This window comes from Idiomarina baltica OS145, from assembly GCF_000152885.1.
Classification (GTDB): Bacteria; Pseudomonadota; Gammaproteobacteria; order Enterobacterales; family Alteromonadaceae; genus Idiomarina; species Idiomarina baltica.
Genome location: NZ_CH672404.1, coordinates 9,140 through 66,810 on the forward strand (window position 1 = coordinate 9,140; position 57,671 = coordinate 66,810).

Consider the following 57,671-nt stretch of genomic DNA (forward strand, 5'->3'; position numbering starts at 1 on the left):
TTTGAAGCGAAGTCACCGATTGTCGATATTGGGTGCGGGAATGGCATTCTAATTGGCTGGCTGAACGAATATAAAAATGAAAAGAACAAATCAAAGTGGCAATTAATAGGCGTGGATAGCGCGGCATTGAGACCTACTAACCCCGAGCTGGATGTTCGTGAACTAACGCCATATCAAAGCTTTAAATTAACCGGCAACAAAAAATTGGGCACGGTGGTCTCGCACTACGGCTTAGAGTACGGCCCATTAATCGAGGGGTTGGCGCATTTGCATACGCAACTCAAGAAGGATGGTGCGCTTGTTGCTCTCGTGCATTCAAGTAACTCAACATTAGTGCGCAATAATAAAGCAATGTATGAATTAATGCCGTCACTGATTCGCCACTTAGAGAAACATGTATATAACTTGTATACCTCTATCCTTGAAGCGCGTGGAAAGCCGTTAGGCAAGCAAGCAGCGTTGTCGCAGCGTAAGCTCGATCAACTGGCTCATACGCATCGTAATAACCCAACATTTAAGCGTAGTAATTTTGTTCCGGCTGTACGGCATATTTTACAAGCTGCTTCAAATGGTAAGAAACTAGAGGCTCGGCAGGTATACAATGATTTTCTCAATAACATGAAATTTCATTATGCCCAAATGGACGACATGATACAGGCAGTAGAGCAAGTGAAATCAGCTGATCACCTCGCTCAAGCGGCTGAAAAGGCAGGCTTCAAACGAGTTATGGTACAAGACGTCGAGTTTCCAGAAACGGGTGAAGTCGGCTTCTGTTTACAGGCGATCAAGTAATGATCAGAAACTGTTAAAAGTGTTATAAAAAAGTTGCCTTTGTTGAAAAAATGTGTTTTTCTTCTTCCTGAGCGCAGTCTTGTAAAGGACTGCGTTGAATAACGATTCTATTAACAAGTTGTAGAGAATCGTCATAATAATAATTTTCGGGGAGACTGAACATGAACGAACAGTCATTATTGGCGCGTTCTATCAGAACGATTTTGATGGCGGGTGTTAGCTCTGCGTTTATCGCAGCACCTGCTTTAGCACAAGATGCTCAGCAAGACGATCAAGACGTGGTCGTTTCTGCTTCTGGGCAGGAAGTTGTACAAAGCGAAAACGCACAAGTTGAAGAACGTATTCAGGTTACTGGTTCGCGTATCGGCCGTATTGGTGCCGAAGCACCTAGTCCTGTTACCGTAATCAGCGGTGACGATCTCGTTGAAACCGGTGCAATGAACATCGGTGAAGTACTGAGTCGCTTACCTGCATTGGCAACAACATTCACATTGGCTAACTCAGGCCGTTTCATCGGTACGGCAGGTATCAGTACACTGAACCTACGTAACATGGGTACTGACCGTACGTTGGTATTGGTCAACGGTAAACGTCACGTGGCTTCAGCGCCAGGTTCTAGCTCGGTTGATACCAACACCATTCCAAGTGCTTGGATTGATCGCGTTGAGATCATCACCGGCGGCGCGTCTGCGGTATACGGTGCCGACGCTGTAACAGGTGTTGTCAACTTTATCCTTAAGAAGAACGTCGAAGGCTTAGACGTTACCGCCACTCGAGGTTACGCTGAAAACAGCGACTATTCAAACGAGAAGTATACTTTCTCATACGGTACTGCATTTGCCGGTGGTAAAGGTAACATCGCGGTATCAGCAGAATACAACGCACAAGACTCATTAAATGCGTTGGATAACCCGTGGACTGCAACGTCAACGGCTAGCATGCGTTATGAAGCGCTGTACGGCCCGCGTACCGAAGATCAACTCGACGATCCAGCATACCCAGACAACATCGTAGTGCCTAATGCAGGTTACTATGCGATTTCTAATCAAGGTACTGTATGGGACCCGTTCACCGGCGGTATCTTAGGTACATTTAACCCAGACGGTTCTTATCGCGATACCTATATCGGCGATGTAAACGATACGGCTAGATTGTACTGTCAAGACTGTGATTACATCAACTTACGTCGTTACAGCGAAGTACAGCCAGAATTCTCACGTGTAAACTATAACCTCAAAGGTAACTATGAGTTTACGCAAGACGTGAACATGTACTGGAACGCGAAGTACGTTAAGAGTGAAGGTCAAAATATCGGTCAGCCATTCTTCCGCTTCTTCTCAACGGGTGCCGCAGCGGATAACTACCCTTACTTGTTCAAACGTGACAACCCATTCTTGCCAGAAGCGTTGGCATCACAAATGGATGAGCTTGGCGTACCTTTCCTTGGTTTGAACCGTATGTACGATGATGCAGGTCGTCGTATCGAAGAAAACACGCGTGAAACAAAACGCGCAGTTATCGGCTTTGACGGTATGCTCAACCAAGATTGGAGCTATGACGTTTCATTGGTGTGGGGTAAATCAGACATCGAACGTGTCAATGGTGCTAACGTAATCCTCCAGAACATGGAGTGGGCACTGGACGCGGTTGAAGACGAAACCGGTAACATCGTATGTCGTAGCGAAGAAGCACGTGCTGATGGTTGTGTGCCTTTCAACCCATTCGGTTTGGGCATGGCAAGCCAAGCGTCGCAAGACTACGTTACTACGACTTCTGTCGGTACCTCTGAAATCGAACAAACTGTATTTAACGCAACCTTCTCAAATTCATTCTTGTATGAATTGCCAGCCGGTCACATCGGTTTTGCGGGTGGTGTTGAGTACCGTGATGAATCAAGTGTAACGGTCGAAGACCCCTTTGCAAAAACGGGTGCTACCTTCTTTAACGCACTGGGCGAAACGGACGGTCAATACGACGTTTCAGAAATCTTTGGTGAGATCAGCGTTCCATTGTTACGTGACATGTTCATGGTACAACACCTGAACTTTGATGCTGCAGTGCGTTACGCAGACTACTCAACCATCGGCGGCGCTACTGCGTGGAAAGTTGGTTTAGACTGGACTATCAGCGATGAATTACGTTCACGTTTCACATACTCTGAAGCGATCCGTGCGCCAAACATCGATGAATTGTTCTCAGGCCAAAGCCAGTCATTCGCAGGTGTTGACGATCCGTGTAAAGTGTCTAACTTAGCTCAGCTATCAGCAGACGGCCGTGCGCGTCGTGAAGCTAACTGTGCGGCGTTAGGTGTACCTGCGGACTTCGATTCGAACTATGACTCAGCAACACTTGAGACATTAGTGGGTGGTAACCCAGACTTGAGCGAAGAAACATCAGAATCAATCACTGCTGGTTTCGTTTATTCACCAGAATGGTTGGAAGGTTTCTCTGCAACAGTTGACTATTGGGAAATCGACATCGATGACACGATTAGTGGCATTGGTTTCCAAACTATCCTAAACCGTTGTGTGGATGCTGAGACTATCGATAACCAGTTCTGTAACCTGATCACACGTGACCCAGATACGTCTGAGATTACATTGATCCGTGGTTTCGCACTGAACATCGCGCGTTCATTGAACTCAGGTGTTGACTTCGAGTTCGCGTACGACTTTGATGCGTTAGGTGGTCAGTTCCGCACTAACTTAATCGGTACGTACACAATCGAAGCAAAAGACTACCCATTTGCTGACGAGCCTGATAACTACACTGATTACGCGGGCGTTTTGGGTGACCAAGACTTGCAAATGCAATTGTCTGTACAGTACGGCATCGACAACTGGACGTTTGGCACAACCACTCGTTACGTTGACCGTGTAAACTTGTACGATCCAACCAGTCTTGAGACGAACCCTAACCCAAGTAACGAAATGCAGTATGGCACTTATGTCATTACTGACGTAACAGCGGGTTACAAGTTCGATAATGGCCTAGGTCTTACTTTAGGTGTCGATAACTTCTTCAACCGTGAGTTACCAGGTTATACAACAGGTACTGGCGCAGGCTCTGCAATCTACGACAACATTGGTCGTTTCGCATACCTTCGCGCATCACTTAGTTTCTAAGTGTAAAAAACGCAATCAAAAAGCCCTCTTCGGAGGGCTTTTTTTATGTTTGTCTTACAGAGAGATAGAACAAAATACGGCATTATTAATCATGTTATTTGATGCGTTTAGGTTGAATGATGTCGTGTTAGTCACAAAATATCCCATCTTGAACTGGGTGCCATACCATCAGGTTCTAAACCTTTCTGAGCCTGATGGATGCTGGCGTAGTATGGATAACGTATTTCCCGTAAGGATGGTAGGTAAAATCGTTTTCATTCCTGTCGACGATATTATCTGTATTAAAGGGGCCGCCAATTATGTTGAAATTCACACTCCCGATGAACGACTCCTTCACCGCGATACTATGAAAAATGTGGCAGATACGCTTTGCGGTAATCGTTTTCACCGAGCGCACCGCAGTGTTATCGTCAATTTAAATCATGTGAGAGAACTCACGAGCGAATTAGGCAGACTGACGCTTCTCGTGTTAAGTAATAATGACGAGATACGTATCGGTCAGTCCTACCGCGAAGGTCTATTTAAACGACTAGGCATTAGTTAAGCGCACTAACCAACTAAATTATTTCGATTTCGAGCCGATACAACAACATCACTCTTAATTCAGAGATACCTTATGCGTGTATTGGTTATATTACTCAGCTTAATGGTGCTGCCAGCTAAAGCGCACTCAATTAGTCCGTATGACGAGATCGCTGATCGGTTAGCGCAACAACTGGTAACACAGTTAAATCAATCATCACCTCGCCAAGCGCATGCCCAAGTAGGGATTACACGTTGGGTGATGTCCGACACGCTTGAATTACCGACGTCTGAAAACGCATTGTATTCCGTCAGCCATGAAGTCAGTGAAGCACTGTATAGCCATCTGACAGAGCGAAATGTCAAGCTTATCGACTTTCGCGCTCAGAATGGTGTGACGCTGACATCTGCGGGGGCGACGATGCTAACCAATGATAAACAGCAGTTAAATCTTAATCCCAACTTAGACTGGGTATTAGTGGGGACCATGAGCCGAGAAGATGATGGTGTAATGCTCAGCATTCGGGTGCTCGATCGTCGCTCTCAATCGGTGCTGGCGGCTGCTAATCATTATGTACCCAAGCATTTATATTGGCCGAATAAAAGTGCCCAGATCATCGATGGTCATCTGCAAAGAAGTCGGTAGGAGAAAAGTATGCGATTACCTCTTTTGATAGCGGCGGCATTGAGTTTGAGCGCCTGTACAGTTTTACCTAAGCCGGAGCAAAAAGTCCGCTACGATGACAACGGCAAAAGCGCAATACCCGCGCCCATCAATAGCTACAGTACGCAGTTGGCGCAGCAATTGGTAGCAAACAGTCAAATCGATTTATCGCAGACACACGTCGGCGTCACGGACTTTGTCGGTGTAGAGTCATCTTATCAGCAAGCATCGATACTGGCGCAAGCGATGTCTGAGCAGTTGCGTGGTGAGCTCGCGAGCCGAGAAGTGCCCATTATTGATTACAAAACAACGGACTTTATTCGTGTTACGCCCAAAGGAGACTTTGCCTTAACACGCGACTACCTCGAAGTCGATGAAATCATGCCCATCACCCATGTTGTTGTCGGTACGTATAGCTATTATCGTGACGGAATCTTAGCAAACGCTCGCTTGGTCGATATTAACAGTCGACATGTTGTTAGTACGGGGAGCATTTATATTCCGCGCGTTGATGCGGCACGTCTTAACTCATCTGAAGGACAACCTATTATTCGTTGATCTGGCTTAACCACGCTTTCGTAGTCTAATATCTTATAAAACAATAATTTGTTCGGGACAGACTATGAAAGCGTTGCACTCCATCTTAATTTTTCTTGGGTTACTTTCTCTTATTTTAATCGGCTTGTCCGGCCCGCTTTATCAACTCGAATGGCTCACTTTAGGTGGTGCCTTCACGTTGTTGCGTTGGGCTGTGTACCTTGCCATCGGTGCGGGCATATTAAACATTATTGCGTTATTCGTGCGCCGACCTAAGGGCGCTCGCGCAGGGCTTAGCGTTTTAGCTATTATTGCTGCATTTATTGCGTTTTATTTACCTTATACGCAGTACCAAACGGCAACCTCGGTGCCGCCCATTCATGATATCTCAACGGATACGGTTAACCCGCCTGAATTTGTGGCTATTGCACCTTTGCGTGCTAACGCGCCTAATCCTGTGGAATACGCGGGTGAGGAAACAGCAAAGCAACAAAAAGAAGCGTATCCCGACATTACCACCTATGTTTCTTCTAAATCACCGGACGAGCTCTATCAGCAGGCATTGACGGTGGCTAAGAATATGGGCTGGGAAATTATCGATACGTCGGATGAGCAACATCGGATTGAGGCAACAGCCACAACAACATGGTTTGGTTTTAAAGACGACGTGGTGATCCGCATTCAGGCGCAAAATGACGAAACACTGCTCGACATTCGCAGTAAGTCACGCGTGGGTCGCAGTGATGTGGGTAAAAATGCAGAACGTATACGCTCTTTCTTAAGTCAGCTATAAAAAGGATTTCCCGATGAAGTACGCGTGGTTGGCACTGCTTCCGGTGTCGGTAATGGCACAAGAACCTATCGAAATTATCGAGGTCACCGGCGAAGGGGAAACTCTGGTATTGCCGAGTGAAGAACCGGTCGAAGGGGTGTTTGGCTTGTCCGATGCATTACAGGAAATCCCGCGCTCTGCCACCATGATATCGCGTTCGCTGATGGATCAAGCGGCGATTAATGATCTGCATGATATCGCTCGGTTTGCCCCCAACAGTTTTGCTGCGGCGGGTTTTGGCAATCCTTCACTCCCGAGTATGCGTGGACAGCTCGGTGAGTTATTCGAGGCGGGTATGCGGCGTCAAGCCGGTAACAACGGCTTGGGTGTGCCAATGTCGTTTAATAGTATCGAAGGGATTGCCGTAGTGAAAGGAGCGCCACCGGTGATGCTGGGTACGACTCAGCGCGTCGGTGGCTTTGTTAATTTATTGCCGAAAAAGGCACTGACAGATAAAGAGCGCTCACGGGTTCGCGGTGAATGGGGTCAGTGGAGTCAATACCGTCTGCAACTCGATCATAATGAAGTGCTCAAGCGTGACAAGCATGGGTTACGAGTTAGCGCTGAGTTTGTCGACCACGATAGCTTTTACGATTATACCTCGACTCGCAGTGATGACGTATTTGTCGCCTATCGCTTTACGCCGAACAGCCGCACTGAGTGGGATATCGGGCTTGAGTACTATGATGTCGAGTGGACCGATAACGCGGGTATCAACCGGCCCACCCAAGCGCTCATCGATGACAACCTTTATATTACCGGACAAGGTGTACAGCCTAATGGTTCTACCGTGCCAGGTGCTTACGCGGTTGTCAGCCCGACGGGCCAGGTGGAAATTGATCGCAGTCGCGTACTGACCGATCCAGCGGATATCAATAATGCCAAAACGACGTTGGTTCATTCGACGTTTCAGCAGCAATGGTCTGACGCACTTATTTTTGTAAACCGCACGTATTATCAGTATTTAGAGCGTGAGGGGATTAACCAAAACAGCTTTGTTGAGATTATTGATGGCGCACATACATTCGAAAACCGTGCTGAATTGCACATTAACGATCACACCATTGTAGGCATCAATTTACGTGTCAATGATGTATTGGGTTACAGCCAGTTCAGTACGGAAGCCGATTTACCAACTGACCTCACTGGCCCTATCTCAAATCGGCGTATTCCGCTGACAGCAGCGCAACAGGCACAATTAGTGGAGTTGCGTCCCGGTCTATTTGTTTCACCAGGCACTAACTATGACAACGATGGCGACGGCGTGGGTGATTATATCTTATCGGATACCACCGACTCGTTAAGCCAACAGTGGGGTCTGTTCGCACAGCATGAGCTGGCACTGACTGAGCGTTGGCAAGTCACCGCAGGGGCACGGCTTGATTACTACGATGTGACCGCGAAAGATCCGCTGCCACCCGCTGGATTTGAAGCAGCAGAGGACAGTTACAATGACTGGTTGAGTGCAGTTAGCCTGTCGTCTCAGTATCAACTTTCAACGGCGGTGATGGTTTACGCATCGGCGTACGAAAGCGATTCGACTTCGAATTCAATGGCGGGCGGTACGGTATTAAATGGGAATCAAGTCATTGATTCACAGAATTTCGCCACCGAAAATACACTGTATGAGATTGGTATCAAAATTGCGCCGGTCAACAGTCGTTGGTATACCGATGTGGTGGTATTTGACCAAACACGTAGCTTGCGCAACCGCGACGGTTCTAATAGCGGTATTGCCACACAGGGTGTTGAGGCGCAGTGGAACTATCGTAATGAAAACGGCTTTTGGGCGACACTGGCTGCCAGCTATTTAGATGCGCACTATGATAATTCGGCTGCGTTTCAAGATACGCGTCAAGTCGCGGACTTGTTTGATAATTCACGACCGGACATTATCAATGGTACCGGTGTGGGTGCGCCTAACTTTGCGGCCTTTGCAGCCTCGAACCAACGTTTGCAAGGCGTTCCTGAAGTGCAAGCTTCAGCCGTCGCAGGTTGGCAGCTAACGCCTCAGTGGTCGGTGGGTGGTGATTTGAGTTATACCCAGAGCTATCCGCTTGATTACCTGCAGACTGTGATCATTCGTGATCAGTATATGTTGAACTTAAACGCAACTTATCAAGTGACTGCTCAACTGAGTGCGCGTTTAGATGTGTTCAACGCAACCGATGAAGAAAATTGGTCACCGGTGTTTGAGGGCGGCTATTTCGGCTCCACACTCGCCTCTCCATCACTTCCGCGCCACGCGCAGCTGACTGTTGATTACCGCTTTTAGAAGGAGCTGTTGTGTCTGTAAAAAAAATTCTGCTGGCGCTGGTGATTATCGCGGCCATTGTCGCTGCGGTGATGTTCGATGTTACGCAGTATCTTAATCTTGATACGCTAAAAGCGCAGCAAACGCGTGTTAATGGCTGGTTTGAGACGGAACCGTTACTGACTTTTGCTATCTACTTTGTCGCTTATGTTTTGGTTACTGCGTTATCGATCCCGGGTGCCACGATCCTAACCTTAGGTGCCGGTGCCATTTTTGGACTTGGCTGGGGGGGGCTACTAGCCAGTTTTGCTAGCTCGGTCGGTGCTTTGCTGGCCTTTTTAAGTGCGCGCTTTTTATTAAAGGACTGGGTGCAAAGTAAGTTTGGTCAGCGGCTCGAGGCGATCAATCGCGGCGTAAAGCGGGACGGCGCCTTTTATCTGTTGAGTTTACGGCTGGTACCCATTTTTCCGTTTTTTGTGATTAATCTGGCTTTAGGTCTTACACAGATTAGAACATGGACATTCTATTGGGTGAGCCAAGTCGGCATGTTGTTGGGTACCGTTGTTTATGTCAACGCAGGTACTCAGCTCGCAGAAATTGAACAAGTGGGCGATGTGGTCTCGGCCGATCTCATTGGCGCGTTTGTGTTATTGGGTATCTTCCCTCTGATCGCCAAGTGGTTACTTACAGCTATCAAGCGTCGCCGGGCGTTTAAAGGTTTCACCCGCCCTCAACACTACGACAATAACCTTATCGTCATTGGTGCAGGCTCAGCGGGCTTAGTCAGTGCTTACATAGCGGCAACAGTGAAAGCCAAAGTGACCTTAATCGAACGCGACAAAATGGGGGGTGACTGCCTTAATACCGGATGTGTGCCTTCAAAAGCGTTATTGCACGTGGCTAATCAAGTGCATCACATGCGTCACAGCGAGCAGCTTGGCATTAAAGTTGACTCGGTATCTGTGGACTTTCAGCAAGTGCTTGCGCGAGTACAGCAAGTGATACAACGTATTGAGCCGCATGATTCGGTCGAGCGCTACCAAGGTTTGGGTGTCAACGTAGAGCTCGGTGAAGCGACCATCAAATCGCCGTGGGAAGTGGAACTCAAGCAAGACGGCGAGTCGCGTCGCTTAACTACCAAACATATCGTAGTGGCGACGGGCGCGCGGCCGCTCGTGCCGAACTTACCGGGCATCAACAACGTTGATTACCTGACATCGGATAACCTGTGGCAGCTCCGCGAGTTACCTAAACGCTTATTGATTTTAGGCGGTGGACCGATTGGTTGCGAAATGGCACAAGCCTTTCAAAGACTGGGCAGTGAGGTACATCTGGTCGAGATGAGTGAGCGGTTATTGACTAACGAAGACCCGGATACGTCGACTTATGTTGCACGCGCGCTTCAAGATGATGGCGTTACGTTGCATTTGGGCACCCGGGCGAAAGCCTTTAGCCAAACCGAGCAGGGCGTTGAGCTCACGGTCGAAAGTGAGCAAAGAGAGCAGTCATTGCATGCCGATCGGGTGCTGTTGGCGCTTGGCAGACAGGCGAATCTGGAAGGCTTTGGCTTAAAAGAACTGGGCATTGAGCAGGGTAAAACCATACAGGTCGATGAGTTTATGCAAACCAGCCTGCCGAATATTTATGCCTGTGGTGATGTTGTCGGCCCATATCAGTTTACTCACGTTGCTTCACACCAAGCGTGGTATGCCACGGTGAATGCGTTGTTTGGCCGTTTCAAGCGCTTTCGTGTTGATTACTCGGTGATCCCCTGGGTCACCTATACCTCACCGCAAGTCGCCAACGTGGGTTTGACAGAACAGCAAGCAAAGGCACAGCAGGTTGATTATGAAACCACGTGCTATGACATTGCCGAGCTGGATCGCGCGATAGCCGATGGCAATGCCAACGGACGTGTAAAAGTGCTGACTGAGCCGGGTAAAGACACGATCTTAGGGGTTAATATTGTCGGTCCCCAGGCAGGGGAGTTACTGGCCGAGTTTGTCTTAGCAATGAAGCATGGTATCGGACTGAATAAAATTCTTGGAACCATTCATAGTTACCCCACGTTGGCTGAGGCTAACAAGTATGCAGCGGGCGAGTGGAAGCGCGCGCATGCGCCCGAAAAACTGTTACAGTGGGTTGAGAAACTACACCGATGGTTACGTTCATGAAATATGTGTTTCTACTACTGACCGCGATATCAATAATGGGCTTTCCGACAAACAGTTCGGCACAAGGTAAGCCGAAGCCCGTTTATTTTTATGCGTGGGGCGGTAATCCCGCCGTTAATGATTACATTCGCTGGGCCGCCAAGGAACTGCGACCGCAAGGTATTCAGTTACAACACGTGAAGGTGGCTGATATCGCTGAGGTGGTTAAGCAACTGGTTGATGGTCAGAGCAACGCCGATTTAATATGGATTAATGGCGAGAACTTTCATGCGTTGAAACAGGCTGATCGCCTGATGCCGATACTCACCGAGCTGAATATTAAAGAGAGATTGAATGATCAACTGAGTTGGCAAAGCGACTTTGGTGAACCGGTCGCCGACCTCGAGGTACCGTGGGGCGTCGGACAGTTCTATCTCTTGACCTGTAACACATGCGTTGCCGGTGATCACATCAGTGCCGCGGAATTACTGGAGTATGCTGCTGAACATCCCGGTCGTATTACGTATCCTAAACCGCCGGAGTTTCATGGCACCACGTTTTTAAAATCATTATTGCTGTCGCTTTCTGAGCAAGATGAAGCATTTCTCAAGCCTGTCGATGCGGTCGACGCCGAAAAACTGACAGCACCTTTGTGGACCTACTTAGACGAGTTACAGCCGTTATTATGGCAAGGCGGCGAGAATTACCCGTCGAGTGCGGCACAACAACTAAATTGGTTCGCTAACAAGCAACTTGATGTCGCGCCGTCGTTTAATCCGAATGAGGTTAAAACACTCGTCAATCAGGGACGAGTGCCGGCGGGCACCAAACGCATCACCTTAGGCGACGCGGCTATCACCAATAGTCATTATTTAGCGATTCCAAAGAGCAGTGGTCATCCCCAGGCCGCGAAGCAGGTGATTACCTTTTTCCTATCAGAGGCCGCACAACGCAAAAAAGCTGACTTATCGGGCTGGGGTGACCCGACAGTATTGGATATAGCGCTACCCGATACGCCGGCGATGTTGCCAGTCGCGGCGGAGTTTCATGTCAGTTGGCAAGCCTATTTAGAGCAACAGTGGCAACAACGATATCCGCGCTAATGATAAGTCGTATGGTGCGCGTAGCAATAGCATTGCTGTGGTTAATACTGCCGTTGGGCGTTGTGCTCTGGCAAAGCACAACGGCGTCTTTTGAAGGGGCGTTGAGCGATGCATTCAGGGCGTTGAGCGGTAGTGCCTGGCTGACATTCGCGGTGACGTTGATAACCAGCCTGATAGTACTTTTTGGTGCCCTTGGCTTGGCTCGGGGTAAGCGCCTCAGTGCGACTTGGACGAGTTTTATTGCCGTCCCCCATGTTGCGTTCGCCATTGGTCTATTATGGCTAGTGAGTCCGTCGGGTTGGTTAGTGCGTATCGTCGACGCGTTATTACCCATGTGGCAAGGGCCCTTACAGTCCAGTTGGCTCAGTAGCAAAAGCGCCTTTACCCTGATGGTGGCGTTAGTGCTCAAAGAACTACCATTTTTAATACTAATGGCGCAGGCGAATGTTCAACAAATGCCCGTTCTACGCTGGCAACAGCAAGCACAGGCGTTAGGTTACAGTCGCCGCAGGTTTTGGTGGTTGATAGTCGTACCCGCTTTACTTAGACGAATCCGTTTGCCGCTTTACATCATTGCCATTTACACCGTGTCTGTGGTCGACATTCCATTGCTCGTTGGGCCTAACGCGCCCGCACTTTTGGCACAGGCAGTGTTTGAGCTTAACTGGCAGTTTAATAGCAATACGCAAGGATTAGTCCATTGGGGTTCGTTGCTTTTGGTGCTTGTGGCTATAGTCACCTTAGTCGTGCTACGTGTCGTCGAATGGGTACTGCAGCGTTGGCTTAGCTCCCTTGCTGCAAGCGGAAAGCGGACACCCGTCGCTCAAACCACAGGTAAACGTGCGGGTCTACCTTGGTTTTGGGCGGGATTGGCAGTCATTATTTTTATAAGTTTATTACTGCAGTCAGTTCAGCAGTCGTGGTTTTATCCGTCCTTGTGGCCGCAGGGTTGGCAATGGTCACGTTGGCTCGCCGAATGGCCCTATATCGCACCTTTGCTTTACAACACTTGGATACTCGCCGTACTAAGTGCCACGCTAGCTTGGTTGTCAGCCGTCGCACTATTGGAAGTGCAGGCGCAACGTCAGCAACATCAACTGCACGTTGGCTGGCTGGCAATGCTGATGGTGCCGCAATTAGTTTTGGTTTTGGGCTGGCAACAGACCATTGGGCCCGATAGCGGGTTGATTGGGTTGTTATGGTCTCATACTGTGTTTTGTTTTCCTTATGCGTACTTAACATTGCACGGGGCTTACCATGCGTATCCTAGACGGTGGCTCTGGCAGGCGCGCAGTCTGGGTTATGGTCCTTGGGCGGCATGGTTTAAAATATTAGTTCCCATGTTAAAGCGACCATTAGCTTTAGCTTGGGCGATGGCATTTTCGATCAGTGTAGCTCAGTATTTACCAACTCAATGGCTGGCACCGGTGACCCATCCTACATTGACGACTGAGGCTGTCAGCATTGCGTCGGGCGGGGATTGGCGACTCGGTAGTGTCTATGCCCTGGCACAATGGGCGAGTGTTTGGATCGTATTCATGTTGGCTTTATGGGGGACACGTGCTCGAAATTAATCATCTCACTATGGTGTTTAAATATCATCAGTTAGTGATTCCATCGCTGACTGTATCAGCCGGTGAAGTACTGACGCTGACAGGTGCCAGCGGTATTGGTAAATCAAGTTTATTACAGTGGATACTGGGTGTACCGCAACCTGACATCACGATTGAAGGTCAGATCAAGCTCAACGGCGAGGATGTAGGAGCGTTACCCATTGAACGCCGACAGATAGGGTTAGTGACACAGCAAGTGGATTTATTTCCGCACATGACCGTCGAGCAAAATCTATTGTTTGCACTCGCTGCTAAGCAGGGTGATGATGCAGCGCGGCACGACTGGGTAAAACAAGAGCTCGATTCGGTTGCACTCGCGGACTACGCCACGGCCTACCCAACGGAGCTCAGTGGTGGTCAAGCAGCCCGCATTGCCTTGTTACGCAGTCTTGCATCGGCACCCAAGAGTATACTGCTTGATGAACCCTTTTCAGCGCTCGACGTAAAACTAAGAAAGACCATACGCGATTTTACTTGGACAACGCTGACAGCAGCCAGCATGCCTGCCATCTTGGTGACGCATGACGTACAGGATGCCCCCGGCAACATCGTCAACTTAGAAGATTACTACTATGATTGATCGCTACTTGATTCCGCCATTGCATCGGTTGCTCAATAAGCCCGGACAATGGATCGCTGCGCGTTCTATAACGGCGAATCAAGTGACCCTAATAGGGTTTATTATAGGTATGTTGGCACTGCCACTACTCGCCGTGGGTGCGTTTGAGCTGGGGCTTATCGCTATTTTATTTAATCGTATTGCAGATGGGCTTGATGGTGCCGTTGCTCGGTGTACTGAAGCAACCGATGCGGGTGGTTTTTTAGATATCGTCTTGGACTTTATTTTCTATCAAGCGGTGGTGGTCGGGTTTATTTTAAATAGTCCACACGAGCACCTGTTACCTGGACTCTTCTTAATGTTGTCTTTCGTTGGCACTGGCACCAGCTTTTTAGCCTTTGCCGTGCAGGCGTCTAAACGGGGGGTGGACAACCCGCATTATCCGAACAAGTCGATGTATTACATGGGCGGACTTGCCGAAGGTTTTGAAACCTTCGCAGTTTTTATTGTGTTGTGTTTACTGCCGCAGCACTTTGGCATTATCGCTTGGTTGTTTGGCGGGGTGTGTTGGGTGACGACGACAACACGTATTTGGGCCGGCTTTAAAACGCTCAAGGCATACGAGTAAAACGATGGAAACATGGATTCGATTAAGCATTTTTCTCGCTGTACTGGCACTCATGCTTTTATGGGAAGCAAGACAGCCTAAACGTGTAGCGCGAGTGAGTCGCTGGCATCGTTGGCGCAGTCATCTTGCTCTGATCCTCACGTCCAGCGTGCTCATGCGCTTAGTTGCTCCAGTTGGCTTAACAGGGATTGCTTTATGGGTCACTGAAAACAACTGGGGCGTGTTTAATCAATTTGAGCGACCATTGTGGCTCGCCATTGCTTTGGGTCTAATTGCACTGGATGTTGTACTGTATTGGCAACATCGAGCGTTCCACCGTATACCATGGCTATGGCGTTTGCATCGGGTACATCACGCAGATCCAGACTTTGACGTGACTACTGGGGTGCGCTTTCACCCGATTGAGATGTTGCTCAGCTTGGCCATTAAAGCCGCCACGATCACCTTACTGGGTATACCGGCGAGTGCTGTACTGATATTCGAAATAACTTTAAACGCTTGCTCGTTGTTTAATCATGGTAATGTGCAGCTACCTCCAAAGCTCGAATCGATTGTACGTAAAATTCTTATTACTCAAGAATTACACCGTATTCATCACAGTAGTCTTAAACGCGAGACGAATAGTAATTATGGCTTCAGTGTAGTCTGGTGGGACTGGCTATTTGGTAGTTACACCGATCGAGCGAGCGCGGGGTCTGATCACGTCGATATTGGCTTACAAGCGTATCGCAACGAAAAACAGAACACACCTTATATCGAGTTAATAAAGCTCCCATTTTACAAAAATTAGCAACGCTTGCGTAAGCTTTCATAAACATGATACTCATAGCAAAACAAGGAAGGTTTAAAACACACGATACTCTAAGTAAAAAAACAACGTATGAGTATGATATTAAGACTAGCGTTGCCTATTACAAACAGTGCTACTATTAATTAAGAAACATTAAGCAAATAGTCGTGAGTCTCTTTTTAATTATGTGTAAAAAATGAGCTAAAGGAATAGTTTATGCACCAAACGTGTGAGCGTTATGAGATTTTTGATAATAGTCGCATCGCCATCGTCATTGTCGACAGCGACCGTATTGTCACGTTCGCAAACCAAGGTGCTCAAGATCTACTGGCAAATAAAGTCGATATTGGTAGGCAGCTTGGGGTGCACCTCCCAAATGATGATAAACAGTTTTTTTCAAGCTCCTTTCAGCCCAATGAAATAAGCGGACAGCCTATTTATTATTGCGCCATTGCCGTGGTCGATAACGGTGAGCAACACTTCTTGATTTATTTGCACCCGTTTAATATGAAGTTAAGCGGTACTGAGCATTTGCCGTTTTTGGCACAGCATGACCCATTAACCGGATTACCCAACCGTAATCAGTTTATAAAACGTCTTCAGCGGCACTGCTCATCAGACGCCTGTGAAAAAACACTGACCGCGGTTGTATTTATTGATTTAGATGGATTCAAAGCGATCAACGATAGCTTAGGTCACGAAATGGGCGATAAGCTATTACAAGTCGTGGCAGGGCGGATTCGGAATCAGTTGCGTAACTCCGATACGTTAACGCGATTAAGCGGTGATGAGTTTCTCATTATTCTTACCGGTTTAGAAGCGCGCCAAGATGCAGCAACGGTGACACAGCGTATCCTCGATGACCTTGCCCGACCGTACAAAATTGACAGTACTGATCTCTACATTACCGCAAGTGCTGGATTGACCTATTGTCAAGATCGCACGGCACGCGCAGAAATCATGATTCAGCAGGCCGACATTGCCATGTTTGAAGCTAAGCGCGCCGGCAGAAACACCTTCCAGTGGTTCGATAAAGCGCTCAATGATGAGGTGAACCGAGCACTATTAATTCGCAACACCGTGCAAAAAGGTCTCGATAAGCAACAATTTCATTTGGTCTATCAACCTCAAATTTGCCTTGAAGCAGAGACGGTCTGTGGCATCGAGGCACTAGTACGCTGGCGCCATCCCGATATTGACGGCTTATCGCCCGCCGAGTTTATCCCCATCCTCGAGAGTTCTGGCCAAATTATCCCGCTCAGTTATTGGATCATGCGCCAGGCTTTTAGTGATTGGCACAAAATAAAGCCTTACTTAGCTGAAGGAGCGCGTGTATCGGTGAATGTCTCAACGGTTCATATTTCACGTTCGGACTTCATCGAACAACTTGAGCGCGTCATGTTGGAGACAAACATCAAGCCCAGTGATATTAAGTTAGAAATCACCGAGTCAATGATGTTACGAAACGCGCAAACGGCTGTCGCGACGCTCGACAAATTAGCCGATAAAGGAATCGCGATCGCGCTGGATGATTTTGGTACAGGCTTCTCAAACTTGAGATACCTCACGCAAATGCCTATTTCGGACGTCAAGCTCGACCGTAGTTTTATCCGTGATATTGATACCCATAAAGCAAATCAAGCGATAGTGAGAGGTATCACCAGTATGTCTCATGAGCTAGGGCTTAAGATTGTTGCTGAAGGCGTGGAAACACTATCGGAAAAGGCAGAGGTCAAAAAACTTCAGGCAGACATTATGCAAGGTTATCTTGAAGCAACACCGCTGCGGTTTGAGCCGCTCATTGAGTTTTTAACAAAGCGTCATCAATAATTCAGTAAACCTGGCGTCCCCGGCAGGAGTCGAACCTGCGACCTGCCGCTTAGGAGGCGGCTGCTCTATCCTGCTGAGCTACGGGGACAACCGAGTGAGCTGGCAAAGTATGCCAGACTCAGATTAAGCTTTCCAGCCAACCACTATCTCGAACTCGTGTTTTTCGACACGGCGGGGATCACCCAATCGTTAATCTGCACATTGGTTAATACATCTGTATTGTCGAGAGAGGCGACTGCACTATCAGGCTGCACCTGTTCAACCGTAACGGTAAAACGACTGACCTGCCAGCGCTGACGAAAATGCCCCTGCGCGTCGACATAGTTGCTAGGATGAACCACCTTTAATGTGTCACCGACCTTCACCCCATGCGATGAGCCCAGGTTGACCTGGATCTTTTGCCGGTCATGCCAAACAACTCGACCACGCGTGGGTTTACACTGCACTTGCATCTGTATCCCTGTCGCCAGCTCTTCTAAGGATGAGGCAAGTGAGACACCAAATGGTGCGTTCCAAAACGTATTAGTCGCGACATCAACCTGAGCATTACGCGAGAACGTCCAAGGTTCAGCATCCTCGACGCGTGCGCGAGTAATGAGTTCGCCACTCATTGCGTCGAGCAAATACAGGGTGAGAGAAAAATGCCGTGTTGGTTGCTGATCGAATACGCCCAAGAATGCGTTGTTTTCGGTCACCGAAAGGTCGTCAAAAATACCTAAAATGACAAATTGACTGTCATTGGCGTACCCAATCTGGCGTCCGATACGACCGACTTCATTTAAGTTAAGTCCATCCAGTGCTGCCTGAAGTCCGGCATGACGTTTTAATGTATGAGTGACAAAAAGTTGCTCGCTTTGTCGAGCGATATCCCGTGCAAGATGCTGAGCCGCCACTTCACCCAAGTCCCACACCTGTCCGTACGCAGCATGTTCACGATTCGAAAATTCGAATGGGGCAATAGTGACACCGGCTTTGTAGCGTTGACCAGCACAACTGTCCTGATTAGACCAAATCTCGGTTTGAACGAGCACGAATACGCGACCATCTCGGGTTTCTTCACGCAAGACTTCAACTCGTTCAAGCTCTCCGGAAGCCGCGAGTTCAGTTTCTTGGTTTTGTATGACACCGTTAACAACCAGTTGATTCGAACGAATCGTACTTCCGGTCATCATCAACGCTTGCTGGAGTGCGTTCTCAATCGCCTGATCCCGAGCTGCCTGAGTATCTCCTCCCACAATGCGAGCACTACCTTCCACCTCAATGACACGGGCAAACACAGGGAGTGTCATAATTCCGACGATAATGCCAATAATCAACGTACGCAGCATAGAAAAACCTTTAATCAATGACCCTCAAGGGCTGTGTGATTAAAGTAAGCAAGAATTAGACCAGAATTAGTAGTAGACCACACGTTTAATGGTTTGCTTACGACTCGTACTCTCGTACAACTGATGCACCTTCGCAAAATCAAGACGCAGCTCAGTGGCATAATAATCGCCTACTGTGTAGGTTCGTACAACCTCAGCTCCGCGGATAACACCATCAACCGATGCTTGAAATTGGTCGTTGCCCAGCGACCAGTTTTGCACTGAGGTATTGCCGGAAATACGTTGACCATAAACTTGCTCGGCGAGCTCGCGATAGGCTTCGAGCTTGGATGCGCGCATTGCGGCGAGGTCTTTATGTTGAGGCGTTTCGCCAGGTTGCGCATCGATGGGGGCAAACCCCGTTGCCGTTAACACAGGAAAAGTATCGGGTGTTTTAGTTTCCCACTCAACGTATTGTTGGTCATGCACTAAACTACAACCGGATAGCGCCACCAACGTAGAAAATACGAACGCAATTGATGCTGACCGCTTCATACAAACCTCGTTAGAACCCATAAAGGATGATTACAAAGGTTAACGGCAACAGCGTAGAATTCTTTAGCGAATACGACCTTTAGAATCGTAAGTGACGGTATCGCCGCGGGCTTGGGAGGCATGACGAATAATCGTTTGCTTAAGCTGCTCGATATTAGAGAGTGTGCGGTTAACAACCTGCTCGTTAACATCGCTTTGCTGTTTTACACGCGCCAGTAAGTCATTAATGGTTCGCATTTGAGCAGCAAGCTCGTCGTCAGATTGAAGTAACGATTTATCAGGATGTTGCGCGATAAATGCGTCGTACTCTTGTAGTTGCTCAACAAGCGTCGCTTTGATGTCTGTCAATTCGGCTACGCGCGCATGCTCGCGCTCAACTACGGCGGTCAATTCATGGTGCTGACACTCGCGCAACTGTTCGAGCGTTTGTGTCATTAAATCGAGAACTTCAGTTAATGGGGTAGACATAAATGTATTACTGCGCCCTATGATTGTTTATCAGTATCAATGGAGTCGCCGAATAAGTCACCCTCAAACTGTGCCAGTTTTGACGCTAGGCGCTCAACGTCTACTTTATAGGAGCCGTTTTCGATTGCCGCTTTAATGCGGTCTACTTTCGCTTGATCGATGCCGCTACTGTTCATTGCTTTTTCCTGTAAAGCATTGATGTTTTTCGCTTCCGATGTCAACGACACCGACTCAGCACTTTTTTGCGTTGCGCTGTCGGTCTGACCATTACTGTTGCTAGACACTTGACGTTGTGTCTGTTTGGTGTCAATCGTATTGTTCTTAACACCGTTATTGTTGATATTAATTGCCATGATGAAACCTCATTAACTATACGTTCTCGATTTGCTATCGGCGTCGCGACACATAACTTTAGCTGAAAGTATAAAAAAACTACGTATATTTACCTACAAATTGACGGTAACTTCGTTTAAACCGGTCACTATCGCCTCTAACGACTTGTTTGAACGGACATTTTTCACGGCAACCGACTCACCTTGCAAGCCATCAGCAAGCGCTTCACCCGTCGCGGTAATTTTTAACGCTTTACTCTTAGCCACTATTGTAACCTGTTCTCCCTCGCATACAAGACATGTGTCACGCGCCTCAATGGCCTTACCCGCCGCAACTCGACGCTTAGTTCGCGAGCCAATCAGCAACTGATTATCTTCAAACAGGTTAGCACGCACTTGACTGACATCGACCTCCACTTGGGTTAAGTCGGAGGCGGCAATTAAGTGCCCCGGTTGCATCGGCGTCGCGGCTGCCCAAACGGTCTTGTAGCGATAAATACGGACGGGCACGTAAGTGCGCCACGCCGGTTGCGACTGGCATTTAATTTCTACCGTGGTATAACGTTCCAAAGAAGAGTTACGCGCGAAGTCAACTTGAGGTTCGTGGGCACACAGTTTGGGCGTCATACGTGGATCAAGTGAATTCGCTACAACTTCAACCCGACCGCTATCGGGTTGGACAATTTGTTGGTTTACAAAATTATCCGCCATGGCTTGTAACTGTTTATAGTTGTAAGTGTCGGAATCCGCCATGGCGACCGATGAGGTCAATATGAGAAAAATCGAACTGATTATCTGCAAGGTTCGTACTATCATACCAACTCCGTTTAAAGTTTTTGGTGACTCAGGCCGACAACAACCGTAATGGGTTGTTTTAGTCGTCAATCGATTGACACAGCCGCCTGAGAAAGACGCTTAACGGTATTGCAAGCAAAGAACATGCCAGCGCATGAAGCGCGGCAAACAGGAGCACACATGGCCAGTATCCTCGACTCGGTGAATCAACGTACACAAATGGTGGGTCAAAACCGCCTTGAACTGCTGCTATTTCGATTAGCAGGAAATCAACGGTTTGGCATCAACGTATTTAAAGTACGCGAAGTGTTACCCTGTCCACGCCTGACATCGATTCCTCGCCGTAATCGACTCGTGCGAGGTGTCGCGCATATTCGGGGACAAGCGATCTCCATCATTGATTTGAGTATGGCGACTGGCGGACCTGCAATTACCGATGTTGAAAATCGCTTTATTATCATTGCCGAGTACAACCGGACCGTACAGGGGTTCCTGGTCGGGGGCGTTGATCGCATTATCAATATCAACTGGGAAAACATCATGCCGCCGCCGAAGGGTACTGGGCGAGATGCTTATTTGACGGCCGTCACCGAGATAGAAGAAAAGCTCGTCGAGATTATTGACGTCGAACGGATTCTAGCCGACATCACGCCAGTCAATACGGATGTTAGTGACGAAGTTAAAAATCAACCGATTAATGTCTCGAAAGACAACCTGACGATTTTAATAACCGATGATTCCGCAGTGGCTCGTGGACAAATAAAGCGAGCGCTCGAATCATTGGAGATTCCACTGGAAGTTAAAAAGAACGGTAAAGAAGCGTTGGATTGGTTGAAAGAAAAAGCGCAAGAGGTGTCGGGTGATGTGCATCCACATGTTCCTGTTATCGTTTCCGATGTCGAAATGCCTGTTATGGATGGCTACACCTTAACCGCAGAAATAAAAGCCGATCCCCAATTGGCTGCGGTTCGTGTTATTCTACACACGTCGCTCAGTGGTGTGTTTAACCAAGCGATGGTTAAAAAAGTCGGTGCCGACGATTTCATCGCTAAATTTCATCCGGATGAACTCGCTTCGGCAGTTAAAAAGTGGCTCAATGAAGAGAATATTGTCGCTGATGTCGATTAATGGATTAATGCAGTAAATGACGAGTAATAAAGAACTCAACACAGCAGAGTATCAAGAGTTTAGACAATTTTTAGAGCATCAATGCGGGATCGTATTAGGTGACAACAAACTGTATCTAGTTAAAAGCCGGCTATCACCGTTGATGAGCCGCTTTAGTATCGACTCGCTGTCAGAACTCGTCAAACGCTCAATGAAAATCAGCGAACGCGCTTTACGATCCGCCGTGATTGATGCAATGACCACGAACGAAACGCTCTGGTTTCGAGACAGTTACCCATTTGAAATCCTCGCCAATCGCATTTTCGACGTGTATAAAAATGAAACCAGGCCGTTAAAAATTTGGTCGTCCGCTTGTTCAAGCGGCCAAGAGCCTTATTCTATCGCGATGACATACCTCGAATATAAAGCGCGCAACCCCGGTGCGCTAAAAGGCGGGATTAAAATCACTGCGACTGACATATCAAATAAGGTACTTGAACAATGTGCCAAAGCTGAATATGACAGTTTAGCTATCGTCCGAGGTTTATCTCCCGAACGACGTAAGCGATTTTTTGAAGACGGCGCTAAGCCCGGCGTTGCCGTACTTAAAAATGAAGTGAAGCAGTTTGTTCAGTTTCGTCATTTAAACTTGCTCGACAGCTATGCCTTGCTTGGCAAGTTTGATGTTATTTTTTGCCGAAATGTATTGATTTACTTTTCGGCGGCAATTAAACGGCAAATCATTGCCCAATTTAAGCAATCCCTCAATCCTAACGGCTACTTGTTTCTTGGTGCGTCTGAGTCGATATCTGGCTTAACTGACGACTTTGACATGATCCGCTGTAACCCCGGCATTATATACCAGCGCAAAAATTAAGCTTGGCATGAATCGTGCATTATGTTTCTCACCTAATACGTGGGAGACAAAATTATGGCACTCAGCATGGATAAGTTGCTCGGTATTCAGCAATACACGCTGGGTATTCGTACCCAGCGCGCCGAGCTTATTGCAAACAACATTGCCAACGCCGACACCCCAGGCTACAAAGCCAAGGGGCTCGACTTTCAACAAGCACTAGCACAAGCCCAACGTGGCATTCAGAGCCACTCACTCGCGCGTACCCACGAAAAGCATTTTTCGGTTGAAATCAGCCCACAAGGTCAAGAAAAGTTCCGCGTTCCCTCACAACCGGATACCGGTGATGGCAACACCGTCGATGTGCAAGTGGAACAAAACTTGTATGCCAAAAACGCATTGGAATACGAAATGACCATGAACTTCCTCAACGGCAAGATCAGTGGTGTCAAAAAAGCGTTAGGCAGTGGCCAAGCATAGGAACTAACCCATGAGTCTATTCAACATTTTTAACATCAGTGGATCGGCAATGAGCGCACAGTCCGTGCGCTTAAATACAACCGCCAGCAATTTAGCGAATGCTAACTCGGTAAGCAGCAGTATCGACGAAACCTACCGCGCGCGAAGCCCGATCTTTGCGGCAGCACTATCGGATGCAAGCGGCAAATACCACGGCACCGAGCTGACCAACCAAACTCAAGCCGGCCAGTCGGCAGGGGTCAAGGTCTTAGGCGTCGTGGAAAGCGATAAACCGCTGCAAATCGAATACGCCCCTAACCATCCGATGGCGGATAAAAACGGGTACATCTATCGCTCCAACGTCAACACGATGGAAGAAATGGCAAACATGATTTCCGCCTCACGCTCGTATCAAACGAACGTACAAGTTGCGGATACTGCAAAAACCATGACTCAGCGCTTGTTGCGCTTAGGTCAAGGCTAACAGGAGATAACCGATGGACGGTGTAAGCAATAACTCTTATATCGATAGCATGCGCTGGCGACGAGAAGAAGGGGCAGAAGCCGCGGACCCGTCGGAACAGCAAAAGCTCGAGCAGGAGGACTTTTTTAAGCTACTGACCGAACAGCTCAACATGCAAGACCCGACGAAGCCCGTCGACAATGATCAAATGATCTCACAGATGACGAGCTTCTCAATGGCCGAAGGCATTAGTCAGCTTTCCAGTCAGTTTACTCAGTTTACCCAAAACATGAGTTCAAATCAGGCGCTGCAGGCATCGACCATGGTGGGCCGCGATGTGCTGGTGCCATCCAACAAAACCTTTGTTGAGTCGGGCGGAACTGCGACCGGCGCCATTGCGCTTGAGCAATCCGGCTATGGGACGAAGGTCACCATCAAAGATAAAGTGGGTCAGGTGGTTGATGTCATTGACCTCGGCGATATGTCGCAAGGGCTTCATGACTTTAGCTGGGATGGCACTAACTCAGCAGGCGAACCGGTCCCCGAAGGCGTGTATAGCATGACAGCACAAAGCACGATGGGGGGTGAGCGGGTCGAAGTGCCATTACAAATGCGTGCCAAAGTTCAAAGCGTCAGCATGGGCAACGGCGAGGGAGTTGTACTTAACCTCAAAGGCCTAGGCGGCATCAAATTTAATCAAGTTTCAGAGATAAGCTAACAAGCGAGGTGACTTATGTCATTCAATATAGCACTTAGCGGGATTTCATCCGCTCAAAAAGATCTGGATGTCACCGCGAACAACGTGGCGAACGTTCGTACGACTGGCTTTAAAGGTTCGCGCGCAGAGTTCGCCGACGTCTTTGCCAACAATATTTTCAGTGGCTCCGACCAACAGACCGGTAACGGCTCTGCGACCGCCTCTGTTGCGCAACAGTTCAGCCAGGGCACGCTTAACTTTACCCAGAACTCACTGGATATGGCGATAAGCGGTAATGGCTTCTTCGCGACCACATCAGGTATCGCGCAGCAAGACTTTACCTACACTCGTGCCGGCGCATTTAAACTTAACGATGACAGCTACATCGTTAACAACCAAGGCCGGTTCTTGCATGGCTTCCCAGTCGATAGTGCCAGCGGTGCAACTCAATCAACGTCACTTGCCGCATCCGGACCGATCCGTATTCCCGATTCAGCCGGTGCACCGTCAGCGACCGAAAACCAATACCAATCATTTAACCTTGATGCGCGTGCACCAGGTATTGATGTTAGCAATGGGTTTAATCCAGAGGATCCGACGTCGTACACCTCGTCCACCTCAACCACAATTTATGACTCCTTAGGTGAGTCGCATGTGATGACAACCTACTATGTAAAACGTAACGCGGCAGATGTCGGCGGTCAGGAAAACGTGTGGGATGTTTACAATACAGTCGATGGTCAAATGGTCGACACCAATCCATCACAAGGTTATACCGGTGCACCAAGCTATGAGCCTTCACCGGGCGACGGTGTTGATAATACCGTATCGAGCCAGCGTATCGTATTTGACCAAAGCGGCTCACCGGTGGGCGTGCCAAATCCAGGCGGCTATAACCTCGACAGCGATACTTTCCCACCGGCAAGCATCTCGCTAGCCAATGTGTTAAGTAATGGCGCCGATACCTCGCAAAACGTACAGATCTTCTACCGCGATCGTCTCGATCAAGGCGGAGACACAGCGCCCACTCAGTTCGCTTCAGATTTTAGCGTCAACCTACTTGAACAAGATGGTACAACGGTTGGTCGTTTAACCAACATCGACATTGCGGAAGACGGCCTGATTTCAGCGAGCTACTCAAACGGTGACGTTCAATACTTAGGCAAAGTAGCGTTAGTGCGTTTTGCCAACGAACAGGGTTTGACCCAGCTCGGTGATGCGTCTTGGTCAGAAAGTCAGTCGTCAGGTATCGCGACCTCGGGTGAAGCAAACTCAGGCGTATTTGGCACCATCGAAGCTTCGGCACTGGAAAACTCAAACGTTGATTTGACCAAAGAATTGGTTGATCTGATTTCTGCACAGCGTAATTTCCAAGCCAACTCACGTTCGCTTGAAATCAATAACAGCTTGCAACAGAACATCTTACAGATTCGTTAATCAATGACGAAGGCTTGAGAGCATACAGTAAGGCTTGCTTCGGCAAGCCTTTTTTTATGTTGACCACCTATTTTGTAGGGAATGCCTCTATTTTGGCACGAACTCTGCATAGCTAGTACCCAGATGACAAATTTTTGGCTGGAGGTCAGCGATGGATAAAATGCTGTGGATTGCCATGAGTGGTGCCAACGAGAACATGAAAGCCGTCTCGGTACGCGCCAACAATTTGGCTAACACCAACACCACCGGATTTAAAGCAGATCTAGAGCAAGCTCGCTCAATGCAGGCCTTTGGTGAAGGACTGCCAACGCGGGTCTTTTCGATGACAGAAAGCCCGGGGCAAAATTTTGCCGAAGGCCCGATTCGCACTACCGGACGTAATCTTGACGTGGCTATCAACGGCCAAGGCTGGATAGCGGTCCAGGATGCCAATGGTAACGAGCGCTACACCCGCAACGGGAGTTTAGAAATTGACGCTGGCGGAATGTTGCGTACTTCATCAGGTGATCCTGTCATGGGCGACGCCGGTCCAGTGCTCATTCCAATGCCGATTGACTCGCTCACCATTGGTCGCAATGGCAATATCTCGATTCGCCCACAAGGTGCACCGGAAGACGCGAACGAAATTGTTGATCGAATTAAATTGGTTAACCCGCCGCTTAACAATGTTGAAAAGACCACGGATGGATACTTTGCATTAAAAGACGGTCAGCAAGCGCTGGCGGACGCTAACGTCAAACTTGAGGTGGGGGCGTTAGAGGGAAGCAACGTCAATGCAATTGGTGAAATGACGAGCATGATAGCGCTTCAGCGCCAATACGAAATGAACGTCAAAATGATGAAAACCGCTGATGAGAACGCTCAGCGTTCAGCAACATTGATGCGCATGAGCTAACGCGTGTCGAGGAGATAGATTATGAACCCCGCATTATGGATTAGTAAAACCGGACTCGACGCACAACAGCGCGACATTTCGGTGATTTCGAATAACTTAGCAAACGCCAGTACCGTGGGCTTTAAAAAAAGCCGCGCGATTTTCGAAGATCTACTCTATCAAAATATTAATCAACCAGGCGGCCAATCAGCGCAGGACGTAGAACTCCCCAATGGCTTGATGCTCGGTGCTGGTACTAAAGTCGTAGCAACCCAAAAATCCCATACGCAAGGTAATGTCCAGACGACCGATAACTCGCTCGACGTGATGATCAATGGCAAGGGGTTCTTCCAAGTATTGATGCCCGATGGAACCTTATCCTACACACGTAATGGTCAGTTCTCAGTAAACGAGGAGGGGACTCTGGTTACCTCGGGCAACGGTTATCCTATTGAACCTCAGATTCAGATCCCAGAAGACGCTATCTCACTGAGTATCTCACAGGAAGGGGAAGTCACCGTACGTCAGCCTGGTAATGCGCAAAACGCTGTTATCGGTCAGTTGAACCTAGCCAGCTTTATTAATCCCGCGGGCCTCGAGCCCATCGGACAAAACCTCTATAAAGAAACCGCAGTCAGCGGCGCACCACAAGAGTCCGTGCCCGGTGTCGATGGTGTCGGTAATGTGCGTCAGGGAATGCTAGAAACATCGAATGTGAACGTCACAGAAGAACTGGTTAATCTTATTGAAGCGCAACGGGGCTACGAGATGAATTCAAAAGTCATTTCATCGGTGGACCAAATGTTGAGCTACATTAATCAGCAGTTATAACGGTGGAGGTGAGTATGCGCCTGATTATCATGGCCGGGGTTTTAGTGACATTGGCTGCTTGCAGTAGCAACCAGCCAGCACCGATGCCGAATGACCCATACTACGCGCCCGTACTGCCCGAGGAACGTGCAGAACCGGTCGTACCGACGGGTTCACTGTATCAAGCGCAGTACTCCGATAATATGTATTCAGACATCAAAGCGCGTCGATTAGGCGACATTATTACGGTTACCCTTCAAGAGCGTACGACGGCGAGTAAATCGGCGAACGCACAGACCACGAAGGAGAGTAATGTTGACCTACCGGTACCTACGATCCTCGGGCAAGCGGCGACCATTAATGGCAACCCCATTTCTGCCAACTTAGGAGGAACGCGCGATTTTACCGGTGATGCAACCGCTGACCAGAGCAATAGACTATCGGGCGAGATTACCGTGACCGTGATTCGAACGCTGGCGAACGGTAACCTAATTGTGCGTGGCGAGAAATGGTTACGCATTAACACCGGTGACGAGTATATTCGGTTGACGGGTATTATTCGCCCACAAGATGTCAGCGCTGATAACACCATTCCGTCTACTCGCGTGGCGAACGCGCGTATCGAATACAGTGGCACCGGTAGTCTGGCTTCGACTCAAGAGCAAGGCTGGCTCACTCGTTTCTTTAACAGCAGTTATTGGCCGTTTTAACGGATAAGGAGACGCGCTGTGAACTTTCTTAAAGTGATGTTACTTGGACTTGCCATCATGGGTCAGTTAGTGCTGCCGGTGCAAGCATCACGCATCAAAGATATTGCCTCTGTCGCAGGCATTCGTTCAAACCAACTTATCGGCTATGGCTTAGTGGTGGGTCTACCCGGTACGGGTGAGCAAACACCTTTTACCGATCAGACGTTCCGAACCATGCTCGGCAACTTTGGTATCAACGTACCCCAAGGTCAGCGTCCAAAAATTAATAACGTGGCGGCGGTGGCTGTGCATGCCGAAATTCCCGCATTTGCCAAACCGGGTCAAAAAATCGACGTCACCGTATCCTCCGTGGGGAGCGCTGATAGCTTAACCGGCGGCACGCTATTGCAAACCTTTTTGAAAGGCGCCAACGGTGAAGTCTATGCTGTTGCGCAGGGTAGCCTTATTGTTGGCGGCTTGGGCGCAGAGGGCAGCGATGGTTCTAAAATTGTAATCAATACGCCTACCGTCGGCCGTATTCCGGGCGGCGCTATTGTCGAGCGTGAGATCCCCACCGCATTTGCGCAAGGCGACTACTTTACCTTTAATCTGCATGATTCCGATTTTACCACGGCCAAACGTGTCGCTAACACGATCAATGGTTTAGTGGGTGAGGGCATGGCGCAAGCCATTGATGCAACGTCGATTCGTGTTAAAGCACCGCGTGATTTAAGTCAACGAGTGAGCTACATGTCAACGCTTGAAAACTTGCAAGTTGAACAAGCGATGGCGGCGGCGAAAATTATTATCAACGCCCGCACGGGCACAATCGTAGTGGGTCAAAACGTTGAGTTACGTCCAGCCGCGGTGGCACATGGCAACATGCAAGTGACTATCACCGAGGACATGCAAGTCGACCAGCCCAATCCGTTTGGTCAAGGTGATACTGCGGTCACCCCACAGAGTGTGGTCGATATACAGCAGGAAGATGCGCGGATGTTTGTGTTTAATCCAGGCACCACATTGAACGATTTGGTGCGAGCGGTAAATCAAGTCGGCGCGGCCCCTGGCGATATCATCGCCGTACTGGAAGCCTTAAAGCAAGCAGGAGCTATTTCCGGTGAGCTCATCGTTATTTAATACCGACGCCACTCGCTTGTATGACCTTGCGCCCAAAGCGCAAGGTACTGGAGCCGTGCTTGATAACCACGCGCTCGACAACCTTCGTGAACAAGCCTTTGGTGACGACAAAGAGCAAGCCCTGCGCGAGGCGGCGAAACAGTTCGAAGCGATTTTCTTAAACATGGTCATGGGAAGCATGCGTAAAGCCAACGATGTGTTTGCGGAAGGCAACATGCTCAATAGCCGCTACACAAAGATGTACCGCGACATGTATGACCAACAACTCACGTCAGAATTATCAAATCAGGGGTCACTCGGACTCGCGGATCTGATGGTTCAGCAACTGAGCAAGCAAGGTGGATTTGATACGCAACAACGGGTTGGCGCAAAACTCGATGACCCAAGAGCTGCGGTCGTGAATAATCGATCCACTCGCTTAAGTGACCAAGGCGGGCGTCCTGTCGGGTTGTTTTACGGAGACACCCGCGTGAATACACTCAATATTGGTGATCAAGCACAACACATTTCCAGCCAAAATGACTTCATCGATGCTTTAAGACCACAAGCCGAAGCGGTTGCCAAAGAAACCGGCTTACCCGCCAAAGCATTGATCGCTCAAGCGGCGTTAGAAACAGGCTGGGGACAGCGCATGGTACCGGGACGGCATGGCGGCTCGAGTAATAATCTGTTTAATATTAAGGCTGATAGCCGTTGGCAAGGCGAACAGTCGCATGTAAACACTTTAGAGTTTGATGGCCACCAAGCCAACAAGCAACGCGCGGCATTTCGTAGTTACCAAAATATTGAGCAAAGTTTACACGATTATGCTAGTTTCATAACAGAACATCCGCGTTATCAACAAGCCGTCGCAGCGGCCGAGGATCCCGCCCAATATATCGAGCAATTACAGAGCGCGGGCTATGCAACGGATCCTAACTACGCCAACAAGGTTAAGTCCATTATGCAACGGTTATAAGCGGCAACTCATTGCCGCTTTACGTAATTTTACACTTAACTTTTTGCTGTTTCTGTCGATAACCGTAATAGACGAAGTATTAGGAGCGACCATTTATGGCGTCATTTGATTTATTGACCAAAGGACAAACTGCGGTTTTAGCGCATCAACGCGCACTCGCGATCACCGGGCAGAACATCAACAACATCAATAACCCGGACTACGTGCGTGAGCGAGCAGAGTATGTCAGTAATCCCTTTGGGGGCTTACGGGGTGTCGAATCGCGCCGCATGATCGACGAATACATTGTTGGTCAATTGAACCGCTCCCATATGGATGTCGCCTTTCAAAACGGTAAACTCGATCAAGCCGAGCCACTCGATTCACTGTTAGGAAACACTGAAAGCAGTATCAATAGTGCAGTGACCAGTTTCTTTAACAGTGTGCAAGATGCCAATAACGATCCCAGCTCATTGACCAATCGCCAAGTCGTGATCAGCGAAGCCGAGGGGTTAATGACACGCATGAGCGACTTTTCTCGTTACTTAAATGATCAAGAGAACATTGTGAACGAGCGTGTGCGTGACTCTGTTCAGCAGATTAACACCTTGTCGAAGAATATTGCCGAGCTCAATAATGAGCTCAAGTTCGGCTCATCTAACGTCAAAGGCTTTGATGCCAACTCACTGCGAAACCAACGCGACCAACAGCTAGAAGAGCTGTCTAAGTTAGTATCGTTTGACGTAGTCAAAAGCGATTCTGACGCGGTGCAAGTCAACTTAAAGAATGGCGTACCATTGGTATTAAAAGATGGTCGTTATAACATGATCACGGCGAACAGCCAGCCGGATACCGGTCGCGTTGAAATTCAAATTGAGTCGACGAATAGCTCCGATCCCACCAAGTTTTATCTCAAGCCAGATCAGCTAGGTTCTGCGCTTGGTGGTTACATGGATTACCGCGATAATCAGCTGCTTCCCGCGCAACGTCGCATCGGTCAAATGGCGTTACGTATCGCCGACACCATGAATTCGCAAAACCAAAAGGGCATGGATCTCGACAACCAACTCGGGCAAAAACTGTTTGACCTCAGTAGCACCCCCGTGCGCGCTCTGGATTTTGAAGAAAACACCGGCAATGCCAATATTAATGTGGGCCTGTTAGAAGGTAACAGTGCCAAACTGACATCAGACAACCTGCTGATCACAAAAACCGGTGCCGACACCTTTACGGTGCAAGCCGCCGATAACCAAGGGCGTGCCATCAAAAATGCACCTGAAGTGACCATAAGTACCGCCGGCAACCCCAGCGCCATCGCTGTTGAAGAATATGGCATTGAGCTGACGTCGGCGAATTTTAGCGCCGCAAGCGACGGCGATAAATTCCTCGCCAAACCGGTCGAAGACATCGCGGGCGATATTGCCGTGGCAATTAGCCGTCCAGAAGACCTAGCGCTTGCAAAGCCGGTACGTGTCAGCGATGACCTTGAAAACCAAGGCTCGGCTAACATTGAATTGGAGTCTATCAACGGCACCAGTAACTTCTTCGATGCCGCTGGCAAAACACTCGCCGACGGTGCCCCAACCGGCGTCGCGGTCGATGCCGTCAACAGTGATGGCACGTTCGATGTAACGCTGAGTCGCAAAAATGGCAGTGACATCACATTAACGGGTTTAAGTGACCTTAAAAACCTAGCGCAGCAAGCCAACGACCAAGCGGCGGCCAACGGCAACCCGGCACCCTTTGCAGGGTCACCGCTCGACTACGATATCAGTATCAATGGTCAGCCTGCTGCGGGCGATAGCTATTCAATTGAATACAATACCGATGGCTTTGATGACAATCGCAATGGCGAAGCCTTTACCGAGCTACAACAAAACGCGCAGCTACGTCGTTCGTCAGCCGACAGCGACGATGCCAACATGACCTTCGCAGAAGGCTACTCACGCGTGGTATCTGATATTGGTAGCTACGTTCAACAAACGCGCACACGCCGCGATGCAGCGCAAGCCATCGAAGCACAAACACAAGCGATGTATGAAGCAAAATCGGGCGTCAATCTAGAGGAAGAAGCCGCCAACTTGATTCAGTTCGAACGCGCGTATAACGCCGCCGCTCGAATCATCACCGTCGCACAACGTACGTTTGACAGCCTGTTAAACGCAGTGGGGTAATAAACGATGCGTATTAGCACTAACTTAATGTTTCAACGTGGACTCGACTCACTACAGCGCTCCGAGAGCGCGCTGTATAAAGTGCAGCAACAGCTCACTCGTCAGACCAAAATACTGTCACCATCAGATGACCCGATTGCTAACTCGCAAGTCATGAACCTCAACAATGCGCTGGCGCAGAACGAGCAATTCATGCGCAACAGTACCAGCCTCGAGGCCAACTTACGCCAATCAGAGGCCAACCTCGATGGCGTAAACAGTGGCCTGCAACGCGCGCGCGAACTCGCCGTTGGCGTCGTGAATGGCAGTTATAGCGCCGACGATCGCAAAGCCGTTGCAAAAGAGCTACGCGCTATCGAAAAGCAATTGGTTGACCAAGCCAACGCCCGCGATGCACAAGGCGAATACATGTTCGCCGGCTTTCAAAGCCGCAAAGAGCCCATGCAATACAACGCGAGCACCCAAAGCTACCAATACGTAAGCGACCAAGGGGCGCGTAACATACAGCTCACCCCCAACCTCAAACTCGCCGCCAACGAACCCGGTAGCAAACCGTTTGCCAACGTATCACAACGCGTCGACATCAACGTCGAAAGCGGCCAAAACCTCGTCGGCGAACTGCGCGTAAGCAACCGCGAGCAATTCACCGACTTTACCGAGCAACAACAAAGTAACGGCAACCCACGCGACTTTAACATCAGCTTTGACGGCGCCGGCAACTACAGTATCGACGACACCAGCGGTAATAACCTCGCCAGCGGCGCCATTACCGATGGCAAAATCAGCTTTAACGGCATGGACATCACCCTCGCTGAAGACGCAAGCCCCAGCGCAAGCGATACCATCCAAATCAGTAATGGAGAACCCATCGGCCGTAACCCCATCACGCTAGTGAGCGACCTCGCCGCCGCACTCGAAGGCAAAGGCACCAACGGCCAATGGGAAGACGAAGCCAGCTGGGCGCTCGACGATCTCAACAAAGCCATGGACAACGTCGTCGGCACCCAAGCCGACATCGGCGCCCGCATGAACGTCATGGAATCCGCACGCACCCAACTCCGCGATGCCGACGTCGTGAACCAAACCGCCCGCGCCGAACTCGCCGACGTCGACTACAACGAAGCCGTCACCGAACTAGTCAAGAACGAAACCCTATACCAAGCATCACAACAAGTGTTTTCGCGTATCAATCAACTGAGCTTGTTTGATTACGTCCAATAAACTTTGAGCTTGGATGCGGGCTGCGCCCGCAGGCTGTGATGGCGCTCGCTGCGCTTGCGCCAGGCCTTGCTTGCCTGTGCTTCGCACGGCAAGGCTGTGTAAGAGCAAAATAAATGCGGGCCCTCGCTCGTACACAGCCGCATGGCGCGAAGCGCACATGCGCAAAGCCTGCGGCAAGCGCAGCGAGCCGCATCCAAACCTGGCGGCGAAGCCGCCATCCCCACTAAAAACCCGCGCTAAAAAAAATTAAAATTTTTTCTAAAGGATCCCAACCCCCCGCCGATACCCCTTGTGAGAGGAAATTTTAACCAGGCAAAAAACAAGCCTACCCTTCCTCCAGCTTGGCGACACAATATTGGTAACACCAAGCTTTTGTATCAAACTAAGGGAGCATGAAAAATGGCTTTATACGTAAATACTAACGTCAGCTCGATCAATGCACAGAATCAGCTGGTAAAATCAGGCAACTCGCTTGACCAAGCTTTCCAACGTTTGTCGTCAGGCCTCCGTATTAACAGCGCGGCAGACGACGCAGCTGGTCTACAAATCTCAAACCGTCTGACCTCACAGGTCAACGGCCTAAACGTAGCCACCCGTAACGCAAACGACGGTATTTCACTTGCTCAGACCGCTGAAGGTTCATTACAAGAGTCTACTAACATCCTACAGCGCATGCGTGAATTGGCGTTGCAGTCTGCCAATGGATCGAATTCGTCAGCAGACCGACAAGCCCTTAATAAGGAAATTGGCGCTTTAAAAAGCGAGCTAACTAGAATCTCCGACAATACTGCATTCGGTGGTTCAAAAATCCTCGATGGAAGCTTTGGTACTAAGGAGTTTCAAATAGGCTCTGAAGCCAACGAGACTATTTCGTTGACTTTGGACGATTACGATGCTTCTAATCTTGGTGGTGTTGGGGCAAAAGGAAAGACTGTTACAGATGCTTTCGACGCAACTGTTTTAGGTGATGCCGCAGAGACATTAACATATGCAATCACTGACAGCGACGGAAATACTAATTCGTTTGAGGTCTCCATTGCAGCTGGTGACGGCAGTGATGCTTTAATCGAAAAGGTAAATGCTAAAGCTAATGAGTTTGGCGTTTACGCAGTTGACGATGGTTCTGGCGGGGTAGACTTAGAAGCTTCCAACAGCGTTACCGCCATAACAGTAGATTCAGATCTGGGTGCCAATAGCTCATATGGTGATGCATCCAGCGCACCTATAAGTTTAAGTATCGGAGCAGCGGACTCTTTAGCAAGCCCCAAAGCAGGAGGTGTAGAATCGATAGATGTCTTGAGTGTCGAAAATGCTCAGACAGCTGTTGGAGTAATAGATCAAGCCATCGCGGACATTGATTCTAAACGTGCAGATTTAGGTGCATTTCAGAACCGGATGCAGAGCACGATCTCTAACTTGAGCACAATCTCTGAAAACGTATCAGCTGCGCGTTCACGTGTTCGTGATGCAGATTTCGCGGCAGAGACAGCGAAGCTGACTCAGGCGCAGATCATTCAGCAGGCGTCTACTACTATCCTGGCGCAGGCGAACCAGCGTCCACAGGCTGCTTTGTCACTGTTGGGATAATCCTTTATTGGAGAACCAGCGACGACTTAAACAGTCTTACGCAATACAAGCGGCTCCTTCGGGGGCCGTTTTTTTTGCTCTGAGCTTGGATGCGGGCTGCGCCCGCAGGCTTTGATGTTACTCGCTACGCTCGTAACAGGCTTTGCTTGCCTGTGCTTCGCACGGCAAGGCTGTGTACGGGCAGCTTGTGCACAGCCGCATGGCGCGAAGCGCACATGCACACAGCCTGCGGCAAGCGAAGCGAGCCGCATCCCAGCCTGGCGGCGAAGCCGCCATCCACACTCAGAAGTCTCACACCACAATCATCCGCAAGTTCAAAAACCATCCCCTAAACTGCAATAACCCCTCACAACCCAACACAAATAATGAATTATCAAAAACTCTGGCTTTGGCAGCATTCCCTTGATATTGCCATCGATATAATGGAAACCTTCCAGCACAGCAAAAATTTCAGTTTTAAAGACCAGGTATTCCGCAGCGCCATTTCGATACCCAGCAACATTGCCGAAGCTATGACACGAGACACACCCGCTGATCGGCGAAGAATCCTCTATTACGCCATCGGTTCATGCGCAGAACTCGATACACAATTGCAGATAGCTTTACGATTAAAGTGGATTGAGACAAAGCAGCGAGAACAGTGGCGTCGGGCGCTACGACAGATTTATGTTGGACTTCACCGACTTCGCGGGAAACTGGAGCAAAGCCGGGATGCGAGCTCCGCCCGCAGGCTGTGATGTTACTCGCTCCGCTCGTAACAGGCTGTGCACGTGTCGCTACGCTCCACGTGGCCGTGCACAAGCGCTCGTGCACAGCCTCGCGCCGCGAAGCGGACGCGAACAAAGCCTGCGGCAAGCGCAGCGAGCCGCACCCCAGCCTGGCGGCGCAGCCGCCATCCAAACACAAAGATCGTACACAGCCGCATGGCGCGAAGCGCACATGCACACAGCCTGCGGCAAGCGCAGCGAGCCGCACCCCAGCCTGGCGGCGCAGCCGCCATCCAAGCTCAAAAAACATTCAAAAAAATCACTAAAGTTCATCCACCCCTTGCCGATAACCAACACGTACCAGTGTAATTTTTGCGCTGACACGCTATCATAACCATACTACAGAGAGGACACGGTTATGGGTGAATTTACCATCAGTTCCAGAGACATCACTCGCGCCAACAGCAGTAATGCCGCGGATCCCGTAACAGGCCGTGGGCAACTGCGTGAACAGGTGATGGGCGCTGTAAAGGCTATGCAGCAACAAAATAATGCGGCAATGCCAAGCGATGCAGTAAAGGAAGAGCAAGCGGCAATCAGTACGCCCGCGAGTGTGGCTGAAATGGCTGAACGTATTGCACAGCTTAATAAGTCTGAGGCAATTCGTAACACCAGTTTGCAATTTGTCATGCAGGAAAATAATGAACCGCCAGTGGTACAGGTGGTCGATAAAGACAGCGGCGATGTGATTCGACAAATTCCGTCGGAAGTGGCGGTGAAGATCGCTAAAGCTATTGATGAACTGGTCGATAACGAAGATAGTCGTAGCGGTTATCTGTTCGACAGCAGTATTTAAGGAGGCCTAACATGGCAGGTATTTCATCCCTCGGGGCACAATCAGGATTAGACTTAGAAGGCATCGTAAACGCAACGATTGAAGCGGAGCGCGTGCCTAAAGTCAATCGCCTGAATCGACAAGAAAGTCAATTGTCGGTTGAGCTCTCATTTATTGGGGAGCTGAAATCCGTCATGTCTGACTTTAAAGATGCTGCGGCTAAACTGGCTGATGTCGACCAGTACAATAAAAACAAAACCACGGTAACGCAACCCGAGTCGGGCGATATCATCTCGGTATCGAGTGATGGCGATGCGGCACCGGGTAGTTTTGAAGTTGAAGTGGTCAATATGGCAAAGGGCAGTCGTGCGACCTCTTCGGCAGGTGCATTTACGGATGCCGAACAAGTGATCAGTTCGCAATCTGGCAGCTTAACATTCAGTGCCGGCGATAAAAGCTTTACGGTGGATATCGCGGCCGACGCAACGTTGGATGACATTCGCAAACAGGTGAATGACGCGGACGATAACTTTGGTGTTACTTTCAATATTATCAATACCGGCTCAGAGGCGCGTTTGGTGGCAACGTCATCAGAAACGGGCGCGGGCAACGATATTGAAATTACCAATACCAATGCAGACTTTGATGCATTATCGACCGTCGCCAACGCTGGCGGCGCGGGTGGCATGAGTATTGCGGCTGAAGACCAATCCACGGATGCGTTAATTCGTGTCGATGGTATCGACGCGACCAGTCCTGACAATACCTTTGAGGACGTGATTCAAGGCTCAACGATTACTGTTGAGGGAGAGTCACAAAATGGCGAGACTGCGACTATGCGTATTGCCGAAGACAACAGTGCGGTGCGTAAAAACATCGACGGGTTTGTTAAGGCGTATAACAATGTCATGGGATTGTTAGGTCAAGCCGGTGCCGAAGGTGCGCAGTTCCAAGGTGATGCGACCGTACGTAGCATCGAGAATCAAATGCGTCGCTTCCTCAGTGAAGAAGCGGGTGGCTTGAGTATGTTCAACGCCGGCTTTGGTATCGATGACGAAAATAAGTTGCAGCAGGAAAACACGTTAACCAGTGTCAGTGAAGTCGCGAAGGAACGTTTTGGCGATTTTGAAAAGCTGTTTGCTGGCGAAAACGGATTAGCGTCGCGCATTGAAGACTATGTAAACACGTACACCAGTTTTGGTGGGTCACTGCAAACTCGAACAGATTCATTAAATAACCGCTTAGATCGTGTCGATGACCAGCGCGAACAATTAAACCAGCGTCTGGAGCAATTAGAAAATCGGCTGAGACAGAAATATTCGGGGCTAGACTCGTTATTGGGTCAGCTGCAGTCGACCAGTAACCGGTTAGATCAGCAATTGAGCGGTCTGCCAGGGTTTGGCGGCAATAAAGAATAATCAGCAACGATAGAGGTTCGTTATGAATAATAAGCTCAAGAATTACACCCGCGATAATGTGCGTAACCGTTTAGAAGACGCGGACCCGTACACCATTATTCAGATGTTAATGCAGGGTGTACTCGAGAATTGTAGCTATGCCAAAGGCGCGATTCAAAATAACAATATTGAGAAAAAAGCGCATCATATTGGTCGCGCGCAGGCGATTCTTGAGTCACTGATTGTGAGCTTAAACCCAGAAGCAGGCGCAGACGCAACCGATAATCTAATCGGTTTGTATGGCTACATGAGTGACCGCTTAATGACGGCATCGGTCGAGCGTAATGTTGAAATCATTGATGAAGTGATGGGCTTAATGTTGCAAATTAAAGGCGCTTGGGATCAAATTCCAGCGGATGCACGTCAAGAAGCTCATGAAGTGCTCAGTAAACTACATGCTGAAGAAGACGCTGCACATGAGCAAGAGGTGCAACGCATTGCGAGCAGTGCGTAAGCTATGAAAGAGGCATTGAAACAGCTACAAGCACTTACGCAGCATTTCGAACAGACGGTAGCCGCGGAGGATTATGCGGCCGCTGAATTGGCGCTTCTACAACTTGAAAAGCATTTCACCCAGTTACCGGATGGATGGCAAAACGACGATGCGATTAAAACTGAGCTGTTGCGGGTACAAGAGACCCTGACCACTTATCGTCAAGCTTTACAGCAAGCGAAAGATACAGCGAAGGATGACATTAGCAGGTTAGGAAAAAGCAAAAAGGGCGTTAAAGCCTACACCAAATAACGATTGAAATGTGGATAAAAAAGCCGCCAGATAATGCATCTGGCGGCTTTTTGTTATTCAATATTTGCTTTAACAAAGTTAATTACTCGGTCAAAAGCTTGTTTGCGATTAGGGTTGCTGTCTAATGAGTGGGTACCATTTTCAAGCAACAACAGCTCTACTGGGAGATTATACCCCTTAGCTGCCTTGTAAAAGGCCTCCGACTGGTCGTCTGGAACCACGACATCGCCTGTGCCATGAACAAGCAAAGTAGGGCGTTTGAGTTTACCAAAGCTGGCGATAGGTGAAATAGCCTCTAAATGCGCTTTGCCCTGCTCGCTATCACGATCACCGACCATGATATTGTCAACCATTTGAGCCGTTTCGCCGGCTCGGGTGTCCTCTAAAATAGCGTTAATATCGCTGACGCCAGCAATCGATACATAACAATTAAACTGTGTCGGCGTATTGGTCGCTGCGAATAGAGAAACATAGCCGCCGTATGACCAACCCACGACACAACTATCATCAACATCGGCGAGTTGCTGTTCTTTTACCCAAGCGACGCCATCAAGTACGTCTTGCTGCATACGCTGTCCCCATTCACCGTAACCACGCGCTTCGTAAGAAGAACCAAAGCCCGACGAGCCGCGAAAGTTAACTTGCAAGACAGCATAGCCTGCATTAACGAACATGTGCTCTAGCGGATGGAATACTTGGGTATCGCGTTGCCAAGGTCCGCCGTGTGGCATCACAACTAACGGTCGATCGGCATCACCGCCGTTGATCAAATAACCATTCAGCACCAGGCCGTCACTGGCCTCGAATTCGATAGGTTGTTTGGCGGGAAACTGCTTGTTTTCAAGTGCCGGTTGTAGCGCCATCCATAAACCGCCAGCTTTATTGGCGAGATCAATAAAGTAAAAGCGAGAAGGGCCCGACGCTGAGTAGGTCTTAACGAGCAATTTATTGACGCTTTTGTCAAAGTCTACCACGATAGGATTCATGCCTTTGAAGGTATTCTCGACAAGCGCTTGGCGCTGTTTAAATGCCGGAGCAATGAATTCCACTTCGGGCATATCAGCCGTGTAACCAAAGCCAATCACTTGACCGTTATGCTCCATTACGCTGGCGACGTCATAAGTTTCGTTCTGAAATAAAGGCTCCACCCATTCGTCAGTATCGAGCGAATAGCGCCAAACTTCTTGTTTATCACTCTTCTGATACGTCTTAACGATTAACGTATTGTTGGCAGGCTCATACAAGACCGGCGTAAAACCATCCTCTTCAAATGCTTCATAAGAGCCAATTTCTTTCCATTGACCGGCATCTTCCTGCCACAAATAGAAAGTACGGGTTAAGTCCTCAACCGCCACCGCGACAACCGAGCGACCGGTCGAGTCGCCAATAAAGTAACTCGGTTTTTGCAAGCTCGGTGCGAACTTCTCTGAGGAACCGCTATAGACATTAATCTTATAAACCGATGGGAAGTAATTATCGCGCTCGCTGACCTGTTGCAACAAAATATGTTCTGGATCGTGAGGAAGCATAGAGACAATTTGGTCACCGCTAACTAACCAAGACCAATCTTTAGTATCGGTGAGCTTGCGTAGTTTTATCTCTTTTAACTCGCTACCATCTTTGTTGACCGCAAACAACTGTCCAACGCGACGAGAACTACCGTACATATGCTCAGGATAATCGGCGCTGACAAGTAACCGCTCGTTATTCACCCAGCGTAGTTTAACGATACGTTCAGACTGATTGCGTAACTTAAGAATAGTCGTTAAATCCACTTTCCCGAACGGAGAAATTACCACTTGTTGAGTTGCGCCATCGGTATTATAGACGGCAGCAATGAGTTCACCATTGGGCGAAATGGTAGGTTGTTCAACGATGTTCAGTTGACTGAATGCAGAACTTGGAAGTGTTTCACTCTGTGCCAAACTGGGGGTCGAGATCGACAATAGCGCAGAGGCGATAATCGTTTTTATTATTTTCTTCATGAATAAATACATCTATTTTGTTAAAAATTTGATCTTATCAAATAAGTAGCCAATGAACGAGCACAGTTTGCTATCCAACGCTGGCATGCGAGGTTGACATCCTCGCTTGCCAAGCGAGGAAAAGGCTTACAAAGTACTTGCCTCACACCGTGTCTTTTGACGCGATGGCGTATTGACAACTTCTTGCGTGATGAGTTTTTTGGTGACCTTATTCGTTACCGCTTTTTGTGTCTCGGCATCAACGATCCAAACCTCAGCAGTGCCGTTCTCTTGATCACGATTGTATTTAAACTCATAGATCTTACCCGGTTCAAAGGTACCGTTGAGTTTGAAATAGTTTTCTAACGGACCGCCGGGAACGTATTTTTTGATAAATGCATACCGCGCGATGATGGTATGTTCGCCTGCATCAAAATCGCGAGCGGCGACATAGTCTGCTTCACGACCATAATAACAATAGTTGTAAATGACATGGCTACGTTGAATTGATGTGTCTTTGTAATTACGTAACTTGAACTGATTGTCTCCCGGTGGGGGGCTGCTACATGCTGTGGCGCCTAAGACGACTGCCGCGGCTACCAGGCCTTTTGTAAGGTTAAAAATGCGCATAAATTTCCCCTTTTTGTCGAAAATATGCACATTGACTATAAGTGATATCATATTAGAATGAAAACAAAGTGAGACAATAATTACATTTAATTGTTACAAAATTTGATCGTGTAGAGATTAAGGAAGGAATTTGGACACAAAAAAACCGGCATTAAAGCCGGTTTTTTGAACACGTTGAAAACGTGTCGATTAAAGCGCTTGGATCTTAGCGTTCAAACGGCTCTTATGACGTGCCGCTTTGTTTTTGCTGATCAAGCCTTTAGTTGCGTAACGGTCCAATAATGGGGTTACAGTTTGTAAAGCTGAGCTAGCAGCTTCTTTATCTTTGCTCTCAATGGCTGCGTTTACACGTTTAAGGTAAGTACGCATCATTGAACGGCGGCTTGCATTATGGCGGCGATTTTTCTCGGCTTGAATCGCACGCTTTTTAGCAGACTTAATGTTAGCCAAGGTGAACTCCTAAAATTCGTTAACAGAACGCTTCTTTATAAAGGTCGTGGATTATGCCTAATCTGGCGGAAATGTCAACACTTATTGTGTGGATGTCGCGCACAAATTGGGGTACGACGCTTTGTTTAAGGATAACCCGTATGTGGTTGATGCGCCACATATCCGTTTTTATGCCGGGGTCCCGTTACGACTGGATGACGTCACAGTCGGCACCGTATGTATTTTGGACACTGAACCGCACCAGTTGTCCGAGCGCGAACTTCAAAGCCTTGCCTATGTCAGTGAACATGTCAGTGAATATTTAGCGTTGTCGCTTAAACATCAACAGTTGATGCAGGAACACTCATTTATCGATGACACGCCTGCTGCACTCATAAAGTGGCGTTACAACATGGCGCTCGAATTACAGTACGTGTCCGCTAATATACAATCCTTATTCCACATCCCAACGCATGCCTTGCGTGAGGGAAGTAGAGCCTTTGAGGATTTTCTCGACGAACGCGGTCGCAAAGAACTTAACTTCTTGCTCAGTAATCATTTAGCAGGGGTCGCGAGTAGTGAAGCGCAATTCCGCATTTTACCGCCTAAAGGCCCGGAGCGCTGGGTGAAGTTATTATCAAAAAGCTTTTATGATCCCGAGGGTCGGCTCGAGAACATCCATGCCATGCTGATTGATAACACGGCTAATCGCTATTTTGAGAAGCGCTTGAACGAAGCCAATCAGCAGATGCGTTTGGTCTTGGAGGCCTCAGGACTCGGTACCTGAGATTGGAATGTGCCATCAGACACCAACAAGGTCAATCAACGCTGGTGTGAATTATTAGGTATCGATTACGCTAACTTTGACCCGTCGCTCTACTTTTGGGAGAGCCTTGTTCATCCGGCGGACTTAAAGCGTGTTGAGCGTGAACTGCAGCAGCACATGGCAGGCGAGACGCCGGCGTTTTCGACTATTTACCGCATGCGTCATAAAAACGGATACTGGGTATGGATAGAAACCTATGGCCGTGTTGTTGAGCGAAGTGAATCCGGTGAGGCAATACGTTTGACGGGTACGCATCGGGACATTACCGAAAAGAAAGAGGCCGAACTACTCGATGCGCTCGGCGCGCTCTTTTATGCGGTTCAACTAGATAAAGCGCGCATGGATGCTGAGACGCTGATGCGTCATATTCGCTCGGACGATATGGTTGCTCGTTTAGGCGGTGAAGAGTTTGCCTTGATTTTAAACGGCGGGACGCAAGCGGCTGCCGCGGCAATACTTGAGCAGATTAGGCAAGATATTCAGCAGTCAGTAGTACGTGTCGATGACCATGCGATCAACTTCACCATTAGTATCGGGGCTTTGTTCATCGACAATGAAACGGCTGCGTACGAGGATTTGGAACAAGCGGTACTCGATCACGCGGATAAAGCCTTGTACGAGGCTAAAAAGACCGGCCGAAATAAAATAGTTTGGGGTGAATAATCTGATACACTGACGCTTTTCATAGTCCGATCAGGAGAAGTCGTGTCTAAAGCCTTGCTACGTTCAGGATTCATCGTCAGCGCAATGACTCTGATTTCACGAGTGCTTGGCCTCGTACGTGATGTAGTGATTGCGAATCTCATGGGCGCAGGTGCCGCCGCGGACGTGTTTTTTTTCGCCAATAAAATTCCTAATTTTTTACGTCGGTTATTTGCCGAAGGTGCCTTTGCACAAGCCTTCGTGCCAGTGCTGACCGAGTACAAACAAGGGCAACCCCTTGACCAACAGCGACTTCTGATCGCACGGGTTTCGGGAACACTCGGAACCATTGTTACCATCGTGACACTCGTCGGCATGATCGCATCCCCGGTTGTGACTGCGCTGTTTGGCACCGGTTGGTTTTTAGATTGGTGGAACGATGGCCCACAAAGTGAGAAGTTTGTGCTGGCGAGCGATCTACTCCGTATCACCTTTCCCTATTTATGGTTTATCACCTTCACCGCGATGGCGGGCGCTATACTCAATACGCTGGGTAAGTTTGCTGTGGCCGCATTTACGCCTGTTTTCTTGAATATTGCGATTATTGCAGCCGCGATTTGGTTGGCGCCTAACCTTGAGCAGCCTGAGTTTGGTCTAGCCTGGGGGGTATTTTTTGGTGGCTTAATCCAGTTTCTATTTCAACTTCCCTTTCTAAAACGCGCAGGGCTGCTCACTCGACCGCGTTGGAGCTGGCACGATAGTGGTGTCACGCGCATTCGTAAGTTAATGTTACCGGCGATATTTGGTGTTTCCGTCAGTCAAATTAACCTATTACTCGATACGCTGATCGCCAGCTTTTTAATGACCGGCTCAATTAGTTGGCTTTATTACTCCGATCGCTTGCTTGAGTTTCCGCTCGGACTATTCGGCATTGCCATTGCCACCGTTATTCTGCCCGCGCTGTCCTCGCGCCATGTCGACCAATCAACGCAAAATTTCTCGGCGACACTTGACTGGGGGATCCGGATGGTACTCTTGCTCGGTTTACCGGCGATGGCGGGCCTTTTTTTTCTCGCCGAACCCATGCTAATGGTGTTATTTATGCACGGCGCATTTACGCCCAACGATGCCGAGATGGCATCCTACAGCCTGATGGCTTATTCGGCGGGGCTGTTGAGCTTTATGTTGGTCAAAGTCTTAGCGACCGGGTTTTATTCGCGTCAAGATACCAAACGACCCGTTAAATTTGGCATCATTGCGATGGTCGCAAACATGGGGCTGAATATCGCTTTTGCCATCCCGTTTAGCTATGTTGGCTTAGCCATGGCAACGGCAGCATCGGCGGCACTCAATGCCTTGTTGCTTGGCATAACACTCTATCGAGAACGTGTCCTTGTAGCACAGCCGGGAACTTGGTCTTTCATCATCCGCGTAGTGGCTGCTGTAGCGGTGATGGTCGGGGTGGTATTATGGTTGACCCCATCAACCCAGCAATGGCGTGAAATGTCGCTCGTTGCGCGGCCTTGGCAATTAGCGCAAATTATTGGCGTAGGTGCGGGGGTCTATTTGTTGGTGTTGATGCTCAGTGGATTAAGACCACGCCATTTGCGTGCGCAAGAATACTGATTCTGAACGCAGCATCGGTTATAATCTCACCCGAGTTATTTTTATACATTTAATTAGTGGTACTTTGTTCGGCTATGGAACTCATTCGCGGCATACACAACTTGCGCTCAGAACATCATGGATGCGTGCTTACCATTGGTAACTTTGATGGCGTACATCTTGGTCATCAAGCCGTGCTGGCGCAAGTAAAAGCGCAGGCGCGCGCACTGGGTGTGGCAGCCGCGGTGATGACATTCGAACCGCAGCCGCAAGAAATCTTCCAGCCCGAAAAAGCACCGGCGCGACTCACTAATTGGCGAGAAAAATATTTAGCGCTGCGCGATCAGCAGATCGACCGCCATTTAGTGATTGAGTTTAATCGTAAATTTGCCAGCCAACCGCCTATCGAATTTATTGAAAATGTATTAGTCGAAAAGTTGGGTGTGAAGTTTTTAGTGGTGGGTGACGATTTTCGCTTTGGTTACAAACGCGAAGGCGACTTCGCGCTATTACAACGCGAGGGTAAACGGCTGGGTTTTGAAGTCGTCGATACGCGTAGCTACCGTCAGCAACAACTGCGGGTCAGCAGTACTGCGATTCGCGCGGCACTTGCCGAGGGCGACTTTGAGCGTGCCGAAAGTATGCTGGGGCGTCCGTATCAAATGATGGGCAAGATCGTGCATGGTCGTAAAAATGGCCGTACCATTGGCTTCCCCACGGCTAATATTCCATTGAAGCGGTTAAAAAGCCCGCTGCACGGCGTATTCGCGGTTAAAATCAATGTAGGTCGCGCCTTGGGCGCGACGACAAACAGCCGCGCCGAAGGCACATACCACGGTGTCGCCAACCTAGGTACGCGACCTACGCTTAACGGCGATGAAGTCCAATTAGAAGTGCATTTATTTGATTTTTCAGGCAACCTGTACGGTCAGCACGCAACCGTGACACCGGTCGCCAAATTAAGATCCGAGCAGCGCTTTGCTTCGCTCGAACATTTAAAACAGCAAATAGAGAAAGATGCCGCTCGTGCCCGAGCGCTTTTAAGTTGAACGGCCACGATAGTCAGTAAATATGCGGAAAATGGAAACAGTGACCCATGAGTGATTATAAGCACACATTAAACTTGCCGGAAACGGCGTTCCCAATGCGCGGAAACCTCGCTAAACGCGAGCCGGGCATGCTCAAACAATGGTATCAAGACGATCTCTATGGCGAGATCCGTAAAGCCAAACAGGGCAAGCCAAGTTTTATTTTGCACGATGGACCTCCGTACGCAAACGGTCAGATCCACATTGGTCATGCGGTCAATAAAATTCTCAAAGACATTATCATTAAGTCGAAAACCCTAAGCGACTTTGATGCACCTTACACCCCAGGCTGGGACTGTCATGGCTTGCCTATCGAACTGCAAGTCGAGAAAAAGCACGGTAAACCGGGCCAAAAGCTCGACTTGGCGGAGTTCCGTAAACACTGTCGTGACTACGCGCAGACGCAAATTGACCAGCAGCGCGAAGACTTTAAACGGTTGGGTGTATTGGGTGACTGGGATAATCCTTATTTAACGATGAACTTTAAGCAAGAAGCGGATAGTGTGCGCGCGCTTGCTAAAATCATCGATAAAGGTCATTTGCATCAAGGCTTTAAGCCTGTGCATTGGTGTACAGATTGTGGTTCAGCATTAGCCGAAGCAGAAGTCGAGTATAAAGATAAAGAATCACCCGCTATCGATGTGCGCATGCCGCTCACGGATAGTGATAAAGCACTGGCGGCGTTCACGACGCCAGAAGGACATCAGGGTCAAGGCAAACTGAGCATGGTGATCTGGACCACCACGCCATGGACCATGCCGGCTAACCGTGCGGTAACGCTTGCCGAAGGACTTGAATACGCGTTAGTGCAAATCGAAGCAACTGACGACCAACAGGCTGAGCGTGTCATTCTTGCGAGTGACTTGGTAAATGATTGTATGGACCGTTGGGGCATTAATCACTATCACAAGTTAGGCTTCTGCAAAGGTAAAGCGCTTGAGCTGTTGAAGCTCGACCACCCATTATTTGATATCAAAGTGCCGGTGATCATGGGCGACCATGTTACCACCGAAAGCGGTACAGGTTGTGTGCATACCGCACCGGGCCACGGTGTAGATGACTTCTTGGTGGGCCAAAAATACGATCTAGAAGTCTATAATCCGGTGGGCGACAACGGTGTTTACAAAGAAGATACGCCGCGCTTTGCTGGACAGCACGTGTTCAAGGCGAATGAGCCTATTATCGATGCCTTACGTGATGCAGGTAACTTGATGCACGCTGAGCGTTATAAGCACTCGTATCCGCATTGCTGGCGCCATAAAACGCCGATTATTTTCCGTGCTACACCACAGTGGTTTATCAGCATGGATCAAAAAGGCTTACGTAGCCAAGCGCTTGAGCAAATCAAGCAAGTGCGTTGGGTACCCGAGTGGGGTCAAAGCCGCATCGAGTCAATGGTTGAAGGCCGTCCAGACTGGTGTATCTCCCGTCAACGGACGTGGGGGAACCCGATCGCGATTTTCGTCAATCGCGAAACCGAAGAGCTGCATCCCAACACCCTTGAGCTGATGGAACAGGTCGCTCAGCTTATCGAGAAAGACGGTGTTCAGGCATGGTTCGATCTTGATCCGGCGACCTTGTTAGGTGATGAAGCGGACAAATATCGTAAAGTGACCGACACATTAGATGTCTGGTTCGATTCGGGTGTGACTCACCATTGTGTATTACGTGAATTCCCGGGCTTAAGCTGGCCAGCAGATTTATACCTTGAAGGTTCTGACCAACACCGCGGCTGGTTCCAAAGTTCATTGGTAACGGGTGTCGCGATGTATGAACAAGCGCCATACCGTCAAGTGCTGACGCACGGCTTTACCGTAGACGCGCAAGGTCGCAAGATGTCGAAGTCAATCGGTAACGTAGTTGCGCCGCAGGACGTAATGAATAAACTCGGCGGCGATATCTTACGTTTGTGGGTCGCTTCGGCAGATTATTCAGGCGAGATGACCGTATCAGATGAGATCCTTAAGCGTTCAGCCGATGCGTATCGCCGTATCCGTAACACGTCGCGTTTCTTGTTAGCGAACTTGAGCGGTTATGATCCTAAGCAGCACCAAGTGCCGATGGACGAGATGGTCGAGTTGGACCGTTGGATTGTTGGCCGTGCAGCTGACTTACAGAAACAACTGGTGGATGCCTACGACAACTATCAGTTCTTGTCGGTGGTGCAAAAACTGATGCACTTCTGCTCGATTGAACTGGGTAGTTTCTATCTGGATATCATTAAAGACCGCCAGTATACCGCTAAAGCGGATAGCTTGGCGCGCCGTTCGTGTCAGACAGCATTGCATCATATTGCCGAAGCACTAGTACGTTGGATGGCGCCGATTTGTAGCTTTACCGCGCAAGAAATCTGGGATCTGTTGCCGGGTGAACGTGAGCAATACGTATTTACTCAAGCATGGTATGAAGGCTTTGAACAATTTGCCGGCGTAAGTAGCGAGGAAAATACCTTCTGGATTGAGCTACTGAATGTACGTGATGCGGTTAACCAAGCGCTTGAACAAGCGCGTCGTGATGATGTCATTGGTGGCTCGCTGCAAGCTGAAGTGACCTTATATGCGGATACGGCACTCGCGGAAAAACTGAAGCGCTTAGGTGCGGAGTTACGTTTTGCGCTACTGACCTCAGAAGCATCAGTCGCGGACCTTGCGGATGCACCAGAGAGCGCGGTAAAAGCCGAGCAATTGCCGCTTGCCGTGGCTGTGGTTGCAAGTGCTCACAAAAAATGTGAACGTTGCTGGCATCACCGTGAAGAAGTCGGTCAAATCAGCGAGCACCCCGATCTATGTCAGCGTTGCGTAAGCAATATTGACGGAGCAGGGGAGGAGCGTCACTTTGCCTAAAGCTCAATCAGTAAAGCCTAACAAACGTGCATCGGGCCTGCAGTATCTGTGGGTCACGGTGGCGATTTTCATCATCGATCAACTCACCAAATGGTGGGTGGCGAGCGATTTCGAGCTATACGAAAGTCGCATTATTATTGATGGTCTTTTTAACCTCACATACGTGCATAACTATGGTGCGGCATTTAGCTTCTTAAGCGACGGTGGCGGCTGGCAACGTTGGTTCTTTACCCTGATAGCGGTCGCCGTCAGCGTGGTATTGCTGATCTGGTTGCGTCGCAATGATGTGAGCTTTTGGCGTCAAAATTTGTCATTCTCGTTGATTTTGGCAGGCGCCATTGGCAATGTGACGGATCGCTTTCTATTTGGCTATGTTATTGATTTTCTCGACGTCCATTATCAAGGCTGGCACTGGCCAGCATTCAATGTGGCAGATTGTGCAATTACACTAGGCGCCATACTTATGCTACTAGAAGCGTTTATTGATAATCGCCGAGATCCAGAAGAGACTCAAGGTAAGGAGTAGTCGTGGGACGTTTACCTATTGAAGATGGCCGCGAAGTGGTCATGCATTTCACCATTAAGCTAAGTGATGGCTCAGTGGCTGATAGTACGCGGATGTCGGGCAAACCGGCTAAGTTTCGGATGGGCGACGGTAGCTTAACCGAAAACTTCGAAGCGTGTTTAATTGGCTTGCGTCCAGGCAGTGAACGAGAGTTTACCTTGCCACCTGAAGATGCGTTTGGTGAACCTAATCCCGACAATTACTATTATGTTGATTCGTCTAAATTCAGCGACGAGACCAAACCCGAAGTGGGCGCTATTCTCGCTTTTACCCAGCCGGACGGTACAGAATTACCAGGTATCGTGAGAAAAATCGAAGGACCCACCGTGACCATCGATTTTAATCACCCTTTGGCAGGCCAAACGGTGATTTTTGAAGTTGAAATTATTAGCGTGGAGCCGTAACGGGCACACGGAGGAATTATGCAAATACTACTCGCTAACCCACGAGGCTTTTGTGCCGGCGTCGATCGCGCCATTACCATCGTCGAGCGAGCGCTTGAGATATTTGAACCGCCCATTTATGTGCGGCATGAAGTCGTCCATAACAAATATGTGGTCAATAAGCTACGTGATGCGGGAGCCGTCTTTGTCGAAGAGCTCGATGAAGTGCCCGATGAAGCGATTGTCATTTTTAGCGCGCACGGCGTATCACAAGCGGTACGTCAAAATGCCAAGGATCGGGGATTAAAAGTCTTTGATGCGACGTGCCCGTTGGTGACCAAAGTACACATGGAAGTCACTCGAGCGAGTCGAAAAGGTCATGAGTGTGTTTTGATAGGCCATGCAGGGCACCCAGAAGTCGAAGGTACGATGGGGCAATACGCGAACCCGAAGGGCGGCATCTACTTGGTGGAGTCACCCGAGGATGTTGGTACGCTCGAGATAAAAGATCCAAATAATTTACATTACATGAGTCAAACGACGCTGTCGGTGGATGATACGGCGGATGTGATTGATGCTTTGCGTCAACGGTTTCCAAACATTAACGGACCGCGCAAAGATGATATCTGCTATGCCACACAAAATCGTCAGGATGCGGTACGTCAATTAGCTGAGGAAGCGCAATTAATGTTGGTGGTGGGTGCAAAAAACAGCTCAAACTCCAACCGGCTGCGCGAATTGTCAGAAAAAATGGGCACACCGGCTTATTTGATTGATGATGCCAATGGCATCCAACGCGAATGGCTTAACGATATTGACCGTGTGGCGGTGACCGCGGGAGCCTCGGCGCCCGAAGTCTTAGTACGTGAAGTGATCGAGCAATTAAAAACATGGGGCGGTAAAACCGTCAGTGAGCGCCAAGGGCGCGAGGAAAACATTACGTTTAGTATTCCGCCGGATCTTCGCTAGTCAGATCAATAAACACGGGTATTGCCCCATCAAGTTCAGTATGGGTAAGCCAAAACGTGGCTTGCCGTGCTGAGTGCCATACTTTCTCTACCCTAATTTTAGCAGCCTTTGCATGCCAACGTACTAAATCATCTTTGTTGACGATGTCCATCAGTGACTGTTGCGCGCGTTGCAACGCTAAAAGCGCGCGCTGACGCTGTGCCAATTGAGCGAGCTCCATCTGTGTAAGTTGTACTGTCGTGAGCCCGCTGGCGAGTGCGATACTCATGATCAAAGTCATGACCATCGCCTCCATAAGTGCCGAGCCTCTGTGCCTTGGTTTGCTCATAGGCGCGTTGTTGTAGGCTTTGATACTGTTGCCATTGCCAAATGAAGCGTTGTGAAAGCAGACTCAGCTGGTTGGTTGCAAAGAGCATGATCAACGCATGTATGCCAATCAATGACAGTAGGGGAGTCATAAAGCTGCTCATGGGCGGCACTCCTATCTATTCCATTAAAATGATTCAAGGGTAATTCGACGACGTAGTCGGGACTGGCGAGACGGATAAGATAACCGGCGTTCATTGAAATAACCTCAAATTGAGTGAGGGGCGCGCTCTGTGCCACAGAGAGTCCCTGCCAACCACGCCCATCACAATTAACTGCATTACCGTGATACTGCAAAACACCGTCGTTAAGCCGATAACCCACCTGATCTTCCGCTGCGGTTAAGATGATATAGCACGACTGACCGTTGGAACCCGAGTGTAAAGTAATCGACTGGCTGCCGAATATATCGCGGCCCAATTGCAACGCCAGACTGTGTATTTCAAGTGGCGTATGGGCTTGCTTTAGCGCCGATGTTACCGTCGTCAACTGCCAAAGAATAACTTGCACCGATGAGCTAGCGAGCAGCGCCATTAGCAGGCAAGCCACCATTAACTCTATCAGTGCCATGCCACGACAATAGTGAGCTACCGCACATCGGGCTAAACACATGTCGCAACCCCCGGAAGTTCGACAGTGCCCGCATTGCAATAGCGTACGCGACCTAAGGCACTAATCACCCAGCGTAAATGAAGCTCACCTTTGTGCATATTCAAACGACCGGCGCGGGCGTATCCTTGCGGCGCATAAAAAGTCAACGGCCGCGTCTCGTCATCATAATTACTCGAAAACTGCCACCCTCGTGTATCTAACGCATGCTTAATAAATGTCAGGGGCACTTTAATATGACGTTTTTGCGCTTGTGCGCGCGCTTGATACGCTTGCAACAAGTTGAGTCCGCGCAACGCCAGCGCTCGTGCCTCAAGTTGTGAGGTGGTATTTTGCATCGCGGGCACGCCTGCGCCCATTAATACTAAACTCAACAAAGAGCACACAGACCATTCGAGCAAGCTACTCGGCATCACTTCGTTCCTCTTACATCACACCTCGCACAAAGCTAAATCTAAACACCCGAAATACCTAGCCGAGTCATCCGATACGAGCGTAAGCGATAAGCTGATTGTGTTGGCATAAAACTTGTATCTGTTCGGCAGAGAATCATTTTTTTGACGCGCAGGAAACGAAGTATGGCAAGTGGTGCTGCAAAACTGAACAATTTAAAAGGGTTAGCACAGGCAAACTCACACTTAATTAAAGGGTTCGGTACCCCGCTCGCGGTCATGGCAATATTGGCGATGGTGGTACTACCGATTCCACCATTCTTGCTCGACGTGTTGTTTTCGTTTTCTATCACGCTCTCCCTCGTGGTGATGTTGGTCGCCGTTTATACCCAACGCCCGCTCGATTTTGCCGCGTTTCCTACGGTGCTGCTCATCGCCACGGTCTTGCGCCTGTCGCTGAACGTCGCCTCCACCCGTGTAGTGTTGCTGAATGGTCACGAAGGCCCCGGTGCCGCCGGTAGTGTCATTGAAGCGTTCGGTAGTGTGGTTATCGGTGGTAACTATACTGTCGGTTTGGTGGTGTTTGCGATTTTGGTCATTATCAACTTTATCGTTATCACTAAAGGCGCAGGGCGTATCTCAGAGGTGACTGCGCGCTTTACTTTGGACGCGATGCCCGGCAAACAAATGGCGATTGATGCTGACCTCAATGCCGGATTAATCAATCAAGAGGAAGCCAAAGCGCGCCGAAGTGATGTTACTCGTGAAGCCGACTTCTATGGCTCCATGGATGGTGCCAGTAAATTTGTTAAGGGCGATGCCATTGCCGGTATCTTAATATTGCTCATCAACGTGGTGGGTGGTTTCTTAATTGGCATGATCCAGCACAACCTGTCGTTTGGTCAAGCGATTGAGGTTTACACCTTGCTCACCATCGGTGATGGTTTGGTGGCACAGATCCCCGCACTTTTACTCTCTGTGGCTACAGCAATTATTATCACGCGCGAGAACGACACCAAAGATATGGGCGATGCGGTGGTGTTCCAGCTCATCAACAACCCTAAAGTGTTGGTCATCTCAAGTGCGGTGCTCTTTGCGATGGGCGTCATTCCAGGTATGCCGCACTTTGCTTTTTTATCCATGTCGGCTGTATTGGCCGGCGCGGCTTATTACAAAATGCGTCATGCCGAGAGCCAAGAAACTGAACAGGTTGAGCAACAGCAGCAAGAGCAACAACAGCAGCTGGCGCAAAAGGAACTCAGTTGGGACGACGTGCGTCACGTGGATACGCTCGGGTTAGAAGTCGGATATCGCTTAATTCCGTTGGTCGATCGAAGTCAGGGTGGCGAATTATTATCGCGCATCAAAGGGGTCCGTAAAAAGCAGTCGCAAGAATTTGGCTTCCTTGTGCCTGCCGTCCATATTCGCGACAACCTCGATCTCGGTCCTAACAGTTATCGCATCACGCTGATGGGGGTGACCATGGGCGAAGCCGAGATCCGTCATGATTGCGAACTCGCGATTAATCCGGGTCAAGTTTTTGGCGAGCTGGAAGGTGAAAAAACCACCGATCCTGCGTTTGGGCTCGAAGCGGTATGGATCCGACCTGAACAACGCGATAATGCGCAAACCATGGGCTACACCGTGGTCGATGCCGCAACCGTTGTGGCAACGCACCTCAGCCAAATTGTAACCAATCACGCATCCCAGCTACTCGGTCATGAAGAAGCACAAGAGTTACTCGATCGCCTCGGTCGCAGTCATCCGAAATTAGTCGAAGGTCTGGTACCCGATTTATTGTCACTGGGCAATTTTGTCAAAGTGCTACAAAACTTGCTGGATGAAGGCATCGCTATTCGCGATATGCGTACCATTGTACAAACATTAGTCGAGTACGCCGGACGCACTCAAGACACCGATGTGTTAACTGCGGCAGTGCGTATTTCGTTACGCCGACTGATCGTTCAAGATATCTCCGAAGGCCAACAAGAACTCCCTGTCATTACTTTGGCGCCAGAGTTGGAACAAATGTTGCATCAGTCTTTACAGGCAGCAGGCAATGAAGCCGAACAACAAGGCGCAGGCATTGAACCTGGCCTAGCAGAACGCCTGCAGCAGTCGTTGAAAGATGTTCATCAACAGCAAGAGATGAACGGCGAGCCATCCGTTTTACTGACATCTGGGCTCCTTCGTTCAACGATGGCGCGTTTTGCGCGACACGCAACAGACGGAATGCGGGTACTGAGTTACCAAGAAATTCCAGACGATAAACAGATTCGAATTGTGAGCTCGATTGGTGGACAACAACAACCAGCAGCTCAATGATAGGGGGATTGACCTGTGAAAATGAAGCGCTTTTTTGCTGAGGATATGCGTCGTGCGTTATTGCAAGTAAAGGAAACGCTCGGACCCGATGCCGTTATCATGTCGAACAAAAAGGTCAACGGCGGCGTTGAGATCGTCGCGGCAATCGATGGTGATGCCGAGTCACCTGCGGCGCCACAACCTGCACCGACGCCTGCACCTGAGACAGAGTCCACGCCAGCCAATTCGCTTGCCGAAATTTTAGCGCGCCAGGCGGAGTCGCAAGCTTCGCCATCACAGCCCCAGCAGGCATATAGCGAGCCGGAGCCTCAAGTGACCACCTCAGCGAATGATGAACCAAGTTGGCAAGAACCCGAGCCCGACAATCATATTCCAGATTATGTGGGCGGCGGCAGTGCAAGTGAAATCGCTGAACTAAAATCGCAAATCAAAGGTATTCAAAATCTGTTGCAACATCAGTTGAGCGGTTTGATGAAGCAAGAAATCGAACGCGAAGAGCCGATGCGCGCATTGCTTGTTAAGCGCCTAATGACAATGGGGATCAGTGAACGTATTGCCGATCAAATTGCATGCTTTATTCCCGAAGGCGATGATATCGAGGATAGTTGGGAGCAAGCGCTACAGCTTCTTGAAGGTCAGCTCAATACCACCCATGACGATATTTTGACTCGTGGCGGTGCGGTCGCTTTAGTCGGGCCAACGGGTGTTGGTAAAACCACCACCATCGCCAAGCTCGCTGCACGTTATGCCCAGCGTCATGGATCTGACTCGGTCGCTTTAATCACCACGGACACGTTCCGTATCGGCGCCAGTGAACAATTAAAAGTTTATGGTCGTATCATCGGCTGCCCTGTAAAAATCGCAAACGATGCCAAAGAACTGGCAGATGCGATGCTGAGCCTGCGTGATAAGCGTCTGATTCTTATCGATACGGCGGGTATGGGCCAACGCGATAAGCGCTTGAGCGAACAGCTTGGACAAATTCTGCAGAATAAACGTCTCAGAATTCGTCCTTATTTGGTATTATCTGCTACAGCGCAGACACAAGTGCTAAACGATACCGTCAAGCAATTCAAAACACTGCCGCTAGCAGGGTGCATCTTTACTAAGCTAGATGAGTGCTTAAGCTTAGGTGAGAGTATCAGTGTTGCTATCGAACAAGGTCTCGCCGTCGGTTACTTGACTCATGGTCAACAAGTACCCGAGGATATCCGTGTAGCTGATGAACATTATATGGTGACCGAGGCTGAGCGCTTGTATGATAAAAGCATTTGTTCGAATGTGTCAGACATGCCAAAATCAAGTTGGCAGGCGGTCCAGTGATGGGCCTTAACGAATCAAGCATCAACCAGCAGTAAGAGTTAGAGCGCATGGATCAAGCAAGTGGCTTAAGAAAGATGAAACAGAGCAAAGTCAAAGTCATTGCAGTAACCGGTGGTAAGGGCGGTGTGGGTAAAACTAACATCTCTTTAAACATGGCGATTGCGATGGCCGAACAAGGCAAACGCGTATTGGTATTGGATGCCGATTTAGGTCTCGCCAATGTCGACGTGATGCTTGGGCTGCGCGTGCAAAAAAATCTTTCACATGTGCTCAGTGGACAAGCCGAACTGAGAGATATTTTGATTGAAGGCCCCGCCGGTATCAAAATCGTGCCCGCCACCTCCGGAACGCGCTCAATGATAGAGCTGAACGAGACTCAGCACGCCGAACTTATCCGCGCTTTTAGCGACCTACAAGGTGATTTTGATGTCTTGGTTGTCGATACCGCCGCCGGTATCGGTAACACGGTCGTACGCTTCGCACGCGCCGCGCAAGATGTATTACTTGTGGTGTGTGATGAACCGACTTCAATCACCGATGCGTATGCATTGATGAAAGTGCTTAGTAAAGAGCAGGACGTATTCAAATTTAAAGTGGTTGCCAATATGGTGCGTAATTTGCGCGAAGGGCAACTGCTATTCAATAAGTTGACTAAAGTCACAGATCGGTTTTTAGATGTCGCGATAGAATTGGCCGCCATAATTCCGTTCGATGACAATATTCGTCTGGCGGTACGCAAACAAAAACCGTTGGTCTTAATGCAGCCTCGGTCTCCCGCGTCATTAGCAATTAAAGCCCTTGCGCAGCGTGCGCTCGACTGGCCAGTGCCGGCGCAGCCTGGCGGGCATCTCGAATTTTTCCTTGAACAATTAATAGGATCGGCCGATAACGGTAAGAAGCAGGATGTTGCCAATGAATAAAGCGGCTGTTTACAGTGCCCATGCCGATAATCGCCAAGCGATTATCGAACAACACACGGGGCTCGTGAAGCGCATAGCTCATCACATGATGGCGCGTCTTCCCGCGAGCGTTCAGGTCGATGATCTGATCCAATCCGGCATGATTGGCTTACTGGAAGCAGCACGAAACTTTGACAATAGCAAAGGCGCGAGCTTTGAAACCTTTGCGGGCATTCGTATTCGCGGCGCAATGTTAGACGAGATACGCCGTGGTGACTGGGCGCCGCGCTCAGTGCATCGCAATCATCGGCGTGTACTCGAAGCGATTCGACAGGTCGAAAACGAAACCGGGCGTGATGCCAAAGATGTCGAAGTTGCCGAAAAATTAGAAATGCCGCTCGAGGAATACCACGCTATTTTGCGCGATGTAAACTCGGGACGAATTATCGGAATTGAAGATCTAGGCGTCTCCGAAGATGCTATTATGCCTGAGCAAGTAACCGGTGCAAACTACGAGCCGCAGAAAGACGTTGAAAACGATGCCTTTCATCGCGCACTCGTCGAAACTATCTCGGGTTTACCCGAACGTGAAGCATTAGTGCTTTCGTTGTATTATGATGAGGAACTTAACCTGAAAGAAATCGGTGAAGTTCTCAGCGTGAGCGAATCACGCGTGAGCCAAATTCATAGCCAAGCAATGATGCGCCTAAAAACACGCATGCAGAGCTGGGTAGAGTAATTATCGTAGTAATCGAGAGC

General features: G+C 49.1%; 56 protein-coding genes and 1 tRNA gene. 45 read left to right on the forward strand and 12 right to left on the reverse strand.

All coding sequences use genetic code 11. From position 1 onward, the window contains the following. From OS145_RS03695 to OS145_RS03760, 14 genes are all read left to right on the forward strand, one after another. Positions 1 to 792: class I SAM-dependent methyltransferase (locus tag OS145_RS03695; RefSeq protein ID WP_006954822.1), on the forward strand; the 792-nt coding region annotated here is incomplete at its 5' end. A 161-nt stretch (positions 793 to 953) separates the two neighbouring features. Then, a complete protein-coding gene (locus tag OS145_RS03700) occupies positions 954 to 3,917 on the forward strand; it encodes a TonB-dependent receptor plug domain-containing protein (RefSeq protein WP_006954823.1) in 2,964 nt (987 codons plus the stop codon). A 211-nt stretch (positions 3,918 to 4,128) separates the two neighbouring features. After that, positions 4,129 to 4,461, forward strand: coding sequence for a LytR/AlgR family response regulator transcription factor (locus OS145_RS03705; RefSeq protein ID WP_165477441.1), 333 nt, complete (start codon positions 4,129 to 4,131; stop codon positions 4,459 to 4,461). Positions 4,462 to 4,533: 72 nt separating this feature from the next. Then, positions 4,534 to 5,085 (forward strand): FlgO family outer membrane protein, encoded by a 552-nt coding sequence (locus OS145_RS03710; RefSeq protein ID WP_006954825.1) that lies wholly within the window; start codon positions 4,534 to 4,536, stop codon positions 5,083 to 5,085. A 9-nt stretch (positions 5,086 to 5,094) separates the two neighbouring features. Then, on the forward strand, positions 5,095 to 5,661 hold the full coding sequence (locus OS145_RS03715; RefSeq protein ID WP_006954826.1) for a FlgO family outer membrane protein: 567 nt from the start codon (positions 5,095 to 5,097) through the stop codon (positions 5,659 to 5,661). A 64-nt stretch (positions 5,662 to 5,725) separates the two neighbouring features. Then, complete coding sequence (locus tag OS145_RS03720; protein WP_006954833.1) at positions 5,726 to 6,433, forward strand: DUF1499 domain-containing protein; 708 nt, start codon at positions 5,726 to 5,728, stop codon at positions 6,431 to 6,433. 13 nt (positions 6,434 to 6,446) lie between these two features. Beyond that, positions 6,447 to 8,747 (forward strand): TonB-dependent receptor, encoded by a 2,301-nt coding sequence (locus tag OS145_RS03725; protein WP_006954834.1) that lies wholly within the window; start codon positions 6,447 to 6,449, stop codon positions 8,745 to 8,747. Between the two features lie 11 nt (positions 8,748 to 8,758). Beyond that, entirely contained in the window at positions 8,759 to 10,900 is a 2,142-nt protein-coding gene (gene lpdA / locus OS145_RS03730) for a dihydrolipoyl dehydrogenase (protein WP_006954835.1), read from the forward strand. Further along, on the forward strand, positions 10,897 to 11,982 hold the full coding sequence (locus OS145_RS03735; RefSeq protein WP_006954836.1) for an ABC transporter substrate-binding protein: 1,086 nt from the start codon (positions 10,897 to 10,899) through the stop codon (positions 11,980 to 11,982). Before lpdA ends, OS145_RS03735 begins: the two co-directional genes overlap by 4 nt. Further along, a complete protein-coding gene (locus tag OS145_RS03740) occupies positions 11,982 to 13,556 on the forward strand; it encodes an ABC transporter permease family protein (RefSeq protein WP_006954837.1) in 1,575 nt (524 codons plus the stop codon). Before OS145_RS03735 ends, OS145_RS03740 begins: the two co-directional genes overlap by 1 nt. Beyond that, positions 13,543 to 14,175, forward strand: a complete 633-nt coding sequence (locus OS145_RS03745) for an ABC transporter ATP-binding protein (protein ID WP_006954838.1) — start codon at positions 13,543 to 13,545, stop codon at positions 14,173 to 14,175. The genes OS145_RS03740 and OS145_RS03745 overlap by 14 nt, the downstream gene beginning before the upstream one ends. Next, positions 14,168 to 14,782 carry a CDP-alcohol phosphatidyltransferase family protein gene (locus OS145_RS03750; RefSeq protein ID WP_006954839.1) on the forward strand — a complete coding sequence of 205 codons (615 nt, stop codon included), beginning with the start codon at positions 14,168 to 14,170 and terminating at the stop codon, positions 14,780 to 14,782. Before OS145_RS03745 ends, OS145_RS03750 begins: the two co-directional genes overlap by 8 nt. A gap of 4 nt (positions 14,783 to 14,786) precedes the next feature. Continuing rightward, complete coding sequence (locus OS145_RS03755; protein WP_006954840.1) at positions 14,787 to 15,572, forward strand: sterol desaturase family protein; 786 nt, start codon at positions 14,787 to 14,789, stop codon at positions 15,570 to 15,572. A 216-nt stretch (positions 15,573 to 15,788) separates the two neighbouring features. Continuing rightward, entirely contained in the window at positions 15,789 to 17,402 is a 1,614-nt protein-coding gene (locus OS145_RS03760) for an EAL domain-containing protein (RefSeq protein WP_006954841.1), read from the forward strand. An 11-nt stretch (positions 17,403 to 17,413) separates the two neighbouring features. On the opposite strand, the gene OS145_RS03765 is transcribed toward OS145_RS03760, so the two are convergent. From OS145_RS03765 to flgA, 6 genes are all read right to left on the reverse strand, one after another. Continuing rightward, a tRNA-Arg gene (locus tag OS145_RS03765) sits at positions 17,414 to 17,490 on the reverse strand. 55 nt (positions 17,491 to 17,545) lie between these two features. Beyond that, on the reverse strand, positions 17,546 to 18,730 hold the full coding sequence (locus tag OS145_RS03770; protein WP_006954842.1) for a flagella assembly protein FlgT: 1,185 nt from the start codon (positions 18,728 to 18,730) through the stop codon (positions 17,546 to 17,548). A gap of 66 nt (positions 18,731 to 18,796) precedes the next feature. Continuing rightward, positions 18,797 to 19,264, reverse strand: a complete 468-nt coding sequence (locus tag OS145_RS03775) for an LPP20 family lipoprotein (protein ID WP_006954843.1) — start codon at positions 19,262 to 19,264, stop codon at positions 18,797 to 18,799. Positions 19,265 to 19,327: 63 nt separating this feature from the next. Beyond that, complete coding sequence (flgN, locus tag OS145_RS03780) at positions 19,328 to 19,732, reverse strand: flagellar export chaperone FlgN (RefSeq protein WP_006954844.1); 405 nt, start codon at positions 19,730 to 19,732, stop codon at positions 19,328 to 19,330. Between the two features lie 17 nt (positions 19,733 to 19,749). Continuing rightward, positions 19,750 to 20,085 (reverse strand): flagellar biosynthesis anti-sigma factor FlgM, encoded by a 336-nt coding sequence (gene flgM / locus OS145_RS03785; RefSeq protein WP_006954845.1) that lies wholly within the window; start codon positions 20,083 to 20,085, stop codon positions 19,750 to 19,752. A 93-nt stretch (positions 20,086 to 20,178) separates the two neighbouring features. Further along, a complete protein-coding gene (gene flgA / locus OS145_RS03790) occupies positions 20,179 to 20,880 on the reverse strand; it encodes a flagellar basal body P-ring formation chaperone FlgA (RefSeq protein WP_006954846.1) in 702 nt (233 codons plus the stop codon). Between the two features lie 159 nt (positions 20,881 to 21,039). Between flgA and OS145_RS03795 the strand changes: the two genes are divergently transcribed. From OS145_RS03795 to OS145_RS03890, 19 genes are all read left to right on the forward strand, one after another. Further along, positions 21,040 to 21,987 carry a chemotaxis protein gene (locus OS145_RS03795; protein ID WP_040487708.1) on the forward strand — a complete coding sequence of 316 codons (948 nt, stop codon included), beginning with the start codon at positions 21,040 to 21,042 and terminating at the stop codon, positions 21,985 to 21,987. 16 nt (positions 21,988 to 22,003) lie between these two features. After that, entirely contained in the window at positions 22,004 to 22,843 is an 840-nt protein-coding gene (locus OS145_RS03800; RefSeq protein WP_006954848.1) for a CheR family methyltransferase, read from the forward strand. Positions 22,844 to 22,897: 54 nt separating this feature from the next. Next, the gene (gene flgB / locus OS145_RS03805) at positions 22,898 to 23,302 is read left to right on the forward strand and encodes a flagellar basal body rod protein FlgB (protein ID WP_006954849.1); all 405 of its coding nucleotides are present in this window, start codon (positions 22,898 to 22,900) and stop codon (positions 23,300 to 23,302) included. Between the two features lie 10 nt (positions 23,303 to 23,312). After that, entirely contained in the window at positions 23,313 to 23,765 is a 453-nt protein-coding gene (gene flgC / locus OS145_RS03810) for a flagellar basal body rod protein FlgC (protein WP_006954850.1), read from the forward strand. A gap of 13 nt (positions 23,766 to 23,778) precedes the next feature. Beyond that, a complete protein-coding gene (locus tag OS145_RS03815) occupies positions 23,779 to 24,462 on the forward strand; it encodes a flagellar hook assembly protein FlgD (RefSeq protein ID WP_006954851.1) in 684 nt (227 codons plus the stop codon). 15 nt (positions 24,463 to 24,477) lie between these two features. Next, on the forward strand, positions 24,478 to 25,878 hold the full coding sequence (gene flgE / locus OS145_RS03820) for a flagellar hook protein FlgE (RefSeq protein WP_006954852.1): 1,401 nt from the start codon (positions 24,478 to 24,480) through the stop codon (positions 25,876 to 25,878). Positions 25,879 to 26,029: 151 nt separating this feature from the next. Beyond that, complete coding sequence (gene flgF / locus OS145_RS03825; protein ID WP_006954853.1) at positions 26,030 to 26,773, forward strand: flagellar basal-body rod protein FlgF; 744 nt, start codon at positions 26,030 to 26,032, stop codon at positions 26,771 to 26,773. A gap of 21 nt (positions 26,774 to 26,794) precedes the next feature. Then, positions 26,795 to 27,583, forward strand: a complete 789-nt coding sequence (gene flgG, locus OS145_RS03830; RefSeq protein WP_006954854.1) for a flagellar basal-body rod protein FlgG — start codon at positions 26,795 to 26,797, stop codon at positions 27,581 to 27,583. A gap of 14 nt (positions 27,584 to 27,597) precedes the next feature. Beyond that, on the forward strand, positions 27,598 to 28,272 hold the full coding sequence (gene flgH / locus OS145_RS03835) for a flagellar basal body L-ring protein FlgH (RefSeq protein ID WP_006954855.1): 675 nt from the start codon (positions 27,598 to 27,600) through the stop codon (positions 28,270 to 28,272). Positions 28,273 to 28,290: 18 nt separating this feature from the next. After that, entirely contained in the window at positions 28,291 to 29,391 is a 1,101-nt protein-coding gene (locus tag OS145_RS03840) for a flagellar basal body P-ring protein FlgI (protein ID WP_006954856.1), read from the forward strand. Next, a complete protein-coding gene (gene flgJ, locus OS145_RS03845; protein WP_006954857.1) occupies positions 29,372 to 30,349 on the forward strand; it encodes a flagellar assembly peptidoglycan hydrolase FlgJ in 978 nt (325 codons plus the stop codon). Before OS145_RS03840 ends, flgJ begins: the two co-directional genes overlap by 20 nt. A gap of 95 nt (positions 30,350 to 30,444) precedes the next feature. Further along, a complete protein-coding gene (gene flgK / locus OS145_RS03850; protein WP_006954858.1) occupies positions 30,445 to 32,502 on the forward strand; it encodes a flagellar hook-associated protein FlgK in 2,058 nt (685 codons plus the stop codon). Positions 32,503 to 32,508: 6 nt separating this feature from the next. Beyond that, entirely contained in the window at positions 32,509 to 33,723 is a 1,215-nt protein-coding gene (gene flgL, locus OS145_RS03855; protein WP_006954859.1) for a flagellar hook-associated protein FlgL, read from the forward strand. A gap of 399 nt (positions 33,724 to 34,122) precedes the next feature. Continuing rightward, on the forward strand, positions 34,123 to 35,310 hold the full coding sequence (locus tag OS145_RS03860; protein WP_006954861.1) for a flagellin: 1,188 nt from the start codon (positions 34,123 to 34,125) through the stop codon (positions 35,308 to 35,310). A 365-nt stretch (positions 35,311 to 35,675) separates the two neighbouring features. Continuing rightward, positions 35,676 to 36,047 (forward strand): four helix bundle protein, encoded by a 372-nt coding sequence (locus OS145_RS13115; protein WP_006954862.1) that lies wholly within the window; start codon positions 35,676 to 35,678, stop codon positions 36,045 to 36,047. Positions 36,048 to 36,435: 388 nt separating this feature from the next. Further along, positions 36,436 to 36,873: a flagellar protein FlaG gene (locus OS145_RS12960; RefSeq protein ID WP_006954864.1), complete on the forward strand. Its 438-nt coding sequence runs from the start codon at positions 36,436 to 36,438 to the stop codon at positions 36,871 to 36,873. Between the two features lie 11 nt (positions 36,874 to 36,884). Further along, positions 36,885 to 38,270: a flagellar filament capping protein FliD gene (gene fliD, locus OS145_RS03880; protein ID WP_006954865.1), complete on the forward strand. Its 1,386-nt coding sequence runs from the start codon at positions 36,885 to 36,887 to the stop codon at positions 38,268 to 38,270. 22 nt (positions 38,271 to 38,292) lie between these two features. Then, positions 38,293 to 38,763: a flagellar export chaperone FliS gene (gene fliS / locus OS145_RS03885; protein ID WP_006954866.1), complete on the forward strand. Its 471-nt coding sequence runs from the start codon at positions 38,293 to 38,295 to the stop codon at positions 38,761 to 38,763. A 3-nt stretch (positions 38,764 to 38,766) separates the two neighbouring features. Beyond that, a complete protein-coding gene (locus OS145_RS03890) occupies positions 38,767 to 39,054 on the forward strand; it encodes a hypothetical protein (protein ID WP_006954867.1) in 288 nt (95 codons plus the stop codon). Positions 39,055 to 39,107: 53 nt separating this feature from the next. Here the strand turns inward: OS145_RS03890 and OS145_RS03895 are convergent, their stop codons facing one another. The 3 genes from OS145_RS03895 to rpsT form a co-directional block, all read right to left on the reverse strand. Then, positions 39,108 to 41,039, reverse strand: coding sequence for an alpha/beta hydrolase family protein (locus OS145_RS03895; protein ID WP_006954869.1), 1,932 nt, complete (start codon positions 41,037 to 41,039; stop codon positions 39,108 to 39,110). Between the two features lie 126 nt (positions 41,040 to 41,165). Then, entirely contained in the window at positions 41,166 to 41,648 is a 483-nt protein-coding gene (locus OS145_RS03900) for a hypothetical protein (RefSeq protein WP_006954870.1), read from the reverse strand. A 189-nt stretch (positions 41,649 to 41,837) separates the two neighbouring features. After that, a complete protein-coding gene (rpsT, locus tag OS145_RS03905; protein ID WP_006954872.1) occupies positions 41,838 to 42,098 on the reverse strand; it encodes a 30S ribosomal protein S20 in 261 nt (86 codons plus the stop codon). Positions 42,099 to 42,219: 121 nt separating this feature from the next. Here rpsT and OS145_RS03910 point away from each other — a divergent pair, with 121 nt between their 5' ends. The 8 genes from OS145_RS03910 to ispH all read left to right on the forward strand — a co-directional run bounded on the left by OS145_RS03910 (position 42,220) and on the right by ispH (position 50,998). Beyond that, positions 42,220 to 42,864, forward strand: coding sequence for a GAF domain-containing protein (locus OS145_RS03910; RefSeq protein WP_131382130.1), 645 nt, complete (start codon positions 42,220 to 42,222; stop codon positions 42,862 to 42,864). A 9-nt stretch (positions 42,865 to 42,873) separates the two neighbouring features. Further along, complete coding sequence (locus tag OS145_RS03915) at positions 42,874 to 43,566, forward strand: sensor domain-containing diguanylate cyclase (protein WP_006954876.1); 693 nt, start codon at positions 42,874 to 42,876, stop codon at positions 43,564 to 43,566. A gap of 42 nt (positions 43,567 to 43,608) precedes the next feature. After that, the gene (gene murJ / locus OS145_RS03920; protein WP_006954882.1) at positions 43,609 to 45,171 is read left to right on the forward strand and encodes a murein biosynthesis integral membrane protein MurJ; all 1,563 of its coding nucleotides are present in this window, start codon (positions 43,609 to 43,611) and stop codon (positions 45,169 to 45,171) included. 74 nt (positions 45,172 to 45,245) lie between these two features. Continuing rightward, positions 45,246 to 46,199 carry a bifunctional riboflavin kinase/FAD synthetase gene (gene ribF, locus OS145_RS03925; protein ID WP_006954884.1) on the forward strand — a complete coding sequence of 318 codons (954 nt, stop codon included), beginning with the start codon at positions 45,246 to 45,248 and terminating at the stop codon, positions 46,197 to 46,199. A gap of 47 nt (positions 46,200 to 46,246) precedes the next feature. Further along, a complete protein-coding gene (gene ileS / locus OS145_RS03930) occupies positions 46,247 to 49,081 on the forward strand; it encodes an isoleucine--tRNA ligase (protein ID WP_006954886.1) in 2,835 nt (944 codons plus the stop codon). After that, positions 49,074 to 49,607: a signal peptidase II gene (lspA, locus tag OS145_RS03935; RefSeq protein ID WP_006954887.1), complete on the forward strand. Its 534-nt coding sequence runs from the start codon at positions 49,074 to 49,076 to the stop codon at positions 49,605 to 49,607. The genes ileS and lspA overlap by 8 nt, the downstream gene beginning before the upstream one ends. A 2-nt stretch (positions 49,608 to 49,609) precedes the next feature. After that, positions 49,610 to 50,050, forward strand: a complete 441-nt coding sequence (fkpB, locus tag OS145_RS03940; RefSeq protein WP_006954889.1) for an FKBP-type peptidyl-prolyl cis-trans isomerase — start codon at positions 49,610 to 49,612, stop codon at positions 50,048 to 50,050. Positions 50,051 to 50,068: 18 nt separating this feature from the next. Continuing rightward, the gene (gene ispH / locus OS145_RS03945; protein ID WP_006954891.1) at positions 50,069 to 50,998 is read left to right on the forward strand and encodes a 4-hydroxy-3-methylbut-2-enyl diphosphate reductase; all 930 of its coding nucleotides are present in this window, start codon (positions 50,069 to 50,071) and stop codon (positions 50,996 to 50,998) included. On the opposite strand, the gene OS145_RS03950 is transcribed toward ispH, so the two are convergent. From OS145_RS03950 to OS145_RS03960, 3 genes are read right to left on the reverse strand one after another with little or no spacing between them, the layout of a single operon-like run. After that, entirely contained in the window at positions 50,973 to 51,278 is a 306-nt protein-coding gene (locus tag OS145_RS03950; protein ID WP_131382132.1) for a hypothetical protein, read from the reverse strand. The genes ispH and OS145_RS03950 overlap by 26 nt on opposite strands. 44 nt (positions 51,279 to 51,322) lie before the next feature. Beyond that, the gene (locus OS145_RS03955; protein WP_131382134.1) at positions 51,323 to 51,976 is read right to left on the reverse strand and encodes a PulJ/GspJ family protein; all 654 of its coding nucleotides are present in this window, start codon (positions 51,974 to 51,976) and stop codon (positions 51,323 to 51,325) included. Next, a complete protein-coding gene (locus OS145_RS03960; RefSeq protein ID WP_006954894.1) occupies positions 51,967 to 52,386 on the reverse strand; it encodes a hypothetical protein in 420 nt (139 codons plus the stop codon). Before OS145_RS03960 ends, OS145_RS03955 begins: the two co-directional genes overlap by 10 nt. A gap of 165 nt (positions 52,387 to 52,551) precedes the next feature. On the opposite strand from OS145_RS03960, the gene flhA reads away from it, so the two are divergent. From flhA to OS145_RS03980, 4 genes are read left to right on the forward strand one after another with little or no spacing between them, the layout of a single operon-like run. Further along, positions 52,552 to 54,690 carry a flagellar biosynthesis protein FlhA gene (flhA, locus tag OS145_RS03965; RefSeq protein ID WP_006954895.1) on the forward strand — a complete coding sequence of 713 codons (2,139 nt, stop codon included), beginning with the start codon at positions 52,552 to 52,554 and terminating at the stop codon, positions 54,688 to 54,690. Positions 54,691 to 54,705: 15 nt separating this feature from the next. Then, a complete protein-coding gene (gene flhF / locus OS145_RS03970) occupies positions 54,706 to 56,013 on the forward strand; it encodes a flagellar biosynthesis GTPase FlhF (protein ID WP_040487709.1) in 1,308 nt (435 codons plus the stop codon). Positions 56,014 to 56,060: 47 nt separating this feature from the next. Then, complete coding sequence (locus tag OS145_RS03975; RefSeq protein ID WP_006954897.1) at positions 56,061 to 56,933, forward strand: MinD/ParA family protein; 873 nt, start codon at positions 56,061 to 56,063, stop codon at positions 56,931 to 56,933. Beyond that, on the forward strand, positions 56,926 to 57,651 hold the full coding sequence (locus OS145_RS03980; RefSeq protein WP_006954898.1) for an RNA polymerase sigma factor FliA: 726 nt from the start codon (positions 56,926 to 56,928) through the stop codon (positions 57,649 to 57,651). Before OS145_RS03975 ends, OS145_RS03980 begins: the two co-directional genes overlap by 8 nt. Positions 57,652 to 57,671 lie beyond the last annotated feature (20 nt).

Coding starts and splice junctions, on each gene's coding strand:
- OS145_RS03980 (WP_006954898.1), top strand. CDS start 56,926: ATGAATAAAGCGGCTGTTTACAGTGCCCATGCCGATAATCGCCAAGCG.
- ileS (WP_006954886.1), top strand. CDS start 46,247: ATGAGTGATTATAAGCACACATTAAACTTGCCGGAAACGGCGTTCCCA.
- OS145_RS03740 (WP_006954837.1), top strand. CDS start 11,982: ATGATAAGTCGTATGGTGCGCGTAGCAATAGCATTGCTGTGGTTAATA.
- fliS (WP_006954866.1), top strand. CDS start 38,293: ATGAATAATAAGCTCAAGAATTACACCCGCGATAATGTGCGTAACCGT.
- flgH (WP_006954855.1), top strand. CDS start 27,598: ATGCGCCTGATTATCATGGCCGGGGTTTTAGTGACATTGGCTGCTTGC.
- OS145_RS03715 (WP_006954826.1), top strand. CDS start 5,095: ATGCGATTACCTCTTTTGATAGCGGCGGCATTGAGTTTGAGCGCCTGT.
- OS145_RS03890 (WP_006954867.1), top strand. CDS start 38,767: ATGAAAGAGGCATTGAAACAGCTACAAGCACTTACGCAGCATTTCGAA.
- OS145_RS03860 (WP_006954861.1), top strand. CDS start 34,123: ATGGCTTTATACGTAAATACTAACGTCAGCTCGATCAATGCACAGAAT.
- OS145_RS03800 (WP_006954848.1), top strand. CDS start 22,004: ATGACGAGTAATAAAGAACTCAACACAGCAGAGTATCAAGAGTTTAGA.
- OS145_RS03975 (WP_006954897.1), top strand. CDS start 56,061: ATGGATCAAGCAAGTGGCTTAAGAAAGATGAAACAGAGCAAAGTCAAA.
- flgC (WP_006954850.1), top strand. CDS start 23,313: ATGAGTCTATTCAACATTTTTAACATCAGTGGATCGGCAATGAGCGCA.
- flgN (WP_006954844.1), bottom strand. CDS start 19,732: ATGTCTACCCCATTAACTGAAGTTCTCGATTTAATGACACAAACGCTC.
- OS145_RS03895 (WP_006954869.1), bottom strand. CDS start 41,039: ATGAAGAAAATAATAAAAACGATTATCGCCTCTGCGCTATTGTCGATC.
- OS145_RS03815 (WP_006954851.1), top strand. CDS start 23,779: ATGGACGGTGTAAGCAATAACTCTTATATCGATAGCATGCGCTGGCGA.
- flgK (WP_006954858.1), top strand. CDS start 30,445: ATGGCGTCATTTGATTTATTGACCAAAGGACAAACTGCGGTTTTAGCG.
- OS145_RS03710 (WP_006954825.1), top strand. CDS start 4,534: ATGCGTGTATTGGTTATATTACTCAGCTTAATGGTGCTGCCAGCTAAA.
- flgE (WP_006954852.1), top strand. CDS start 24,478: ATGTCATTCAATATAGCACTTAGCGGGATTTCATCCGCTCAAAAAGAT.
- OS145_RS03955 (WP_131382134.1), bottom strand. CDS start 51,976: ATGTGTTTAGCCCGATGTGCGGTAGCTCACTATTGTCGTGGCATGGCA.
- flgB (WP_006954849.1), top strand. CDS start 22,898: ATGGCACTCAGCATGGATAAGTTGCTCGGTATTCAGCAATACACGCTG.
- OS145_RS03760 (WP_006954841.1), top strand. CDS start 15,789: ATGCACCAAACGTGTGAGCGTTATGAGATTTTTGATAATAGTCGCATC.
- OS145_RS13115 (WP_006954862.1), top strand. CDS start 35,676: ATGAATTATCAAAAACTCTGGCTTTGGCAGCATTCCCTTGATATTGCC.
- OS145_RS03705 (WP_165477441.1), top strand. CDS start 4,129: ATGGATAACGTATTTCCCGTAAGGATGGTAGGTAAAATCGTTTTCATT.
- flgL (WP_006954859.1), top strand. CDS start 32,509: ATGCGTATTAGCACTAACTTAATGTTTCAACGTGGACTCGACTCACTA.
- flhA (WP_006954895.1), top strand. CDS start 52,552: ATGGCAAGTGGTGCTGCAAAACTGAACAATTTAAAAGGGTTAGCACAG.
- flgF (WP_006954853.1), top strand. CDS start 26,030: ATGGATAAAATGCTGTGGATTGCCATGAGTGGTGCCAACGAGAACATG.
- OS145_RS03770 (WP_006954842.1), bottom strand. CDS start 18,730: ATGCTGCGTACGTTGATTATTGGCATTATCGTCGGAATTATGACACTC.
- OS145_RS12960 (WP_006954864.1), top strand. CDS start 36,436: ATGGGTGAATTTACCATCAGTTCCAGAGACATCACTCGCGCCAACAGC.
- OS145_RS03795 (WP_040487708.1), top strand. CDS start 21,040: ATGGCCAGTATCCTCGACTCGGTGAATCAACGTACACAAATGGTGGGT.
- OS145_RS03700 (WP_006954823.1), top strand. CDS start 954: ATGAACGAACAGTCATTATTGGCGCGTTCTATCAGAACGATTTTGATG.
- ribF (WP_006954884.1), top strand. CDS start 45,246: ATGGAACTCATTCGCGGCATACACAACTTGCGCTCAGAACATCATGGA.
- OS145_RS03775 (WP_006954843.1), bottom strand. CDS start 19,264: ATGAAGCGGTCAGCATCAATTGCGTTCGTATTTTCTACGTTGGTGGCG.
- flgG (WP_006954854.1), top strand. CDS start 26,795: ATGAACCCCGCATTATGGATTAGTAAAACCGGACTCGACGCACAACAG.
- OS145_RS03960 (WP_006954894.1), bottom strand. CDS start 52,386: ATGCCGAGTAGCTTGCTCGAATGGTCTGTGTGCTCTTTGTTGAGTTTA.
- OS145_RS03735 (WP_006954836.1), top strand. CDS start 10,897: ATGAAATATGTGTTTCTACTACTGACCGCGATATCAATAATGGGCTTT.
- ispH (WP_006954891.1), top strand. CDS start 50,069: ATGCAAATACTACTCGCTAACCCACGAGGCTTTTGTGCCGGCGTCGAT.
- OS145_RS03755 (WP_006954840.1), top strand. CDS start 14,787: ATGGAAACATGGATTCGATTAAGCATTTTTCTCGCTGTACTGGCACTC.
- OS145_RS03950 (WP_131382132.1), bottom strand. CDS start 51,278: ATGACTTTGATCATGAGTATCGCACTCGCCAGCGGGCTCACGACAGTA.
- fliD (WP_006954865.1), top strand. CDS start 36,885: ATGGCAGGTATTTCATCCCTCGGGGCACAATCAGGATTAGACTTAGAA.
- OS145_RS03900 (WP_006954870.1), bottom strand. CDS start 41,648: ATGCGCATTTTTAACCTTACAAAAGGCCTGGTAGCCGCGGCAGTCGTC.
- flgM (WP_006954845.1), bottom strand. CDS start 20,085: ATGGCAATTAATATCAACAATAACGGTGTTAAGAACAATACGATTGAC.
- OS145_RS03725 (WP_006954834.1), top strand. CDS start 6,447: ATGAAGTACGCGTGGTTGGCACTGCTTCCGGTGTCGGTAATGGCACAA.
- OS145_RS03720 (WP_006954833.1), top strand. CDS start 5,726: ATGAAAGCGTTGCACTCCATCTTAATTTTTCTTGGGTTACTTTCTCTT.
- OS145_RS03750 (WP_006954839.1), top strand. CDS start 14,168: ATGATTGATCGCTACTTGATTCCGCCATTGCATCGGTTGCTCAATAAG.
- flgA (WP_006954846.1), bottom strand. CDS start 20,880: ATGATAGTACGAACCTTGCAGATAATCAGTTCGATTTTTCTCATATTG.